Below are 53,737 nucleotides of genomic sequence, written 5' to 3'. Positions count from 1 at the left end.
AGAGATGCCCCGGGGTGTGCCCGGGCGTCTCGAAGACCTCGAACGACCCGACGGTATCGCCCTCGTCGACGAACCGCACATCGAGGTCCGGCCGGTCGACGAGCGGCACCGACACGAGCCGCGTCAGGACGGCCTTCTTCCCGCGCAGCGGCGGTCGTCGTTCGCTCGTGAGGATACGGCCGTCCGTCCCGCTCGCGTACACCGTCGCCGCGAGGTCGTCGTCGAGCTTCGCGAGCGCCCCGACGTGATCGACGTCGTAGTGCGTCACGAGCACGCGGTCGACGTCCCCGAGTTCGAACCCCGCGTCGCGGACGCCCTCGCGTATCCGACCGGCGTCCCACGGCGTCCCGGCGTCCACGAGCACCACGTCGTCGCCGTCCGCGACGAGGAACGCGTTCACCCCCCGGCACGCGATCGTCCACACGCCATCGACCAGCTCCCGACTCATACCCCGACGGAGTCCGCGCGCGGACAAAAACGGTCGCCTGCCGGAACCACTCGGCCCGCCTGCCGGGACCCACCGACCGACAGCGGGCACCATACACCGACCGAGACCGCCACCCCGTTCCGACCGTGACCGACGGCGCCGCCGCTCGTCGGTCGTCGAAACCGCGAGAATCGAAGGGGGTCGCCTAGACCTCTTCGGGGTTCGGGAAGTCGTCGTACTCCGTGATGGAGACGTCGCCTTCCGTGACCTCGCAGAGGACGAGCCCGTTACCCGAGCCCGTGTCGCGTTCCGCAGCCGAGATGACCGCCTTTGCCGCCGCCTGCTTCGCCTCGCCCATCGACATGTCGTCGTGCCAGGACTGCTCGAGGTACCCGTACGCGACCTGCATCCCGCTACCGGTGACGGTGTAATCGTCCTTCATCACACCACCTGCCGGGTCGATGGAGAATACGTGACTGCCGTCCTCGTCCACGCCGCCCAGGATGGGGTTGATCGCGAAGTACGGGCCGCCGCGCGCGAAGTTCCCGGCGAGCGTCGACAGCGCCGTCATGCTCATCTCCTCGCCGCGACGCGCCTCGTAGAGGTTGACCTCCGCGCGCAGGCTCGAGATGAACGACTGCGCGCCGCCGACGCTCCCGACGAGCGTCATCGCCGCGCTCGGGTGAATCTGCTCGACCTTCACCACCTTCTTGTTCGAGACGAACCGGCCGGCGAGACTCGCACGGCGGTCCGTCGCGATGACGACACCGTCGTCCGTCGCGATACCGACGGTCGTCGTCCCCGTCTTGTTCACGTTCTCCTGGTCCTCTCCGGCGTGCTCGCCCCAGTCGCTCGGTGCGATCTCGGGGTCGTAGGGGTTGTCAGCGTCCATCATTCGTCATCACCCTCGTCCGCTTCGGCGAGGAGATCGAGCGCCTCCAGGCGCTCGCCGATCTCGTCGGTCGACAGCGATTCGACGCTCCCGGTCTCCGTCGGCACGGTCGACACCGCGATACCTTCCGCCGGGAAGCCGTCCTCGGTCGCCTCCGCGAGCGCTTCGAGCGCGAGGTCGACGCCCTCGTCGAGGCTCAGCGCGTCGTCGTACTCGTCCTCGAGACGACGCTGGATGTCCTCGCGAGAGCCACCGATGGCGACCGCCTTCCACTCGTACGGCGTCCCCGACGGGTCCGTCTCGTAGAGACGCGGTGTCCCGTCGTTCTCGACGCCACCGACGAGCAGCGCGACGCCGAACGGACGCGCCCCACCCGTCTGCGTGTACTGCTGGATGTGGTCCGTGACGTGCTTCGTCAGCGTCTCCACGCCGACGGGCTCGCCGTACCGGAGCTGGTTCACCTGGCTCTGGCGGCGCGCCACGTCGATGAGCTGGCGAGCGTCCGCGACGTGCCCGGCGCTCGCGATCCCGACGTGGTCGTCGATCTTGTGGAGTTTCTCGACGCTGTCGCGCTCCATGAGCGGCGACCGCGTGCGTCGTTCTGCGGCGAGCACGACCCCGTCGGGCGTGCGGATACCGACGCTCGCGGAGCCGCGCTTGACGGCTTCGCGTGCGTACTCGACCTGATAGAGACGTCCGTCCGGCGAGAAGATAGTGATCCCGCGGTCGTACGCCTGCTGTTGATTTTGTCCTTGCATGGGAGGTTCCGTAACCTTAGGTAAGTGGACGAGTTCTGAAGTACTTTCTGTAAACCGTCAGACGGCCGCGTCGACTCCGCGCTCGTCCATCGTGACCCGACATACACTCCGGCGACGTTTAAATACTGCGTAGTGGGCAACCGCTCGGGCGTTCTCAGCGCCGTCCGGCAGTTCCGGGTCGCCCGGGCACGGGCGACCGCGCCCCTCGCGGCGGGTCGCGCGTGCCGCCCCGCGAGGCGCCCCGTCCGGTGGACGTTTCAACGCGACCCCCTAACGTCGGCGTATGCGACAGCGGTACATCCTGGTGCTCGTGGCCATCGTGGTCCTCGGGCTCGCCGTCGGCGCGCTGCCGGGCCTCCTGAAGAGCGGCGACCCCTACCGCGTGCAGGCGACAGACCTCGGGAACGCGTCGACGTTCGAGGGCGCGGCGTACGACGCGACGGACGTGAGCGAGCGGCGGTTCCCGTACGTGACCGACGCGGTCGCGGACGGGACGTCCGCGTCGTACTACGAGGGACCGTTCGGCGTGAAGGAGTCGTTCAGTCACTCGCCGTTCGACGAGTTCGGTGCGATCGCGACGCGCGTGCCGAACGCGGTCGAGGGGGACGTGGCGCACGTGACGTACAACGGAACGGTCTACCGACTGGAGATCGTTCGTGGGGACGAATGAGTCGCGACCTCCCCCCTGCTGAGTGGCCGGTTCGAGAGTCCGTCGCGGAGTACGAGACGCCGTGGTTCACCGGCGGCCGTGACCGCGTCGAGCAACCCGACGGCTCCGAGAAGGACTACTACTGGGCGACGCTCCCGGACGCGGTCGTCGTGGTGGCGTCCACGGGCGAGGACGTCGTGTTCGTCGAACAGTACCGGCCGACGATCCGCCAGACCCAGGTGGAGCTCCCGGCGGGAATCGTGGAGGACGGTGAGTCGTACACGACCGCCGGGGCGCGCGAGCTCCGCGAGGAGACCGGGTTCGACCCCGCCGGGACGTCGCTCCTCCAGGAGGTCTGGTGTTCGACGGGACTGCTCCGGCATCGCCGCGGGTACGTGTTCGCGGAGGGGTTGACGCCGTGCGAGCGCGAACTCGACAGCAACGAGTTCATCACCGTACGGTCGGTCCCCGTCGAGGACGCCATCGGCGTGGCGCGCGAGCCGCCGACGAACGACGCGACGCTCGAAGCGCTGTTGCTCGCGAAAGAGGACGGCCTGCTCTGACCGGTGACCACTCGCGTTGACCGATGTCGACACGGTCTGGGCCCGAGAGATTCGTATCTCGAGCGTCAGCCGAGCGCGATGCACGCGACGCCCGCGACGGCGAGTCCGGCGGCTGCGAGGCGCGCGCGGAACCGCGGCTCGTTCAGGACGACGCCGCCGAGGACGACCGCGACGATGGCCTGCGCGTTCACGAGCGGCGACGCGACGCTCGCCGCGAGTTCGACGAACGCGACCGCGACCACGTGCTGCCCGACCGCGACGAGCACCGCGAGCGCCGCGAGCGCGCCGAGGTCGTCGCGGACCGTGACGTCCGCGGGCCACTGGCGGGCGGCCAGCGGCGCGAAGGTCACCGCGACGACCGGGAAGAGGACGGCGACGAACGCGGCCGGGTCGACGCCGAGGTCCCCCATGAGGTGGCGTTTCCCGACGTCGACCACGCCGAACGTCGCCGCGGACGCGAGCGCGAGCTGGCCCGGGCGGAGCGTGACCGCGCGCCGGAGCGGCGTGAGGAAGTCCCCCTGGTAGTTCGCGAGGTAGAGCGCTATCGTCACGACGAGCACGCCCGCGACCTGTAGCACGGACAGCGAGGTCGCCGGGATGAGCGCGAGCTCGATGGGGAGCACGAAGAGCGGAACGACCTTGCTGACGGGCGCGACGTAGGAGACGTCGCCGAGCGTGAGCGCACGGAAGAACGCGAGGATTGCGACCCCGCCGAGCGCGGCGACGGCCACGAGGACCGCGAGCGTGTACGGGTCGGTCGGGACGGTCGCGTCGCTCGCGACCGCCACCGGCGCGTACAGCACGGTGGCGATAGCGTACACGCAGACGACGTACACCGAGTCCGGGTAGTGCCCGAACCGGTACTTCACGAGGAAGATGTACGTCCCGAAGACGACCGCGCCGGCGAGCGCCAGCGCGACCCCGAGCGAACTCATCTACGCGTAGCCTTCGAGACCGCACACAAAAGGCCCGCTATGTTAACTCGGTATGTACCCGATGGGCACGGGTAGGGTTCCGAACCAACCGGAGTTCACGAACCCACCGCTACGCGAGTTCTCGAAAGAAACAAGATCGGGAGTGCGACCGAACCGGGTCGGCGTTACTTCGCGCGACCCTGTCCGCCGTTGTTCGAGGGACGGGTGTGCTCCGTACCCTTACCCTTGAACGTGAGTCCGCGGTTCTGCGTGCCGGCGCTCGTGAGGCCACGGAACGCACGCGACTGGTGCTGGCTCTCCGTGATCCACGAGAGGTCGTCGTCGTTCTCGATCGCGGGATGCTCGGGGTCCACGAGGATGATCTCGTGCCACTTCTGCGAGCCGTCCTCACCGACCCAGTACGAGTTCAGCACGCGGAGGTTCTTGAACTTCCGCGACGCGCGCTCCTCCGCGATGCGCTGGATGTTCTTCCGGCGCCCGATGCGGTTCACGCCCTGGCGCTTCGAACGACGCCCCTTCTTGTGTCGGGACTTCCGCGCCGTCCCCTTCCGGACGCTGACGCGCGCCACGACGACGCCCTGCTTGGCCTTGTAGCCGAGCTCGCGGGCCTTGTCGAGGCGCGTCGGTCGGTCGACGCGCTCGATGGCGCCCTGATCCCGCCATTCTTGCTTTCGCTGCCACTGGAGTTCGGCGAGCTTCCCGTCGTCGGGGTCCCGCCACGCTTCCTTGATGTGCGAGTAGAAACTTCGTGCCATGGTCTATCACCACGGGCGTCTGCCGGTTCAGTCCCGGATGGGACCACATTCCGATGACCTGTCGATGACAGGTGCCCGCTGGTGCCCGTCGACCAGCGAGTTGGTTGAGATTCCCGCGTCGTCGCATAAAGGGTTTCGGAACCCCGCGGCGCGCGTCACGCCCTCGCACGCCCATCGACGACGGGCAGGGCGTCCGCCGTCGCGTTCGCGTCGACCGCATCGACCGCATCGACCGCACCGACCGCCCCGCCCGCATCGACCGGTTCGAGCGCCGGCGCCGGGAGCGCGGTCGCGGCCGCGACGCGCTGGCTCGCGGGCCCGTGGACGTCACCGAGGTCCTCGACGGTCGGCGCGTTCACGATGGTGACCCGGGACCCGGACACGTCGACGTAGAACGCGTCGGCGTACGAGCCGTCCGGCACCACGAACACCTGCGAGCCGTCGCGCTCGGCACCGCGATACCGGAGGAGGTCGCGGTACGCGCTCGCGAACTCGCGCGCCTCGCCGTCGTCGTCGAACCGCAGTCGCCACACGTACCCCGCGTCGCCGTCAGCGCGCTCGTACGCGTACAGCGAATCGCCCGCCCACCCCGCGCTCGGCGGGAGCGCGTACCTGATAGGGACCAGGTCGTCGCCGTCGGTGAGGAACTGCTCGCGCGAGACGACGCTCCCCTCGACGTCGTCGTACAGCGTCGCCGCGAACATCGTCGCCACGTCCGCCTCCCCCGCGACCACGCCGTCGCCGACGCGCGACCACTCGCTCGTGCTCCGGTCCGGAACGGACACCGACGCCACGGAATCGTCGTTCCGATGAATGACCTGCTCGCTGGACGCCGCCGGGTCGCTGTAGAGCGCGTTCACGGCCGCCCACCCGCCGGCGTCCTTCCGCTCCGCGACGTACCGCTCGCCCTCCGCGTACGGGAAGTACGACAACAGGTACAGGCCCATGTTCGGTCGTGGCGCAGCGGCCGCCCCGCCGTTCGAACCGTCACCGTCCGCGGTCGTGCCACCGTCGCTCGTCGACGCGTCCGCGGCGGCCTCGTGGCCGACGCACGCCCACTCGCTCCCGCATCGCTGGCGGACCTGCCGGTCGACGTGGTTCGCGTCACCCTCGATGAGCGCGAACAACGCCCGGCGTTCGTCCCGCGTCGGCGACCGCGGGAACCGCACGTCGAGGTTCCCCCGGAACTGGTACGCGTGCACGAGCTCGTGCGCGAGCGTCACCTCGTCCACGGTCGGCGTCGCCGAGGGCGCGACGATGGTTATCTCGTCCTCGCCCGACGAGTAGAACCCCTGCACGCTCGCGGACCGCGTCTCCGCCTGCTCCTCCTGCGCGTCCGTCGATTCGCCGACGAGGAACAGCGCTTCGAGCCGCGCCGCCTCCCGGGCCGCCGCCGTCTCCTCTCCATCACCGCCGCCGCCACCCTGCCGGTCGCGGTACTCCTCGCGCGACAGGATCGAGACCGGGACGCGCCGGTCGAACTCGACGTTCCGGACGTACTCGACGCGCGCCATGCTGCGGTTCACGACCGCCGCGAGCTCGGTCTCGTTCAGCCCGTCACCGGGCGTGACCGCGAGCGACTCGTTGTACCAGACGCCGTTCTCCCAGCCCTTCACGTCCGTCTCGGGGTCCGCGAGCCCGCCACCGTCCTCGGGCGCCGGCGCGGTCTCCGAGTCGCTCGTGGCCGTCGGTTCGTCGAACGCCGACAGCGTACAGCCAGCGAGCCCGACGACCGCGACCACGGCGAGGACGACAAGGACGACTCTCGTTCGCATCTAGTCTACGTCGGGGACTCGCGAACAAAAGTACCTCGGGCGACGCGACCGCCCGGTCGACGACGAGAGCCGGCGCCCGCCGTCGAGACGCCCGGCGCTACGACCCGAGGTATCGCGCGGCGACGCCGGCGAGTATCACGAGCGCTCCCGTCACGAACGTCCCGGGAATCGGGAGCGCGAACAGTCCGACACCGAACGCGAGTGTGGCGGTCGACGCTCGCATAGACGACTCACGACCGCGGGCGACCCTGGAAGCACCGCCAAACCACTTCGCGCTCTCGCGCCGACCGCGAAGACGTCGAACGCCAGATTACGGACCGCGAGCTCGACGGCTACCGCTCGTACGGCCAACGCTGGAGGGGAGGCGACGGAACCGCCGAACGAACGACAGCATCGACCGCGGGGAGACCGAGCGCTACGCGGTCGAAACGGCGAGAAGAGCCTAGGCCGGAATTTGAATCCGGGGTCTCGTCCTTACCAAGGACGCGCTTTACCGCTAAGCTACCCAGGCGCGTTGGAACGCATCTACCTCTTGTCGGGATTCGTTTTAATGCGTTTCGATTCGCGGCTACGAATCGCCCGCGGACTGGGGGACGCCGTCGTCCGCGGTCGGCTCCTCGGGGGGGACGGTGGCGTGGAGGTCGGCGACGGTCGGGAGGAACCCGAGTTCGTGCGGGAAGCCGCGGTCGGTGACGTGGTCGATGCAGTCGCCGACGTGCGCGTACAGTTCCGGCGTGGGGGTGCCGCCGGCGGCGGTGGCGCCCGCGAGCGCGGCGAGTTCGAGGACGTCGCGTTCGAGCGTCCGGTCGTGCTCTACGGGGTCCCTGGTGGGGTCGCGGTCGGCGTCGCGGCGTTCGGTCTGTTCGCGGCCGAACGTGCGGACGGTCTCGACGGCGCGGCCGGCGGCTTCGGTGCGTGCGAGCAGGTAGAAGCCCCGGGAGACGAGGACGTCGGCGGCGAGGATGTCGAGGTTCGGTTGGGTCTGGTCGTCGACGTCCTGCCAGGGTTCGGTGTGGGAGAGCGTGCGGGTGAGGCGGAGGCCGTCGTAGATGAGTTGGACGCCGGCGGCGCGGCTGCCGATGGCGTCCAGGTCGACGGTGTCGTCGACGGCGCGCGCGCACCTGAGTGTGAGCGTGCCGGGAGCGAGCGAGCCGTCGTCGACGTGTGCGACGATGTCGTCGCGGAGGCGCGCCGGGTAGACGTCCTCGACGGCGTCCACGGCGGCCGAGCGACACGTTGCTGCCTCGTCCATCGCGCGAAGGTAGCAACGGGACACGCAAAGACCTTTGGAAACGACGGACGTCCGCGGTGGTGTGATTCGAGTCGACCGCGACGGGGACGTCTGTGTGGTGAGCATCGACCGTCCGGACCGGCGGAACGCGCTCCGGCCGACGGACCTGGACGTGCTGGCGGATGCGGCGCGGCAGGCGACGGCGCCGGTCCTGTACCTCCACGGGGTGGGGTCGGCGTTCTGTGCGGGCGCGGACCTGGACGTCGTGTCGGGACTGGACCGCGAGGGGGCGCGGGACCTGGCGGCGCGCGGGCAGCGCGTGGTGCGTGCGTTCGAGTCGACGGACGCGGTCGTGGTCGCGGGCGTCGACGGCGCGGCGAGGGGTGGTGGGGTGGAGCTCGCGCTCGGGTGCGACGTTCGGGTGGCGTCGCCGGCGGCGTCGTTCGCGGAACCGGGCGTGTCGCTCGGGTTGTTCGGTGCGTGGGGTGGGACGGCTCGCCTGGCGCGGGTCTGCGGGGAGGGCGACGCGATGGACCTCGCGCTCTCCGGTCGGACGGTCGACGCGACGGACGCGCATCGGATGGGGCTCGTGTCGCGCGTGGTCGACGAGCCGCGAGCGGTCGCCGAGGAGCTCGCCGCGCACCCGCCGGACGCGCTCGCGACGCTGAAGCGCCGGATGCGCGACCGCGACGACGTCGCCGCGCAGGAGGCCAGGGAGGTGGAGGCCTTCGCGGACCTCGTCGCGAGTCACGCGGCCGACATCGCCGCGTCCCGCGACCGGTAGCGACGCCGCCGCGTCCGGCGAGAGCGCACTCGTCCGAAAGAGTCGTAGTGGCCGAACGCCGACCTAGGGGCGTGACTGACTGCGAGCACTGCTCGGAATCGTTCGAGGACGAGGCGGCGTACCTCAGGCACCTCGACGACGAGCACCCGGGCGAGATGGGGCCGATAGAGCGACGGCGACTGGACGAGCTCGGTGGGGGCGACGGCGGCCCGTCGATGCCGCTCGTCGTCGCCGGCATCGCCGTCGGCGCGCTCCTGCTGGCCGTCATCCTGTACACGCTCACGATCGGTGGGAGCGGGAGCGGGAACGGGAGCGAGCTCGGCGAGCTCGGGCCGGCGCCGGACCCGCCGCACGAACTGGGGCCGGCGGGGACCGACGAGGTGTATCGACCGTACAGCGTCGGGTCCGCTCACGAGCACGGCCCGATCAGCGTGAACGTCGACGGGCAACAGATCGACTTCCGGAAACCCGAGTTCCAGCACCCGCGAGAGATGCGCGCGTTCCACTTCGAGTCCGGGGAGCGGCGCTGGCACTCGCACGCGAGAGGTGTGACGCTCGAGTACGCGCTGGAGGCGACGGCGTTCGGCGTGACGAACACGTCGTTCGCGTACGACGGCGTCGTCTACCGCGAGGGGTCGAACGCGCAGGGGCCGGACGGCTGGGAAGTCGTGACGGGTGCGACGGTCGTGTACGAGGTCAACGGCGAACCGGTCGCGCCGGAGACGTACGTCCTCCAGAACGAGGACAGCATCACGGTCCGCGTCGAGGCGCCGGATGACGGGTCGACGAACGGGACGACGACGAACGCGAGCGCGCTCGCCTGACGCGGCGCGGTCCCGTTCTGCGAGTGCTTCGCCGGGTCGCGGTCACGGCGTCGGGTCGACGGGGGCTGGCGGCATCGCGCGCTTGTGCTTGCTGCGCTCGTAGAGTTCGCGGACCTCGGTTATCGCGTCGCGGTCGACGTCGAGCGCGCGCTCGGTCGCGGCGGGCGAGAGGTCGCCGTCGACGTGGAGTGCGAGGATGGCGTCGATGGTGTCGTAGGAGAGGCCGAGCTCGTCCTCGTCGGTCTGGTCCGCCCAGAGTTCGGCGGTCGCCTGCTTCTCGGCGAGGTCCTCGGGCGCACCGAGGTGTCTCGCCAGCTGGCGGACCTGCTGCTTGTAGAGGTTCCCGATGGGGTTGCAGTCGACGGCCTGGTCACCGTACTTCGTGAAGTACCCGGTGAGGGCTTCGGCGCGGTTCCCGGTGCCGAGGACGACGCGGTCCTCCTCGTTCGCGACGTAGTAGTTCAGGACGCCGCGGACGCGAGCGCGCGCGTTCCCGACGGCGGTCCGGTCGCGGTCGCTCCCGGGGACGGCGTCGACGAGCGCGTCCACGATCGGTTCGATCTCGACGACGTCGTACTCGATGCCGAGGGCTTCGGCGACGCGTTCGGCGTCGCTCATGTTCCCGTCGCTCGAGACCTCGGCGGGGAGGACGAGCCCGCGGAGGTTCTCGGTGCCGAGTGCGCTCGCGGCGAGGTACGCGGTGGTGGTGGAGTCGACGCCGCCGGAGAGCCCGAGGACGGCGCCGTCGGCGCCGGCGTCGGCGACGACGTCCTGGATGAACGTCTCGATGTGATCGCGGCGTTCGCGGAGTTCGTCGTCGGAGAATCGCAGGTCGAGCATCACGCGCTGGTAGGGATTGCATCGACAAATACGGTTCCATGGCGCGGAAACGATGGACGCGCGTCCAGTTCCCGCGAGCTCGTCGACCGCGAAGCGCTACGTTCAAGTGCAAGCGGCGGGAATCGACGGATGCGAGCGCCGTTGGTCCAGTGGTAGGACAGTGGCTTCCCAAGCCACTAGCCCGGGTTCAATTCCCGGACGGCGCATTCCTGCGACGAACGTACGTGAGGAGCGGAATCGCCATCGGGAATTGAATCCTACCAGTCGCGCGCAGCGAACGGAGTGAGCGAGCACGTCTGGTTTCGGTTCAATTCCCGGACGGCGCACTTCTCTCCCGTAACCGAGCGAAGAGCGGCGGTGTGAGAGGTCGCCGTCGCGTGCGTTCGCTGCGGCGACCGGTTGCGTTACTGTACCCACCCCTGGGGTTTCAGGCTTCGTCGCGCCGTTCGAGTCCGTCTTCGACGGGACGCGTGGTGTCCGATTCGATCCAGGCGTCCAGGTTCTCGCGGTCGTAGATGACCATCCCTTCGACGGTTTCGCGGCCGACGTAGCGGTCGGCGTCTTCGTTCTCCTGTGACTGCATCCGAGTTCGATGCAGGCTATCGTTCGGTCGGGCTTATGCTTGCTGGCCGGGTGAGCGCGGCGATAAAAGCATGACGGCCACGGGACGAGGTGGCGTGATACGTGGGTGGGTGCGGGTCGGTTGGCGAGGGGCTGCCACGGGCTGGACGGACTGGCGGGTCGACCGGTCGGTGGAGCGCTCGGTTCGAGTGGCAACTGGTGTGTCAGCCGAGCGAGCGCGTGCAGTTCCGGCAGTACTTGACTGTCCCGAGGCGGTCGTTCGGCGTGCCGCAGTGCGGGCACGCGCGGACGGTGTCCTCGTTCGAGTGCGTCGGTGGGTCGTGGTCGTCGAGGGCGTCCTCGTCGACGTGGTTCCGCTGGACGCGGTCGCCGACGCGCGTGTATTCTTCGGGGTCGCCGATGGCGCTCGCCTGCGGGTTCGTGTCCCCGCGGCGCACGTAGTACGCGTAGATGGCGAGCTGGACGACCGCGAACAGGACGGCGTAGCCGATTATCCAGCTCCAGACCTCGACCATATATGCTAGTTGTTCGCATGGCACTTGATTGTTGTCGCTCGCGGGGAAGACTGGAGTGTCGACGGTCGCTGGGAGCGGACTCGCGAGCGCGCTCGACGCGGCGACCGGATGAACGGCCGCCCCTCGAGAGGGAACGGGGAATCAGCGGTCGCTGGGCGGTCAATGGTGACGCGGGAGTCGACGGTCGGGCGGGAGTCAGCGGTCGCCGGGCGATGCGAGGTCGCGGCCGAACTCGTCGAAGACCTCGAGGTCGTCGGGGAGGTCGTACTCGATGCGGCGCTCGGCCTGCCGGTTCACGTTCGCGTCCTCGAGCGGTTCGGCGACGTCCTCCCAGCCGGGTTTTATCTTGACGCTCTTCGCGGGCGATCCGACGGCGACGTGGTGTGCGGGCACGTCGCTGGAGACGGCGGCCTTCGCGCCGACGACCGCGTTCTCGCCGATCTTGCAGCCCGCGCGGACCATCGTGTCGTACGTGACGCGGGCGTCGTCCTCGATGATGGTGTGGTAGTTCTCGACGGCGGTCTGGTCGACGACGTCGTGGTCGTGACTGTATATGTGGGCGTCGTCGCTGATGGAGACGCGGTCACCGATGGTGAGCTTCCCGCGGTCGTCCAGGTGGACGTCGTCGTGGACGACGACGTTGTCACCGATCGTGATGTTGTGCCCGTACGTGAACGTGATGCCCTTGAAGAACCGGCAGCCGTCGCCGCAGGATTCGAAGAGGTGGTCGGCGAGCATCGAGCGGAAGCGGAGCGCGAACTCGACGTTGTCGGCCATCGGCGTGGCGTCGAACTGCCGCCAGAGCCACTGGAGGTGCTTGGAGGTCTCGAACGCGTCCTCGTCCTTCTCCGCGTAGTACTCGCTCTCGAGCGTCGTGTTGCAGGGGTCGTACCCCTGGAGGCGGACGCGTTCGGCGGGCGAGACGTCCCCGTCGTTCTGCCAGCGCTCGTAGGCGTCGCGGTCGCCGTGGAGGTCCACGAGGACGTCCTCGACGACCTCGCACGTGGACTCGGCGTCCCCGCGGAGCCGCTCGTCGACGTCCTCGATGAACGCCCGGACGCCTGCCTCGGCGCCCCCGGGAAGCGTGACGTGCCGTTTCGTCATGCCTGCCAGTTGGCGGCCGGGCCTGATACCCGTTTGGTTGTGCGAAGGACGCCGTTTCACTCGTCGCACCGGGGCGACCAAGCACTGATACCGACGTGAGCCCTTGCTAGCACATGGCACTCTCTCGTCGGTCGACGCTGGTCGGGCTGTCGGCGGCGGCGTTCGCGGCGCTCTCGGGGACGCTGTCGAGCAGGCCGCCGCAGCGCTTCGAGCGGCTGTCGGTGTCCGTCAGCGGTCCGGGTTCGCTCTGGGTGGGGACGCTCGGGTTCCGCGACGTCGACGGCGCGGAGCGCTGGGAGGACCTGTACGGACTCGGTGACGTCGACTACCTCGCCCCCGCCGACTTCCGGGTGCACGAGCGGGTCACCGAACTGTACACGCCGGTCGAGTTCGTCGCGGCCCCCATGGCCGGCCACGACCCCGCGGACCCGCTCTCCGCGTCGCTGTCGACCGACGACGCGGAGCTCGCGTCCGGGACCGTCACCGGACTCGACGACGCCATCACGCTCACGCTGGAGTGACGACCCGGGTCCCCGACCCGGTCACGTGGGAAGGTTTAAGAACTCCCGGCAGAACTTGCGTGCCGTATGGGGACAGGCGGCACGGGCGGCCGAGCGGGGGACGTGGACGTGACCCGTAGACGCGTCGTCCTCGCGGGTGCGACCGCCAGCGCGACGGTCGCCGCCGGATGCGCGTCGGCCCTCGACTTCCTCGACGACGACGTGTACGGTTCGGTGCGCGTGACCGTCGAGGGCGACGGCGTCGTCTGGTCCGGAATCGTCTCCTTCCGGAGCGCTGACGGCACGCGCGTGAGCATCTCGGTCGACCGCGCGCTCGGCAGTCGGTCCTACGTCCTCCCCGACGACATCGAGGCGGACGGCTACGACGCGGTCGGCGAACCGATAACCGTCGTCGTCGTCCCGGAGCGAGGCGTCTCCGAGCGCACGCCCCTGTCCGTCGCGGTCGCGTGCGACGGTGACCGGTGCGGGCGCGCGAGCACGACCGACGGCGACGGACCGATGCCCGTCGAGGTCGGATAGCTCGCACCAATCGGCTCGCGGGCTCGCGTTCCCGGTCACTGGTACGAAGCACACCCGCTAAGTGCGGGGCGTCCCTAGACCGGCGTATGCATTACCGCGAACTCGGCGCAGCGGGCGTCGACGTGTCCGAGATCGGGTTCGGCGCGTGGACGGTCGGCACCGACTGGTGGGGCGACCGCACGGACGAGGAAGCGAAGGAGATGCTCCGGTACGCGTTCGACCAGGGCATCACGTACTTCGACACGGGCGACGTGTACGGGCACGGCCACAGCGAGGAGCTCGTCGGCGAGGCGCTCGCGGACGTCCGCGACGAGGTGTCCGTCGCGACGAAGGTCGGGTACGACTTCTACGACAACCCGCAGGCGGGCCACGGTGAACTCCCGAAGGAGATGCACCCCGAGTACCTCGACGACGCGCTCGAGCAGAGCCTCGACCGCCTCGGGTTCGACTCCGTCGACGTGCTCCAGTTACACAACGCGAACGTCGACGAGATCGACGCGGACGTCCTCGAGTGGCTCGACGAGGTCAGAGAGAGCGGTCGCGCGGACGCCGTCGGTATCGCGCTCGGCCCGAGTATCGGATGGCTCGCGGAGGGCGAGAAGGCGATCCGAGAGGAGTTCGACTCCGTCCAGCTCGTCTGGAACGCCCTCGAACCCGAGATCGGCGACCGGTTCCTTGAGGTCGTCGAGGAGACCGGGAGCGAGACGAGCCTGGTGCCGCGCGTCCCGCACTCGTCGGGGCTCCTGAACGAGCAGATCACGCCCGAGAATCCGCCGGGCGAGGGCGACCATCGCGCGTACCGGCCCGACGAGTGGTTCGAGACGGGGTTCGAGAAGGTGGAGGCGCTCCGGTTCCTCGAACGCGACGGGGTCCCCGCGAGCGAAGCGAGTGGGCGGCAGGGAGCGACCGACAGGAGCGACCGTGGGCGAACCATGGCGCAGGCGTCGCTCCAGTACCTCCTCTATCACGACGCGGTCGCGACGGTCACGCCGACGTTCCGGACGCGGTCGGACATCGACGCGTGGGCGACGGCGAGCGACGCCCCGGCGCTCTCGGACGCGGAGTACGACCGCGTCCGGGAACTCCAGGCGAACGGGTTCGAGCTGGACCGCGACGACGGCATGGACAGTCTCCGGTCGTCCGTCGGCGGAACGGACATCGAGCGCGCGGGCCTCGACAAGCACGTCGCGGGCGACTGAGGCGACACCCCACCGTCACCGCGGTGTCCGAACGAACGTCCAGTATCGGCCGGTTCGGCGCGTTCGAACCGGTCGTTCGACAGCCGTAAGCACTCCTTACGGGTCGTTTAGGCGGTCTATACTGATATGGTGGTCTACCGTATGAAATGATGCCCGTTGGCGCTCGTCCCCACATCGAGCTGCCAGGGCCTGTCCGCACACGCACACCATACGAGGGGGGAGGCCGACGCGAGTCGGTTCCGTCGTACCGGGTGCACTCGTGCAGACGTCGACAACCGCACCACCGAATCCACCGGCCGACACCCACCACCCACCCCACCCACGTCAGGCCGGTTCCACCCACCCACCCATCTACGGTCCGTGGCTGGCCGCGTTGCGGCCGGCCGCGATCGGATTCTTTCGGTGCGACCGACCTTATCCTTCGAAGAGCGACAGCGCCGTCGTCGTTCGTGTCTACCGCGCCGGCGAGACACCTCGACCGCGGTGACAGGACAACTTTGCGACCGCGGTGACAATACAACTTTGGCGCAGGACCTATGTGACCAAGCCCACTCGGTCAGGGTATGACACGAACACGGCGTTCACTGTTGAAAGTGGCTGCGGCGTCCGGTGCGGTCGCGCTCGCGGGCTGTTCGAGCATCCTCGGCGGGTCGAAGGACGCGAGCGAGACGGCATGGCTGTACCAGCCCGGGACGGTCGGCGACGTCGACCACTACCTCTCGCTCCGCTACCAGCCCTCGGCGATCGCCGAGCGCGCGGCGAACTTCGACGACGACGTCTACGACGCGATGCGGTCGTTCGGGAGTTCCGCGCGCGACCTCGTCGGGTTCGAGTTCGGGACGACCGACGCCCAGCTCGCGTTCGGGAAGAACGCCGTCCTCGCCGCGGACTTCGAGTCCGGTGACGTCGCGTCGACGCTCGAAGCCGAGGAGTTCAGCAGCGCGGACGCGTACAAGGACTACGACGTGTACGTGGGCCACGACGACGATGCCGCGGTCGGTATCGGGAGCAGCGAGGTCGTCGTCGCGCGCTCGACGGGGATATTCGGGAGCGCGGACAACGCCGAAACCGTCCTCGAGGGGATTCTCGACGTGAACGCGGGTGATGCGGAGAGCTACGCGGAGGATAGCGCGGACTTCCAGACGCTCTCGGACGCCCTCGGGGAGGGCGCCATCCAGTCGATGCGGACGTACGACGAGACCGAGTCGACGGACACCGACGAGGGCGATTTCGCGGGCGAGGTCGCGCGCGGCATCGACTCCGTCCTCGTCGACGACGGCATCGAGACGACGTTCGTCCGCGTGTTCAACGAGGCGTCGGACATCGACGAGGGCGACGTCGAGGACTGGGTGGCCGCGGACGACGTCTTCGACGAGTTCCAGGACGTCACGGTGTCGACGGACGGCCGCGTCGTCGAGGTGACCGGCACGGAGGCGACCGGCGCGTACGACTTCTACGTCGGGAGCGCGTGACGCAGGGCAAACGGTCCCCATCCCGAAACGGCGGCCTGGAGGCCGCCGTATGCCACCCCAGTCAGTTCACGCGAGGAAGACGTGACGTGGTCGGTCCGCGAGGACGTCTCGCCCCCAGTCGACGGTGTCGCTGAACGCGTCGGAGCGGAAGAACGCCATCGCGTCGTCGCGCGAGTTCCAGCGGGACGCGATGAACATGTCGTTCTCGTCCTCCACGTTCGCGAGCAGGTCGGTCTTGACGTGCCCGTCCATGTCCGCGAGGACGCCACCGACGGTCTCGAACTTGTCGACGAAGTCCTCGCGCTTGTCGGCCTTGGTCGTGTAGAACATCCCCATCGTCCCCCACGTGTCGCCGTCGGCGTCGTCGCCGGCCTGCCGGACGACGCCGGGGAGGTCGGTGAGGAACCCGCTCGCGGTGTCGGCGGCGTCTTGGGCCTCCCAGACGCTCGCGACCGCGTGCGGGCCGTCGGGGTTCTCGTACACCGCGGTCTTCACGTGGCGGTCGTAGTGCTCGAAGTTCCCGCGGAGCCCGTCCATCTCCTCGTAGAGTTCGTCGACGTCCGCCTCGCTGTAGAGGACGACCGCGTACACGTCCTCGCCGTGGGGCTGTCCGCCGTAGACGCCCTCGGCTTCCAGTTCGTCGCGCACGTCCGCCGGCGGGCCGCCCGCATCGCCGTCGCCGTGAGCGTGCTCGGCGTCGTCGCCGTGGTGCTGGCCGTCGTCCCCGTGGTCGTGGTGGTGGCCGTCGTCCCCGTGGTGGTGCCCGCTCTCGGCGGCCGCGTCGTCGCGCTCGCCCTCCGGGACGGGGACGTCGTCGCCGGCGAAGAACGCGGGGAGGTCCGCGGGCGGGAACTTCCGGCCGACGAGGAAGTCACCGAACTCGGCGAACTGCGACGTCGACGGGTCGAACCGCATCTCGTTCAGGAGGTCCTTCACGTTCGAGAGGTCGTCCGCCCAGAGCGTGATTCCCCACTCATGGGCGTCCAGGCCGACCGACGAGCAGATCATCTGGTCGACCTTCCCGGCGTAGTCCCGGCCGATGTCCGCGTGCCGCATGATGTGCTCGGCGCGCTCGTCGTACGACGTATCGTACCAGTTCTGCTCGGGCTGCCGACGCTTGCTCATCGGGTAGAACGACACGAACTCGCTGTCGGGAATCTCCGGATGCAGGCGGTCGTCGATGTAGTCGCCGATCACGGCGTCCTCGTCGGTCTCACCGGCGAGGTACTCCCGGGTCTGCTCGCCGTACCCCGAGGCCTCCGTGACGGACACGTAGCTCGTCGTACGCTCGGTGAACGCGGCGAGCGCGGTGTCCTCGAACGACCGCTCGATGCGGTCGAGGTCCCGCATCGTCGGCCGCAGGTGCAGGAAGAGCAGGTCCGCCTTGTGACCCATCACCGAGTAGAGCGCCGACTCGCCGTCGTCGCTGCGCGCAGCGTGCTCGCGGTGAGCCAGGAACTCCTGGCCCTCTTCGAGTGCTCGCTCGCGTTCGCGCTCGGGCGCCTGCCGCCAGGCGTCCCAGTCCACCGTCCGGAAGTCGTGCAGTACGTACGACCCTTCCGCCGTGAGCGGCGGTTCGCGTTGCTCCATGGTCGCGGCTTCGGCTGGCGGCCAGAAGGCCGTGTCGGTCTCGGGTCGGGTCCGGTGGTCGTCGACACACCGCCGGCAACTGACCACGAGTATCGAAACCCTTTCACGACCGCCCCGGAAGATAAATACAAGATGCGCAAGAGCGGCCCGCCGAAGGGGCTCATCGCGTACATCGTCCTGGAACTCCTCGCGGAGAAACCACGGTACGGGTACGAGATACTCAAGGAGATAACGGAGATCAGTGGCGGTCACTGGGAGCCCTCGTACGGGTCGGTGTACCCGATACTGTACAAGTTCGAGGACGAGGGGTGGGCCGAGCGGATCGAGCGCGAGGACGAACCCGACCGGAAGTACTTCGAGCTCACCGACGACGGCGTTGAGGAGCTCGCACGTCGCCGCGAGGAGTCCGCGAAGAAGGCCAAGGAGTTCGCGGACGTCATCCTCGGATTCTATCACGTCTACGTCGCGTTCTCCACGGACGACCGCTTCGAGGTCCCCGCCATCGACGGCGAGTGGCACTTCGACGAGGACTTCTCCGCGTGGATCGTCGAACAGATGATACGCCACCACGACCACTACTTCGGCGACTTCGACCGCATCGAGGACACGCCCGAGGAGTTCTACGACGCGCACGGCGTCGACCGCAACGACGAGTAACGCGCGCCGACGCCCCCGTCTCACTTCTTGAGAGAGTGTCACCGGTCGACGATTGGGAAGGGTTCACCAGTAATGAGTCACTTTGGAGTCGATACCGTCTTCTCGATTACAGACAATCATTCTCATCGGGATTTCCGCCTGGCAGCGGTCCCACCGCTTGGCACGGCAACCGCGGTCGACGTAACAACGGACGACTCGACACCGAACGAGACCACCGACGTCACGACGACCGGTTCTGCCGACGACGCGAACGGGATGCCCGGCTTCGGGCTCGCCGCCGCGGTCACAGCGCTCGCCGCCGTCGCGCTGCTCGCGCGAACGCGGCACTGACAACGCAGATAGCGGCCCCGAAGAGGAACCGGCCCCGGCGTTCAGAGGAGGGTCGGGACGACGACCATCGCGAGCAGGCAGACGAGCATCGTGACGCCGACGCTCGTCGTGACGTACCGGACGTGCCGGCGCTTCGGGTCGATCGGGAGCCGCGAGACGACCGCTTCCGTGCTCGTGCGGAGGATGTGTCCGCCGTCGAGCGGAAACGCGGGGATGCAGTTGAAGAACCCGAGCTGGACGTTGATCCATCCAGTCCAGAACGCGAGGTTCGCGAGCACGAACAGCGCGTCGGCGCCGAGGAAGGAGAGCGACCCGCCGCTCGCGACGTAGAAGTTCGTGATCGCACCCTGGAAGCCCGCGAAGTTCACCGGGAGGCCGAGCGCGCCGAACGCGCTCGCGAACGGGAGGACGAGCGTCCCGAACATCGTCCCGAAGAACCACTGGACGAGCCCGGTGTCGCCGGGGCCGCCGCCACCGAGCGCGCCGAGGTAGTTCTCGGCGGGGTACAGCTGCACGCCGAAGTCGGTGACGACGAGCCCGGTCGTCCCGAAGACGGGTTGGACGCCGAGGAACCCGCCGCCGTCCTGCGCGCCGAGTTCGACCTCGTAGGTGTCGCGAGCACCGTCGTGGTACGCGGTGATGGAGACGGTCGTCCCCGGGTCCTGGTTCCCGACGTACCGGACGAGTTCGCGCGTGTCGACGACGCGCTCCCCGTCTATCTCGGTGACGACGAGCATCTCGCCGGCGGGCGCGCCTCCGGCGGCGAACGGGTCACCGTCGAGGACCCGGACGTACGCGCCGGCGACGAACTCGCTGCTGGCGACCGTGCCGTTCGCGCGTTCGACGGTCGCGTTCACCGGCCCCGGTGACGCTTCGACGGCGTCGTAGAACCCGGCGGTCGTACTCACCGGCGTCCCGTTGACCGCGGTTATCGTGTCCTCTGGCGCGATCGCCGCTGGCCCGCCACGGACGCTCTGCGTGACCAGGACCGTGCGCTCGACTCGCTCGGTGCGGTCGCCGTCGACCTCGACCTCGACGGTCTCCGCGGTGGTGTTCGCGAGCATCGCGGAGACGTCCGCGTTCGACTCGACCGGCTGCCCGTCGAACGCCGTGATGCGGTCGCCCTCGCCGATGTCCGCTTGCGCGGCGGGCGACGCGGGGAACGACCCGGCGACCGCCGCGCCCGGTGCGACCGACAGCGACGCGACGATGGGGCCGAACAGGAGCGCGTACGCGATGACGGTGACGGCGAAGTTGTTCGTGACGCCGGCGGCGAACATCCGGGTCTGCGCGCCGCGGGACCGCTCCCGGCGCTGCTTATCGTTCGGTTCGACGAACGCCCCGACCGGGAGGATCGCGAGCAACGCGAGGCCCATGGATTCGATCTCCATGTCCTCGACGCGCGAGAGCAAGCCGTGGCCGCCCTCGTGGACGATGAGGCCGACAGCGAGCCCGAACACGATACCGGGCGCGGCCGACAGCGGGAGGAAGTCGTTGACGCCGGGGATGACGAGGAAGTTCTTCGGGTTGCTGACCGTCTGCTGGGCGGGGTCCTGCGCGACCTGGAGTGCGGTGAACACGAGCGCGACGAACGACCCGACCATGACGACGAGCGTGATGCCGACGCCGACGTTCGCCCAGGCTCGCCAGAACCGCTTCGGGCCGGCGAGCCAGTTCAGGAACGCCCGCCCGCGCTTCGTGTGCAGGGTGAGTATCGGACCGCTCGTGCCGATGAACGACGGCAGGAGGCCGTTCCGGTTCGCGTAGATGACCGCGAGCCAGTAGACCGCGAGCCCGAACAGCACCCACTGCAGCGTGGAAACCATCACTCGTCTCTCGGGGATGCGCGGGCAAATGGCTTTGGTTACCCCGACTCACCGGGGTCCATCCGGCCGCGCTCGTCGACGCACACGGTCGCGCTCGGATGGGTCTCCGCGCGAGTACCAGCGGTGGTTCGCGGCCAGTCGTCGCGTTCAGCGTGGCTCGCGGCGGAACTCGGAAAGGTTTAACCGCGATGGGGAAGGAGGGACCGTATGGCCAGTTTCAAGGAAGCGGAAGCGCGGAACCTCGAGAAGATGATCTGCATGCGATGTAACGCTCGGAACTCCAAGGAAGCGACGCGCTGCCGGAAGTGCGGGTACAAGAACCTCCGCCCGAAGGCGAAGGAAGCGCGCGCGGCCTGATTCCCGGAGCACGTTCCCAATCGCTTCTTCGCGCGTTCGAGTGCTCGTTCGCGAGTGACGACGCCGTTCGCCGTCGACGCGGCTCTCGTCGTCGCGTCGACGCTCGTCAGGCCTCGTCGGGGTACTTCGGTTCGCGTCGCTCGGCGCGAGCGAGCGCGGTCTCGACGACGTCGCGGACGTCGCCGTGGAACTCGCTGCCGTGCCCGGCGTACATGTGCTCGACGGCCTCCGGGAACCGGTCGAGGAGCTGCTGGATACTCTCGATGAGGCGCTCGCGGCTCTGCCCGGCGTGGTCGGTGCGTCCGAAGCTCCCGTCGTCGAACGCGCCGTCGTCGTGCACGACGACGTCACCCGAGTACAGCGTCGTCTCGGAGACGAACGACACGTGGTCGCTCGCGTGCCCGGGCGTGTACACGACGTCGAACGCCTCGTCACCGAGACTGACCGTGTCGCCGTCCTCGATTGCGTGCGTTCGCTGGTCGTGCTCGGCGTACGCGTACACGTCCGGGTCGAACGCGTCGACGACGGCGTCCAGCTGCGCGACGTGGTCGCCGTGCTGGTGCGTGAGGTAGACTGCGTCGACGTCGTCGACGTGCTCGCGGACCGCGTCGACGACGCCGTCGTACGCGCCGGCGTCCACGAGCGCCGTCACGTCGCCCGTCGCGAGGTAGGCGTTGCACGTGAACGTCTCCGCGTCCGCCGTCACCGTATGTACTGTCACGTGTACACGGACGCACGGTCGATTACTAAAGCCTGACGCGCCATACCTTCGGAGACTGACGAATCGCCCGTGACGCTTTTGGGGTTGTACGACAATATTTCACACGTATGGGTTTTGGGAGTTACGACGAGTCCGAGCAGGGCTCGCAGGAAATCGACACAGACTTCGACGAGGATACCGTCGACGGCCGTGATACGGACAACGACGGTGAGGTCGACTTCGAGAACGGGGCATCGAACGACGAACTCCTCGACCGCTTGCAGGACATCAAGGACGAGACGTGAAGACCGGGGCGCGCGCGGTGGGTGTCGCCGAGTCCTACGTCGGCGACGTGAGCACCCTCGCGGGCGTGGTGGTTCGACGCGACCGGGCCGTCGAGGCCGTCTCCTTCGGGCGCTGTACGGTCGGCGGGAGCGACGCGACCGGTGCCGTCGGTGACGTCGTCGAGGCGCTTGACCGGCCGGACGCGCGCTACGTCCTCGTCGCGGGTGTCGCGCTCGCGTGGTACAACCTCTTGCATCTCGACGCGCTCCACGAGCGACTGGACCGCCCGGTCCTCGCGGTGACGTTCGAGGCGAGCGAGAGCCTCGAACCGGCGCTCGACGCCGCGTTCGACGGCGACGCGCTCGACGCACGCCTCGACGCGTACCGGGCGCTGCCGGAGCGGCACGCGGTCGACGTCGGGAAAGAGGACTCTGTCGGAAGCGGCGGCTCCGTCGCGAACGGTGACCGCGCCGAGGGCGCCGCAGACGGGGACGACGGCGACCGGAGCGCGGTCGTGTACGTCCGCGCGCTCGGCGTCGGCGACGAGCACGCCGCCGAGGTCGTCCGCGCGTTCACGCACGACGGCCGCCCCGAGCCGGTGCGCGTCGCCCGCGAGGTCGCTCGCGCCGGCGACGCCCTGCGGCGCGACACGTAGACCGCCACCGCGCCCACGGTCGACGCGACACGTGACCGCACAGCGCCCGCCGTCGACGCGGTTGCGCCCATCGGCCCCGTCGGGACAGCGGCCGGGGACGAAACCGTTAGGAGCGTTCCCCACCGCGGAGTGCACATGAGCGACGACGACGCGGTCGCGTTCGACGGCGCGACCGTCACCGCCTGCACGCGCTGCCCGGCACTCTGTGACTCGCGGTCGCGCATCGTCAACGGCGTCGGGCCCGACGACGCAGCACTCTGCTTCGTCGGCGAAGCCCCGGGCGCGAACGAGGACGACCGCGGCGAACCGTTCGTCGGCCGGTCCGGCGACGTCCTCGACGACGCGCTCGGCGACGTCGGCCTCCTCCGCGAGGACGTCCGCATCACGAACTGCGTGCGATGCCGTCCCCCGGACAACCGCGACCCGAACGGCGAGGAGCTCGCGAACTGTCGCGACCACCTCGAACGCGAACTCGACGCCGTCGACCCCGACGTCGTCGTCACCCTCGGGAAGGTCCCGAGCCAGCACCTCCTCGAACGCGACGTCGCCATCACGAACGAAGCCGGCGACGTCCACGACGTCCGCGTCGGTGACGAGACGCGACGCGTCGTCCTGAGCGTCCATCCGGCCGCGACGCTCTACGACCGCAGTCAACGCGACACGTTCACCGACGCCATCGCGGAGGCCGCGACGCTCGCCGGCGTCGAGACGGAGGGAAGCGGCGGGCAGTCCCGCCTCGGCGAGTTCTGAGCTAGTCGTTCGACCGGCCGAGCCAGCGATCGCCGTCGAACAGCCGCTTCACGGCGTCGAAGAAGCCGTCACCGGAGTTCTCCTCCGGACGGAGTCGAGAGCGGAGCCGCGAGGAGAACAGCTCCACGCTGATGACGATGACGATGACCATGAAGATGCCAGCGGCAGCGCGCGAGTACGCCAGCTGTGCGAGCTGCCCCTTGATGTACTGACCGAGGCCGCCCGCGCCGACGACGCCAAGCGAGATGGCGACGCGGACGTTGATCTCCGTGATGTACAGCGCCCACGCGATGAACGACGAGAACACCTGCGAGAGCATCCCGAAGCTGATGACCTGCGCGCGGTTCGCGCCGGTCGACGAGATGGCCTCGATGGGGCCCTCCTCGACCTCCTCGAGTTCGTCGGTGAACAGCCGTCCCATGTTCCCGATGGTGTCGGTCGCGATGGCGAACATCGCGGACAGCGGCGTCGGCCCGAACACGGGAATGTAGAACAGCACCCAAACGATCGCGGGGATCGCGCGGATGGTGCTCATCGTCCCGCGGAACAGGAAGTTGAACGGGAACGGCGTCACGCGCTCGGAGCCCAGGACACCGAAGAACAGCGCGAGCGGGAAGCCCACGACGGTCCCGGTGAGGCCGACGATGATGGTGACGACGCTCGCACCGATGATGCTCGTGCCCTCGTTACGCTGCATGATGGACTCGACGAGCGACCCGGGGTTCGCGAGACTCTCGAAGAACCCGTCCCAGCCGTTCAGGCCTTGCTCGGACGAGTACAGCGTGAAGAACTGGAAGTCCGGCGTCGCGAAGTTGAACATGTTGTCGAGGAACACCGGGAACTGTCGGGCGACCGCTGCCAGCGTGAACCCGAGGTACGTGAGGCCGGCGCCGGTCGCGGCGAGCACGCCGATGACCAGGCCGAGCATGAGGAACCGCCGGATGCGTTGCGCTCGCTCGATCTGCATGAGGCGGTCCTTGATTCGCTGGGAGGTATCCGCCTGCGTCCCACGCATCTCCACGGACGCGCTCTCCTCGCTCATTGTATCGCCTCCTGGGTGGCCGCGGACGCTTCCTCGTCCTCCTCGTAGTAGATCTCGTCGACGACGTCCATCGTCAGGTCGTCCCGCCCGCCGTCGAAGACGACGCGGCCGTCGCGCAGGCCGATGTAGCGCTCGCCGAACTCGCGCGCGAGCCCGACCTGATGGAGGCTGGCGATGGTGGTGAGCGTGCGTTCCTTCGCCGCGTCACGCATGTACCCCATCACTTCCTCGGCCGCCTTCGGGTCGAGGCTCGCGACGGGTTCGTCGGCGAGCATCAGGTCCGGTTGCTGGACGAGCGCGCGAGCGATCCCGACGCGCTGCTTCTGACCGCCGGACATCGAGCCGGCGCGCTGCTGGGCTTCGTCGAGCAGGCCGACGGTGTCGAGCGCCTCGAGCGCCGCGACCTTGTCCGGCGTATCGTACCACGTCAGGAGACTCCGGAGGAGGTCCTCGCGGCTGAGTGCGCCCGTCAGGGAGTTCTTGTACGCGCTCATCGACTCGACGAGGTAGTGCATCTGGAACACCATCCCGATGTCGCTGCGTCGGCCACTGAGCTTCTGGTCGCCCATGTAGACGCCGCCCTCCGTCGGTTCGGTGAGTCCATTGAGGATGCGTAGCAGGGTCGATTTCCCCGCTCCCGAGGGCCCGAGGAGCACCACGAACTCGCCCTCCGGAATGGTGAACGAGGCGTCCTCGAGCGCCACGGTATCCCCGTAACGCTTTGTCAGGTTCTCTACTGTAATCGCTGGCATTGGCAAATAATTCGTGAAGAACGGTTAGTTGCTTTCGGACTCGGGTCGACGAACGCAGTTATCCGTCGAGGAGGTCCGTGCTCAGGCCGAGGGAGTCCGCGACGTCGATGACCGGCTGGTACGTCTCGAGGCTCGCGGGGCGGACGCCGGAGAACCAGAGGTCGTCCTCGGTCTTGTCCTCGGGCGTCTCCGAGTTCGGCATGCCGTTCGCGCCGAGGTACGCGTCGTCGGGCGCGTTCGAGATGGCTTCGACGAGCTGCTCCTTGTTACTGTCGGAGAGCTCGGGGCTCGTCACCATCGGAGCGCGCGGGATGCCGTTCTCGTTGTAGTCCTCCATGTAGTCGGCGACCGGACGGACGCCGTCGACGTAGCCGTCGTCGCCCTGCGTGATGAACTTCCCGACGCCCGCCGCGTCGGCCTGGCCGTCCTGGAGCGTCTTGAACGCCTCGGCGTGCCCGGACCACGTCGCCGTGAAGTCGGCGCCGTTGTCGGACGTCGGCGCTTCGCCGATGGAGAGTCCTTCCTCCTTCAGCATCCAGAGCGGGTACAGCGAACCGGACGCGGACGTGATGTCCGCGAACGCGATCGTCTTGCCCTTGAGGTCGCTGAGGCTCTCGATGTCGGAGTCCTCGCGCGTGACGATGACGCTCGTGTACTTCCAGCCACCGTAGGCCTTCCGCTGGAGCGCGATCTCGGCGTCGTCGGACTTCACGCCGAGTGCGGCCGCGAACGGACCGGTCTCGGCGATGTCGGCGGACCCGGAGCCGAGGCCCTGGAGGACCGCGGAGTAGTTCGAGGCGTACTGGAGTTCGACGTCGGCGTTGTCGAGCTCGCCCTCGATGTGGTCTCGCATCGGCCCGTACTGCTTCTTCATGTAGTTCTGGGGCTCGGTCGGACTCATCATGAACTGGACCGTGCCGTCGTTGTACGGCTGGCTGCCGAAGCTACCGATGCAGCCCGCCATGCTCGTGAGCCCGAGGGCTCCCGCCGTGCCTGTCGCCTTGAGGAAATCGCGTCGACTTGCCATTGCGAATCAATTCATAGTTCTTGATTACGACCTTAAGTTTTCCTAATCGTTCTATGTATGACTATGTAGAAGAAAAATGAGACGGCGATTAGCTCTCATGTTAAACCGAGACGGCGAATCGGCGAGTCGGATTGGAACCCGCGAGGGCGTTTGAGAACAGATTCGAAAGAAGGGTCGGGTCCGGCGTCGCGTTCGACGTCGCGGCGGGCGACGGAACTGCCGGTAATGCCGGGGACTATAGAGGCGGCGTCAGGTGTACGGACCGAACAGGTCGAACGTGGTGTCGAAGTTCGACGTCACCGGGACGGCGTCGTCGCCGTTCAGGTTGTTCGAGTAGTCGGTGACCGCGGAGCCGAGGCGGAGGTCGGTGCCGAGCGCGCTCGCGAGGTCGTTGAGCGCGGTCGCGTCGCCATCGGCGGCGCCCATCAAGACGACCGCGCCACCGTTCGCCGCGAACGTCGACACCGCGTCGATCTCGTCGGTCGTGAACCCGCTCGCGGGCGTGGTGACGACGAGCGCGCGGCCGTTCGAGAGGTCGGCGGTCGCGAGGTCGTTGCGCTGCTGGAGCCCGACGTCCTGGCCTTCGAGGTACCGCATGTAGTACGCGGCGTCCTCGGTGGAGAGCGCGGCGTCCGAGCCGAACTGTCCGTGCCCGCCGTCCAGCAGGACGTTCCCGGTCGCGTCGTCCGCGACGGCGTCGACGAGGTTCGTGAGGAACGGGAAGTTCCCGTAGTCGCTCGTGTCGACGGCGTACCCCTCCTCGGCCTCGTAGGTCTCGTCGACGAGGAGGCCGCCGACCATCGCGACGTTGTTCGCGGCGTCGACGCCGACGAGCGCGTTCGCGCCGTCCGCGTCGGTCACGGGGACGCGACCGTCCGCGAGCGGCCCGTCGCTGCTCGTGACCGCGGCGGCCTGCGGGAAGAACACCTCGTCGACGCTCGCGTCGCGGACCTCGCTGGACGCGTCCGGGTCGGAGTTCGCCCAGATGCCGAGGTCGTTCGCTCGCGCCGTCGACTCCGCGGCGAGGAACTCGTCGTGCTTCGCGAGACTGGAGCCGTAGACGCGAGCGTACCCGTCCGCGACGATCTGCTCGTTGTAGAGGGTGTCCCGAGAGCCGTCGCCGGTCGCGTCGTACCTGACGTACGCGAGCAGCCGACCGAACGGGTCCGTCTCGCCCTCGTTGTCGTCGTAGAATATCTCGACGGTGTCGCCGACGTCGAACGCGTCCTTCGAGTACTGCGTGCCTTCGTCGCCCCACGTCGCGAGGTAGGAAAGCGACTCGATGCCCTCCCACTCCGGAGGCCGTTCGGCGTCCTGATTGCTTGCCTTCTCGGCGGTGTCGATACCGAGCACGCGGACGGATTCGATGGTGCCGTCGTCGAACCGGACGTCGAACGTGTCGCCGTCGCTGAGCGCGTCGATGGTGACCTCGGTCGTGTCCGGCCCGCCCGCGCTCTCGACGGCGACGGTGACGGTCGCGGTGTCGGTCGCGCCGTCGTCGTCGGTGACGGTGAGCGTCGCGTCGTAGCTCCCCGTCGCGTCGTAGGTGTGCGTGGGCGTCGCGCCGGTCGCGGTGGTGCCGTCGCCGAACGTCCAGTCGTAGCTCCCGATGCTGCCGTCGGCGTCGGTGGAGCCGGTGCCGTCGAAGGAGACGGACGTCCCGGGTGCGACGGTGGCGTCGTCGACGCTCGCACTCGCCGTCGGCGCCTCGTTGCCGTCGCCACCACCGCCGCCTCCGTCGCCATCGAAGTACGGGAAGTCGGTGACGAAGACGTCGGTCGTCGGCTGGTAGCTCGCACCGGCGTTGCTGTCGTCGTCGTAGACCTGGTCGTCATTGAACTGGAAGACGGTCCCGAGGCGCTCGCAGATCTCGTCGAGGCGCTGGGTGGCGTCGTAGTCGTTGTAGTCCGATTGGTCGTGGAGGAACAGCGTCCCGCCGTTCGCGACGAACTCGGCGAGCCGGTCGAGTTCGCCGTCGGTGAGGGACTCGCCGGGGACGGTGATGACGGCAGCGTCGGCGTCCGCGAGGTCGTTGTGGAGGTTCTGTGTGGCCCGGACGTCGAAGCCCGCGTTCTCGGCGGCGGTCTCGAACTCGCTGAACCTGTCGAGCGTCCAGTACTGGCCGTTGGATTCGTCCCAGAGGACGGTGCCGGAGCCGACCTCGGCGTTCCAGACGTTGAGGAGGAACTGGGCGTTGTCGTACTCGCCGGTGAGGGCGTCGTCGTCGACGAGCGTCGACCCGAACGCGACGACGCCGTCGTCGACCGCCATGAGGGGAATCTGGCGGGAGTCCCAGTACTCGAAGGCGTCGTCGTCGTAGTCGGCGTCGGCGTTCGTCGCGGTGTCCTCGGCCCAGACGGGGACGGACGCGTCGTCCGTGAGCGGGCCGCCGTCGGCGCGGTAGAACGAGCCCGAGGAGTGGAATCGGAGTCGCGAGATGGTGGATGCGGAGTTGTACCCTGTCTTCGCGGACGCCGACCCGGCCAGGGCCGTCGCCGCAGTGAGTTCCATGAAGCGTCGTCGACGCATCGCCCTACGATGTACAGAGAACTTAATTAAAGCCTTCTATGTCCTATATATAGGTTTATTATCTAACGTAAATAACTGGAGAGGGTTCAGATGGGGCAGAACGAACCCGAGTGGAGACAGGTATCCGAAGCACGCACTTCAAACGCCCGGCTTGGTGATATCCATCGGTATCTCAGCGGCGGCGTCACGGCAGATGGGGCCGGATGGGAAACCCGTATTGGTCGGCGGCGTCGACACTGCCGTATGAGCCAGCAGTCCGCGAGCGCAGACCGCACGGACGCCGCCGTCGCCGACGTCGCCGTCGTCGACTACGGCCTCGGCAACCTCCGGAGCGTCACGCGCGGCCTCGAACGCGCCGGTGCCGCCGTCACCATCACCGACGACGTCGACGTCATCCACGACGCGGACGGCGTCGTCCTCCCGGGCGTCGGCGCGTTCGGCGAAGGCATGGAGAACGCCGGGCCGTTCCGCGACGCCCTCCGCGAGGTCGCCGCGTCGGACACTCCCCTGTTCGGTATCTGTCTCGGCATGCAGATGCTGCTCACGTCGAGCGAGGAGGCCGAGACCGCCGGGCAGGGCGACGCGAAGGGCCTCGACCTCGTCCCGGGGACGAACGAGCGCTTCGCCGCCGACCTCACCGTCCCCCACATGGGCTGGAACGAGCTCGACGTCCAACGCGAGCACCCGCTCGTCGAGGGGGTCGACGGCGAGCACGCGTACTTCGTGCACTCGTACTACGCCGTCCCGGACGACGACGACGCCGTCGTCGCCACGACCGACTACGGGGGCGACTTCGCGAGCGTCGTCGCCAACGAGGACGGCACCGTCTTCGGCACCCAGTTCCACCCCGAGAAGTCCGGCGAGACCGGGCTGCGTATCCTCCGGAACTTCGTCGAGCTCTGCGTCGACGCCTGAGACGACTCTCGCGGACGCGCACCCACTCAGAACCGCTCCTTGTATATCTCGCCGTACGCCTGCCGGCGGAGCGTCACGACCGCGGCGTCGCGTTCGTCCTGGAACGTCGCCGCGACCGCTCGCTCGGCGAACGGCGCGACGTGCCACGCGACAGAGTCGACGTTCTCGCTCCCGCGCTCGACGACGTCCCCCTCGAAGTCCTCGCGCCACGCCTCGTACTCGTCGCGTGACCCGACGCGGACCTCGAGTTCCGCGGCGAACAGCACGTCGCGCGCGGTCTCGACGACCTCGCCGGTGACGCGCTCGCGGTACTCCTCGCGGTCGAACGCCATCGTCTTCGCGACCTCCTTCACGACGAGTTGCGCGGTCGGCCCGACGGAGTCGTACGCCTCGCGCACCTCGGCCTCGGTCTCGGGCGACAGCGTCCCTTCGACGTCCATGCGAGAGCGTTCCCGCGTCGAGAACTACTCGCTTTCGCTCCCAGCGTCGTCAACCGTGTCCGCGTCGTCGGCCGCGGCCGCGTCTGCATCGCCGTCCGCGTCGCCGTCCGTGGACTCATCGCCCTCGTCGTCGAGGCCGTACATCTTCTCGGTGAGTTCCCGCGCCTCCTGCATCACGCCGGCGGCGTCCTCGGTGAGGTCGCCGCGACCGCCAGCTGAGGCACCGCTCGCACCGGCCGCGTCGTGCGTCCCAGTCGCGCCCGGGCCGCGATGCCCGCCCTGCTGGGCGAGCTCGTCCTCCAGTCTCGCGCCGTGGTCGTGACCGGCGCTCTCGTCGCCGTCGTCGAGCTCGGGGACCTCGACGGCCGGAACCGCCTCTGCGACTTTCGGCGCGAGCGAGTCCGGGTCGTCGTCGCCCCACTCGGGGACGTGCTCGTCGAGCCACGACTCGTGGTCGTCACCGCGGATGACCGCGGTGAACGCGAGGTGGTTGGCGAGGTGCTCCGCGTCGGTCTCGGGGTTGTCGCACACCGGGCAACGGTACGCCATCGAGTCGACGCACGCGCTACGCGGACAAATGGGTTCGGGACTCGACGCGACCCGCCTCAGAACCAGCCGCCGCCCGAGCCGGCACCGGTGCTCGCGTCGCTCCCGTCGTCGTCCCCGTCGCTCGCGCCGTAGTCCCTGTCACGCCGCCCCCAGTCGTCGAGGCCGCGCACCATGACGAACGCGTCCGTGCCGTCGTCGTAGTACGCGTGGACGCGCCGGAGCGTCTGGAACCCGAAGTCCTCGTAGAGGTGGATGGCGGCGTCGTTGCCTTCGCGGACCTCGAGCTTCACGCTCGTCGCGTCGCCCTCCGCGAGCCGCGTCAGTGCGTGCGCGAGCAGCCGTCGACCGTACCCCTGCCCGCGGCGCTCGGGGTGGACCGCGAGGTCCTTGACGTGGCCGAACGCCCGGCCGTGGTTCGGGACGACGTCGGCGACGACGTACCCGACGACCGCGTCGCCCTCCGCGGCGACGAGAAACCCGGGTTCGTCGAGGAACCGGTCGAAGACCTCGTACGGCCACGGCTGCGGGAACGACGCCTTCTCGATGCGGTAGATGGCGAGGAGGTCCGCGCGCTCCGCGGGTCGGACCCGCGACGCGCCGTCGTCGGGGAGGGGAGCGGTCGTCGTCACGGCCGTCGATTGAGCGCGCTCGCGTATCAATTCTCGGGACGCTCGCCGAGGCGGCCGATAGCGGCGTCGGCGGCGAGGAGTGCGCCGACGGACGCGACGACCCCGGCGAGCTGGAGCGCGGTCGTGAGGAGGCCGAGCGAGACGATGAGCGTCGTCGCGCACGCTGGCGCGTGCGAGACGCCGAGGGCGCGCATCCCGAACGTGGTGGCGGCCACGGCGAGCGCGCCCGCGACCCCGAGGCGGACCGTCGCGAGCGCGCCCGGCGGCACCGCGGTGGTGACGACGTGCCCGCCCGCGAGCCCGTGGTACGCGACCGCGCCCGCGGCGACGCCGACCGCGTGCCCGCCGAGGACGACGCGCCCGCTCGGCGGGTCGTCGGCGGTCGCGAGCACGTACGCGGACGGGCCGAGGCTCGGGAACACGAGCGGGACGCCGGAGAGGAACGCCGCGACGGTCGACACGAGCAGGAGGACGCCGGCGCGAGCGCTCCGCGCCAGTTCGAGCGTCCGCGCCCCGACGGACCCCGCCGTCATTGCGGCATCCGAGCGCACGCGAGGGTTTCAGCGTGACGCTCTCGGTCGACTCGTCACCTTGGAGTCGGTTCAGTCCACGCGGAAGCCGTCCCGGAGCGGGTCCGCGGGGTCGCGGACGAACTCGCTGCGGCCCGTGACGTGCGCGGTCCCCGTGACGCGCGGGACGACCGCCGGCCGGTCGCCGACGGTCGTCGACGCGACGACCTCGCCGGTGAACGTCGTCCCGAGGATGCTCTCGACGACGAACGCGTCGCCGACGTCGAGCGCACCGCGGGCGTGCTGGACGGCGAGTCGACCGCTGACGCCCGTCCCGGTCGGCGACCGGTCTATCTGGCCGTCCGCGAACACGCAGACGTTCCGGGTGTCGGCGTCGTCGCCGCGAGCCGGTCCGCGGAAGATGGTGCCGTAGACGTACTCGAGGTCGTCGGCCTTCGGATGCTGGAGGTCGATTTCGTCCGCGACCGCGCGCTTGACCGCCATCCCAGCGCGGCGGAGTTCGTCGGCGTCCCCCGGCGTCAGGTCGAGGTCGAACGCCTCGACGTCGCAGTACGCGTAGAACGCACCGCCGTACGCGAGGTCGAACGAGACGCTCCCGTAGCCGGGGACGTCGACGGTCTCGTCGAGCGCGTGCACGAACGACGGGACGTTCTCGAACGACACCGAGGCGACCCGGTCGCGCCCCTCGTCGCGTTCGACCGTCGCGGTCGCGGTCACCAGGCCCGCGGGCGTGTCGAACCCGATCGTCGTCTCCGGCGGCGCCGCGTCGATCATCCCGGTCTCGACGAGGACGACGGCGAGCGCGACGATGCCGTGCCCGCACATCGTGCTGTATCCGTCGTTGTGCGTGAACAGCACGCCGACGTCCCCCTCGACCGATACCGGGTCGGTGAGGACGGCGCCGTACATGTCGGCGTGCCCGCGCGGTTCGAGCACGAGCGCGGTCCGCAGGTCGTCGTGGTTCGCCTGCATGTCCCGTCGCCGGTCGAGGATGGTGTCACCGTCGAGCGACGGGAGGCCGTCGACGACGACGCGAAGCGGCTCGCCGGCGGCGTGCGCGTCCACCGTCTCGACTCGCGCCCAGTCTTCGGGGAGGGCCGCGTCCCAGTTCATGCGCCCGACTCGTCCTCGAGCAGGCGTTCGTCGAGATAATCGAGGAGCATCGTCTCGACGTCGCTCGTGTCCACGCCCAGACTCACGCGGCGGTTGTGTGCGCCCGTGATCGCGGTGGTGACGAACGTCGCGACGGCGTCCGCGTCGACGTCCTGCCGGAACTGCCCGACCTCCTTGCCCTCCTCGACGTTCGACCGGACGACGTCGTGCAGCAACCGGTCGAATCGCCTGAGCTGGTGCTGGAACGCGGTGTCGTACGGCGCCTGACTCTCGATCTCGAGGATCGCCACGCGGAGCTCCTCGCGGCCGTCGTCGTCCGCGTGGTACGCGGTGCGGACGACCTCGCGCAAGCGCTCGCCGGGGTCGGCGCCCGCGACCTCCGCGAGGTCGGACTCGAAGTCCTCGTAGAGGAACTCCAGGAACGCCACGAGGAGGTCGTGCTTCGAGTCGAAGTGATAGTGCAGCGTCGACTTCGAGAGGTCCGTGCGGTCCGCGATGTCGACCATGCGGAGGTCCGCGTACCCGCGCTCGCACAGCGCCTCGAACGTCCCGCGCATGATCTGCTGTCTCGCCTCGGGCGTCTCGTCCGTCGCGCTCGTCTCACTCATACTGACCGACTAGTCAGTCGACGGGCTTGAAGCTTCCCGCCGCCACGACGACCACCGCGTCGAGGAACCGACAGCTACCCCGTCGAGAACCCGACAGCTACCGCGTCGAGGAAGGCACCGGTCGCTCGTCGTCACCGAAAGAGAGAGGAGAGATATCGCGTGTCGCGACCGCTCAGTCGTCCGCGGGCGTCGCGCCGCTACCGCCGTCGCCGGCGCGCTGCTTCGTCCACGGGAGCTTCCCGCCGACGGCGAGCATGTCGCGCTCGCGCTGGGACGCGTCCAGGGTCGCCGTGAACTCCCAGTCGCCGTTCACGCTGACCGTGAACTCCTCCTGGCCGGACTCGACGCCGTCACGGATGTCGTCGACCACGGAGAGCTCGTCGCCCTGCTCGATCTGCTCGTAGGCGTCCGCGTCGATGCGGAACGGCACGATACCGAAGTTGAACAGGTTCGCCTTGTGGATGCGCGCGAAGCTCTGCGCGAACACCGCGTCGATACCGAGGTACATCGGGCACATCGCCGCGTGCTCGCGGCTCGAACCCTGCCCGTAGTTCTCGCCGGCGACGAGGACGCCACCGTCGGCGGCCTCGGCGCGCTCGGGGAACGTCTCGTCGATGCGAGTCAGGGTGAACTTCGCGTACTCCGGGATGTTCGACCGGTACATCAGGGCGTCCGCGTTCGCGGGCGTGATGTGGTCGGTCGTGATGTTGTCCCCCATGTGCAGGAGGTTCTCACCGGAGAGCTCGGCGTCGAGCTCGTCCTTCAGCGGGACGTCCTTGATGTTCGGGCCCTTCACGAGCTCGTCGTCGACGGCCTCGTCGGGCGCGATGAGGTCCGTCTTCGAGCCGTCGTACGTGTCGGGGAGCTCGAAGCCGGGGTCCTCGAGGTCGCCGAGTTCGTCGGCGAGGTCGCGCGGGTCGACGATCTCGCCCTTGATGGCCGCCGCGGTGGCGACCTCCGGCGAGCACAGGTAGACGGAGTCGTCGTCGATACCCGACCGGCCCTCGAAGTTCCGGTTGAACGTCCGCAGCGAGACGGAGTCGGACGCGGGCACGTGCCCGATACCGATACACGCCCCGCACGTCGCCTCGGAGAAGTTCACGCCGGCGGCCATCATCTCGGCGACCCAGCCGTCGCGCGCGAGCATCTCGCTCGCCTGCTTGCTCCCGGGCGCGACGATCATCTCGGTCTTCATGTCGACCTCGCGGCCCTCGAGCATCTTCGCGGACGGGAGGATGTCGCTGTACGCACCGTTCGTACAGGACCCGATCATGACCTGGCTGACGTCGACGCCCTCGACCTCGCGGACGGGGACGATGTTGTCCGGCATCGACGGCTCCGCGATGAGCGGCTCGATGTCGGAGAGGTCCACGACGATCTCGTCGTCGTAGTCGGCGTCCTCGTCGGGGCCGATCTCGACGTAGTCCCCCTCGCGGTCCTGGCGCGCGAGGTAGTCCTTCGTCTTCTCGTCGGTCGGGAAGATGGAGGACGTCGCACCGAGCTCGGTGCCCATGTTCGTGATCGTGGTTCGCTCGGGGACGGAGAGGGTCTCCACGCCGGGACCCGTGTACTCCAGTACCTTCCCGACGCCGCCCTTGACGGTGAGGCGTCGGAGCATCTCGAGGATGACGTCCTTCGCGGTCGCCCACGCGGGCAGCTCGCCCTCGAGGCGGACGTTCACGACCTCCGGCATCTCGATGTAGTACGGCGCGCCACCCATGGCGACCGTGACGTCGATGCCGCCGGCACCGATCGCGAGCTCGCCGAGCCCACCGGGCGTGGGCGTGTGCGAGTCCGACCCGAGCATCGTCTTGCCGGGTGCGGCGAAGTTCTCCTTGTGGACGTTGTGACAGATACCGTTCCCGGGGCGCGAGAAGTGCGCACCGTAGGTGCCTGCCGCGGAGCGGAGGAAGCGGTGGTCGTCCGTGTTCTTGAAGTCGAACTGGTACGTCTGGTGGTCGCAGTACTGCGCCGCGATCTCCGTCTGGACCTCGTCCAGTCCCATCGCCTCGAACTGGAGCCAGACCATCGTCCCCGTGGTGTCCTGCGTGAGGACCTGGTCGATCTCGATCCCGATCTCCTCGCCGGTCTCGAGTTCGCCCTCAACGAGGTGATCGCTGAGGATTTTCTCGGTAAGTGTCTGTCCCATAGCGTCCAAAGGTCCGCGGCGGCCGACCTTAAAACCCGCGAGATAGATGGGGGAAAACCATGCAGAACCGCGGTCGCCGCCCCTCGATTCGTGCGAATCTTGCCGGGGAAGTGGACGCGCGTTCACCTCGTGCGCGGGAGAGGAGTGGGGTCGGTCGCGTGTCCGAACCGACTGGTTCGAGTCGACACTCCCGCCGAGAGCGGTCGGTTCGAAGGGTCGAACGCGGGGTCGCGTCGACGCAAGATTGATTCCGGACGGTCGTGAACCGCTGGGGGTAGATGACGGAGAGCACACCGGGCGTGTCGGTTCGGTTCTACCTCGCCGGACTCGGCGCCGCCATCGTCCTCGGGACGCTCGCGTACGCGTTCGTCCTCGCCCCGCTCCTGTTCGGCGACCCGGCGTGGGTGAGCGACGGGTCGGCGCCGGACAATCAGTTGCGGGCGACCGGCCGAGGCATCACACTCCCGACGCTCGTCGGGATCGCGTTCGTCACCGTCTGCGCGGTCGGCCACGGCTGGCTGTACGTGAACTACCCGCACCTCCTCGACCGCTGATCGACGACCGACGCGGTGGGCGAGCGGCCTGAGCGTCGTCGGCGCATCTCGCAAACTACATTCCACTCCGCTGGATTCTCCCGGGCATGTACAGAGCTGGGTCGTTCGTGGCATCGCACGTGGAACCGACGCGCGAGGACCAGACGCAGCCAAACGGCGTCGACCTCACGCTCGACGCGGTGTTCGAGCAGCGCGAACCGGGCCGCATCGGCCTCGACGGGAAGGAGATCGGCGAGCGCCAGGTACGCGAACCCGAGCAGGTCGGGACCGGAGCTGGCGAGTTGGACGACGACGCCGGCACGTACTACCTCGAAGAGGGGTCCTACGTCGTCCGGTACGGCGAGACCATCTCCATCCCGGAGGGCCACGTCGGGTTCGTGTACCCGCGGTCGTCGCTCATGCGGAACTCGTGCATGCTGAACACCGCGGTCTGGGACGCGGGCTACACGGGGAAGGGCGAGGGCCTGCTGCAGGTGCATCACGACGTGGAGCTCGTCGAGGGGGCGCGTATCGCGCAGCTCGTGCTCGCGGAGGCGGAACACGACGGCGAGTACGACGGCACCTACCAGGGCGAGAACCTCTGACCGACGGGCGCGAGAAGTGGACGCGCGGAGAGCGGGGTGCTCGATGGCCGGCGCGCTCAGGGACAGACTGGGCCGTCGTCCTCGGTTTCCGGAATCGTGATCTGGCCGACGTCGTCGTAGTCGTCGTAGTTCATCTCCAGGTCGACGGTCGTCTTGCGACCCTGCTGGACGAACGTGACGTGCATCGTCGTCCGGAGGAGCCGGCGGTCGTCCTGGGAGACGTACTGCGTGATGGTCGCGTTCCGGACGGTGACTTCGGTGAGGTCGACCGTGGAGTCGTTCGCGACGGCCTCCTTGAGGGCGTTCACGTTCGGAGCGATCTCGACGACGTACGCGGTCTCGCCGCGCACCGTCTGGTTCTCGCGGAGGACCGCGCTGGTGCCGGTCGCGTTCAGGAGTGCGGCCTGCGAGTCGACCGAGAGCCCCTGGTTCCAGACGCCGGAGACGGTCGTCGAGTTCCATCCCGACTCCGTGCTGGAGTCCTTCCAGCAGCGGGTGTCGTCGACGACGTACACCTCGGTGAACTCCTTCGAGCGCGTGGTGTTCGTCAGCACGGACTCGGCGACGTCCATGTAGAGCCGTTCGCTCGTGTGGTTCACGGTCCCGTCGGCGGTCATGTTGACCTCGTTCTGGCCGAACGAGACGATCTGCGTCGTCGTGAAGTTGTACGCGGACACCGACTGCATCTCGGAGACGGCGTCGGCGGCGATGGCCTCGGCTTGCCCGTCCTCGGCGGGGTCGTCGCCGAGGAACGGGAGGTTCGTGGCCCCGCACCCGGCGAGGGAGACGGCGAGGACGAGCGCGAGAGCGACGCGAGCGTGCGTGGAGCCGGTCATCAGTTGTCCGAGCCTAGCATGGGGGTGGTTACGACCTTTTTGGTCCGTGGGCGTCGTCGACCACGGCGTCGACTCGCGGACGCGTGCCGACGACGTTCGTGTCGCTCGTCCCGGAGATCGCGACGCACCCGGTCGCGTCGAAGGACGCGTACTGCTCGTCGCCAGCGTCCTCGACGCCCCGAGGGTCGACGACAGGGAGCGCTACACGTCGAAGTAGCGGTCGGCGTGCGCCGCGCAGCCGGGATTGAACGCGTGCCCGCACTCCGGACACGCGTGCTCGCAGTCGAGGTACGTCGCGACGGATAGACCGGTGGCGCACGCGCCGCAGAGCACCGCTAGCTCCTCGAACCGCTCGCGCGGCCACTGGGTCGCCTCGTGGTCCGCGACCGCGTCGTGACACGCGTGGCAGGGATAGAACCGCTCGCAGCACGCGAACCGTATCGCGACGACGTCGCGGTCGGTGTCGTAGTGCGCGCACCGCGTCGCCGGACCCACGGCGACGCCGAACACCTCGCGGTCACCGACGGTACGCCGACCGGTCGCCCGCTCGACGCCGCTATCGCGGTCGCATCGCTCGACGTCGGTATCACGGTCGTCTCGATTACCGGACGGTGGTGGCGTGTCGTCGGCGGTCGACGGCACGGTCACGTCCTCGTCCATGTCTCTTGGTTCCGAGCGGCGGACGTCTACGTGTTGTTGTTCTCTTCCTCGGCGAGCGCCTCCTCCGTCACGGTCTCCCGGATGAGCGTCTCCATCCCTCGACGCAGGCGTTCCGAAGCGGCCTGCCCGGAGATGTTCATCTGCTGGCCGAGCTCCTGGAGCGTCGTCTCTCGCGGGATGTCGAAGTACCCGACCTGGACCGCGCGCGTCAACAGATCACGCTGCGGGTCCGTGAGCGCGATATCGTCGCCGGACCCCGAGAACGGCTTGCTGTATATCGAGTCGACGTCCACGTTCAGGTCGACCGCCGCGCACGCTTCGCGGAACACGTTGAACGCGTCCCGGCTCGGGTACAGCATCTTCACCGTCCAGCCGTCGCCGTCCGTCTCTCCCTTGAGGAAGACGCCGTCGGCGTCGATAGCCGCGTTGTAGATGTCGACGTCGGGCTGGTCGGGCGCGTAGTGCACGCGGTAGAGGCGTTCGTCGCCGTTCTCCGCGACCAACCGCCAGTCGGTGATGGTCTCGTCGACTCCGAGTCCCGTCTCGAAGGCCTCGAAGTTACCCTCCGAGGCCCAGAAGACACTCCGTAGTGGTACCGAGGACGACGAGTCGAGGTGCTGGACCGCGACTTGCGTCCCCGGCGCGTGCTCGAGTGCGGTTGTCAGGACGTCGGAGTCGAGATGGAACTGTACGAACATCCTATGCCTGCGCAGGTGTCGACATGTACATCGTATATTCCCCCGTATCAATCAAGGTCTTCAAATCCATTCACGTTTCTAATCCGCCACATTATATCGACACTGCCTGCATATACAGGTCCGAGCGGGTTTCTGGGCCGTCGTCGGTGAATGCAAGTGCTGCCGGAACCCGAACGTTCGACCTCGACCGTGAAATGACAGAACCGATAGACTCCGCTTTGAGGCACCGAGAGCGACTCTCTCGGTCGTTCCGGTGCTTTCCATCCCCACTCCAGAAAGGGCATCACCGTTCCGTTCGGCGACCGTTCACGCGGTCGACCGGTCGTGGTCGGGTGCGCGCGAGCACGGCCCTTCCACCCTCCGTTTTCGATGGGATTCCACGACGACAGTACCCCGTCGGACCGAACGCCTCCCCCAGTGAGCGTGCGGTCGTCGCGGACACGCGTCATCCGAGGACGACGTCGAACGGCCCGACGGTCCGGTCGCCGTCGCGGTACCGCTCCAGGTAGTACCGGACGCCGGGCTGATGTGCCGCACCGACGACGAGATGGACGTCACCGAACCCCGAACGCCCCGCCGCCGGTTCGCTTCCCCCCTCGCTCGAATCGCCCCTCTCCGAGTCACCACTCTGACCGCTCGAACCGCTCGACGTCGTGCCGTCGGCGTGATGGACGACGTAGTCCGCCATCCGCGCGTTCCGGGCGTGGGTCACGAGTTCGAGTTCCGGGTCGTGGCGTCGCAGCCACTCGCGTTCGAGCGGCTGCGGGAGGAACGCGCACTCGTAGTATCGCTGGAGGCGCCAGAGCGCGCTCGGGTCCTCGGCGGCGCGTTCGCGCAGTCGGAACGACGCGAAGTCCGAGCCGGTGGCGTGGTCGGCGTGACTCCGGAAGAACTCGCTCGCGACGGTCCCGACCGCGCGCTCGAACCGTCGACCGAACCGGTCACTGCTGGCGTCGACGAGCGCGAACGCGGCCTCCCGGAACTGCGAGGCGAGTTCGTTCACGTCCTCGGTGAGCGAGTCGAACGGGTCGCCGTCGACGTGGGTTTCGAGACCTCGACGCCGGCACTCGCGGAGCGCCCACCGGTAATCGTCCATCGCGCACACGCCGGGGACGTCACGGAAGTACAGCCCGCGGATACCCTGCTCGCAGTACACCACGTCGCCGGCGTCGAGAACGCGCTGGACGCGCTCGCGGAGGTACTCTCGCTCCGCGGTCGTGTCAGCGTGCGTGATACCGTGGACGTGCACGGGGCGTTCGCCGACGCGAACCGTCGCACCCGGTATCCGACGGTCGGCCTCGACGTCATCGTCGACGGCGTCGAGTTCGCGGCCGCGGAGCAGGCGCCAGGCGTCCTTCGCCTCGAAGTACGCCTCGTGCTCGTCGCCCGCACCGACCACGTCGCAGAGCGCGGAGAGCGACCCGGCCCCTCTAATCGCGGCGAGTCGCTCCCGCCCCGCTCGCGACAGCTCCGTCATACAGTCGTGAGAGTACGTGACACTCCGGTAAGTGGCTAGCGGCCGTGCGCGACCTACACGCCCGCCCGGCGCCGCGCCCACTCGACGCCGCGTCCATCCGACGCCGCGCCCACTCGCGCTCGACAGCGAAGCGAGACGAGACCTTCGTTGGAAGCCCTCGCACTCGTCCGGATTCCCGCTTCCCCTTCGGTTATACAGCTCCCGCGCACACCACCACGCGTGGCACTCTCTGCACTGCAGGCGCTCTCCGCGCTATCGACACTCTCCGCACTACCGGCGCTCTCCACACCGCTGGCGCTCTCCGCACCGCTTTCGGTCGTCGCGCTCGCACTCGTCCCCGCCGTCCTCTGGGGGTTCACGCCCGTCATCGAGAAACGTGCACTCTCCAATGGTGGCACGCCGCTCCAGGCGTCGCTCGTCGTCGTCCTCGTGGACTCCACAATCTACCTCGCCGCCATCGCTCTCCTCGAACCCGCACCGTTCGAGGGCGTCTCGGTCGAGACCTTCGCCGTGTTCGTGTTCGCCGGCGCAACCGGCACCGCGCTCGGCCGCATCGCCATCTTCGCCGGTAACCAACGGGTCGGCGCCAGCATCTCCAGCGCCGTTCTCTCCGCTCGCCCCCTGTTCGCGACCGCGCTCGCCGTCGGCTTCATTGGCGAACCGCTCTCGCTCCCGACCGCGGTCGGTATCGCCGTCCTCGTCGCCGGCCTCGCCGTCCTCGCCGTCGCCAAAGGTGGCGACATCGAAGGCTGGCAGCCCCGCGACCTCCTCGTCCCGCTCGCCGCAGCAGCCGCGTTCGCCGTCGGGAACGTCGCGCGCCGATACGGCCTCCAGCTCGGCGACGCCAGCGCGCTCGAAGCCGTCGCCGTCAACGAACTCGCCGCGCTCCTCGCCCTCGCAACCTTCCTCGCCGCCACCGGCCGCCGCGACGTCCTCCACAAACCACCCAGGACGTACCTCGTGTTCGCCGCCAGCGGCACCATCACCGCCGTCGCCCTCCTCAGCATGTTCACCGCACTCGCCGCCCCCGACGGCCGCATCGCCGTCGTCGACCCGCTCGTCGCCACCGCCCCACTCTTCACCGTCGCGTTCTCCGCCATCTGGATCCGCGACCTCGAACGCGTCACCAGAGGCGTCCTCGCCGGCGTCCTCCTCGTCGTCCTCGGCGCCGCGCTCGTCACCAGCGGGCCAGCGCTCCTCGACGCCGCCGGACTGTGACAGACCGGACGCCACGCCACACCGAGAACCGACTCCCTGACGACCCCTCAGTGACTCCCGGGAATCCGTCGACCCGGGTGGTTCGGTCGCTTCGGCGTCGGCCGCTCGTCACCCGACGGCCCCTCGTCGGAACGAATCAACAACCACCGTAGTCCGAGAACCGCCCCCGGAACGACGGCCAAGCCGAAACCGAGCAGCGCTACCAGCAGCGGAACTGTTGCTTCCATTGGAATCCCCCATTTTCCGATTACCACAGCATAATATTTAATCAACAGCAGGTTCCCACAGCATGAAAACCAAACAGGAGAAACGACCGAACTCGGGAGAGAAAAGAGTCGTCGACGCGAAGGTTCATTTGGAGTCTGGTCGACCCTGGAATCGTGTACAGGTATACGCCAGATGAGTTCGACAAGGAACGAGCGCACCACCAAGCAGTCGTTCAAGGCGCGGATGACCTGAAGGTCAAGCGAATCGGGAATCTCGGCGAGCTGGCGTTCGAGCAATTCTGTCGCGAATACCTCCCCGTCGAACTGTGGGAGTGGAAGAACGAAGAGTCGCTCCGGCACTGCGACCCGGAGAGCTTCTCGAAGTACGACTTCGAGGTCTTCGGGTACGAAGTAGACGTGAAGACCTCCCGAGACGTCTCGGCGTTCCTGCCCGAGTCGCTCTTGGAGGCCGACCCGGACGACGATATCGTCGTGATGGTCTGGCATCGCGACAACGAGGACAGCCTGATCCTCCTGGGGTGGGAGCGATTGGAGACGCTGAAGTCGAAGGCCGAATCCCAGGCGAACTTCTCCGGTGAGGAGCCCGACAAGCTCGACCACCTCGCTGCCCGGCCAATGAACGAACTGCTCGATCTCGGGCCGAACACGGCCCACATGAACCAGAAGCCACAGAACCCGTTCAAGCCCGGTGACAGGGTCGTCAGAGCCGACGACGATGACCCCTCCGTGGGAGTCGTCATCGAGGTGTTGCCGCCCGAGATGGAAGCTGGAATCTACGGCCAGACATTCCAGGGGGAAGCGGTCAAAGTCGCGTTCCCGAGCGCGCTGGATGCAGGCCCCGGGACGTGGCGAGAGTACCATCCCGCCATCCTCGCGTCGTACTGCTCGGATCAGGACATCAAACGCTACACCTACAAGCACAGCAACCTCGAATTTGCGCCCCATCCCTACGTCCCCGGGGACCACGTCTACAAGACGAGCCACGACGACCCGAATACGGTGCTCGTCGTCGAGACCTCCATCGACGGCGACGCGATGAGCGTCGACGTCGTCTACCTCGGGCAACTCGAGGACGAGAACGTCGACCCCGAGGGCTACCTCTCCCACTGCCGAAACAGCGACATCAAGCGCTACACCTACGACGCAACCCAACTCGACTTCGCAGAATCCGAGAACTGATTCGGAACTACCCAAGACCGCTGGAACGCGTCGAGTCACTCACCCGCATTCTCAGGACGGATTCGCTTGAACCTCGGAGAATCCACTGGCGCTACAGCATGTCGTCCTCTCCGCTACGCTCGTCGTGTTGCGCACCGAGAAACGGACCCGACGGGAGTCCCGCGAGCGACCGCAGGGAGCGAGTTGGACTACGTCGGGGGAGCGAGGACGAGCGAAGTGAGTCCGAACGGACCCGACGGGATTTGAACCCGCGACATCGTGGTCCGGAACCACGCACTCTGTCCACTGAGCTACGGGCCCTCGCTCTTTGCTTTCGTGCTGGAGTGTAAAACGGTTGCGTTCGTGGCGGGTTATTCGTCGCCGGCTGAGCTGGTCCCTGCGCCGTCGTCGATGACGGTGTGCTTCCAGGTGCCGCGGGTGAAGTAGGCGGCGGCGGTGATGGCGCCGAGGATGTTGCCGAGAGCCATGCCGATCCAGATGCCGTCGGGGCCCATGTCGAGGGCTTGGATGACGAGTGGGCCGACGGAGATGTCGAGGAGTGGGATGGTGAGTGGGCCGAGGGTGATGATGCCGAGGGCGAGGTAGGCGACGGTGGGGACGCGGCCGATCCAGAGGGCGACGATGGAGAATCCCATGGCGGTCTTGGTGTCGCCGGCGCCGCGGAACGCGCCGAGGAGGACCTGGAGGACGCCGATGAACGCGAACTCGACGCTCCTGATGCGGAGGTACTCGCTGCCGAGGGCGACGGTTTCGGCGGCTCGGTCGGTGCCGGTCGCCATGAAGACGCCGACGATGGGTTCGGGGAAGACGGCGGCGACGATGGCGGCGACGACCATGACGCCGGCGCTGGCTTTCGCGGCGATCCAGACGGCGCGTTCGGCGCGGTCGGCTTGGTCGGCGCCGAGGTTCTGGCCGACCATGGTGTTCGTCGCTCGCCCGAGGCCCATGGCGGGGAGGAAGATGACGGAGACGAGGCGGTTCCCGAGGCCGTACGCGGCGACGACGGCTGGGGCGAACGTGACGACCATCGCGGTGAGGGTGAGCATCGCGGCGGCGCTCGCTGACTGTTCGAGCGCGGAGGGGACGCCGATGCGCGTTATCTCCTTGACGTGCTCGAGCTTGAGGCGGAGGTCGGCGATGGCGACGTCGGGGCCTTTGTGCGTGAAGAAGAGGACGTAGATGCCGAGGGCGCTGGCGGCGCCACGGGAGATGATGGTTGCGAGGGCGGCCCCGCGGATGCCCAGGCCCGGGATGAGGGCGGTGTCCCACCCGAAGATGAGGATGGGGTCGAGGACGACGTTGAGGGCGACGGAGAGGAACATGACGCGCATCGGCGTGCGGGTGTCGCCGTAGCCGCGCATGAGCGCGGAGAACACGAAGAACCCGAAGAGGAAGGGGAGGCCGAGGAAGAACACCTCCATGTACGCGGCGGCGAGCGGGATGACGTCGGCGGTGGTGTCGGCCTGACTGGGGAGGAGTGCGAGGAGGTCGCTGGTGAAGAGGTAGCCGAGTGCGGAGAGCGCGAGTGCGAGGAGGGTGACGAACCCGAGCGTCTGGCCGGCGACGGTGCCGGCGGACCCTTCGCTCTCGGCGCCCGTGTACTGGGCGACGAGGATGGCGCCGGCGGCGGTGAATCCGCCGGCGACGCTGATGAGGAGGAAGATGATCGGGAATCCGATGCTCATCGCGCCGACGGCGTCGGCGCTGAAGCGGCCGAGCCAGAACGTGTCGGCGACGTTGTAGGCGACTTGGAGGAGTTGAATGGTGACGATGGGCCACGCCAACCGGATCATCGGTCGGACGAGCCCGCCCTCCGTGATGGTGTCGTCGCTGGAGGAACTCACTACGTTTCGAAACGAAAACTGAGCGCTTGAACCTGTTGATACGTTTCGGCGAGCGCGAGACGAGCACGCCGCGAGCAGCAGCTATTTGCCCGAGGACGAAGACGAAGCAAACATGTCAGTTTTCGGTGCTTATCGGGGCGGCGGGCCGATTGGCGTGCTCGCCGGGTCCGTCCTCCTGAGCGCCGTCTCGTACCTGCTCCCGTACGCTGCGCCGTTCACCGCTGTCGCCCTCTGGTATCGTGCCGCGACGTGGGTGCGGTCGGGGAACGGTCAGCGAGCGCTCGCGGGCTGGATGCTACTGGGGCTCGCTGTGGCGATGACGGCGTACGCGGCGCTCGTCGTCACCGGACTACCCGTCGACGTCGGGTTCGAGGAAGTGACGGGACGCTAGGGGCGTATCGACGCGGAGCGAATCGATGCCGGGTAGTGGTCGACTCGCGGAGAGAATCGAGAGCTTCGAGTACGGCCGTCCGTCGCCGGTCAGGGCGTCTCGTTCGTCTCGAGCGTGAAGGAGTCGCGCGGGTAGGCGACGCACGTGAGGACGTAGCCGTCCTCGAGTTCGGGGTCGTCGAGCATCTCCTGGTCGTCGTGCTCGACGAAGTCCCGGGAGTCGCCACCCTCGACGTGGCCCGCACAGGAGACGCACTGGCCCTGCCGGCAGGCGTAGGGGAGGTCCCAGCCCTCGTCCTCGCCGGCCTCCAGCAGCGTCTGGTTGTTCGCGACCTCGATGGTCTCGCCTTCCTTCGTGTACTCGATGTCGAAGTACTCGATCTCGTCCTCGGGGATGTCGCCGGGGCTCGAGGTGTCCTCCTCGGCGTCGCCCTCGGCGAGTTCTCCGCCGGCTTCGCCGCCGCCACCGATGGCGGCGACGCCGCCGCCGCCGATGGAGCGGTTCATCGGTTCGGCGAAGTCCGTCTCGGGCACGGTCTCTGCGCGGTGTTCGAGGACCTCCTGGGAGATGTCCTCGTTCGCGGTCCAGCCGGTCCCGCGAGCGTAGTGCAGGACGACGGCGATGACCGTGAGGGTCACCCCGATTCCGAGGCCCACAGAGCTGACTGCCATATGTGGTGGAGTTAGGAGACGTGGTTTAATTCACTTGTGATTGTTCTCGCCGCCGTGGACCGGCGGTCGGGCGGTTCGGCGCTCGTCGTGGGTCTCGCGGGCGGCGCTCGCGGCGCGTCGTCGGTGCGCGGCGGCGGGAGCGTTGACGGACCGGCGACTGGTGTGGTCGGGTCGACGGATGGCGTGAGCGCGCCGACGGATGCGTTGGACGGGAGGTTCAAGGCGTCGTGGTGGCTAGCGGTCGGGTAGTGACCGACCTCGCAATCGACGCGGACGGCCTCGGGAAGCGCTACGGGGAGACGGTCGCGGTCCGAGACGTCTCGCTGGCGGTGGAGCGCGGGAGCGTGTACGGGTTCCTGGGGCCGAACGGGGCGGGGAAGACGACGACGATGCGGATGTTGACGACGTTGACGCGGCCGACGTCGGGGTCGGCGACGGTCGCGGGCGAGTCCGTCCGCGACCGTGCGGCCGTGACCGAGCACCTCGGGTATCTGCCGGAGGAGCCGCCGGTGTACGACGAGTTGACGGGGCGCGAACAGCTGTCGTACGTCGCCGGCCTCCGGGACCTGCCCGAGGACGCCGCGGGCGAGCGCATCGACGCGCTCCTGGCGCGGTTCGACCTGGCGGACGCGGCGGACCGGCGCGTCGGCGGCTACTCGACGGGGATGCGCCAGAAGCTCGGCGTCATCCAGTCGGTCCTGCACGAGCCCGAGGTGGTGTTCCTCGACGAGCCGACGAGCGGACTGGATCCGCGGGCGGCGCGGACGATGCGGGAGACGATCGCGGACCTGGCGGCGCGGGACATGACGGTGTTCCTGTCGACGCACGTGCTGTCGGTCGTCGACGAGCTGGCGGACGAGGTCGGCGTGCTCTTCGAGGGCGAGCTCGTAGCCGAGGGCTCCCGGGCGTCGCTGAAGTCGCGTGCGGCGGGCGGCGAGCGGACGCTGGAGTCGGCGTTCATGGACGTGACGACGCCGGACGACGCCGCGGCCGTCGACGGCGCCGAGGGACGTTCGGGCGTCGAGGACGACGGCCGCGAGGTTCGTTCGAGCGTCGAGGCCGGTGACGATGTTGGAGGGCGCGACGGTGCCTGAGCGGCGGCGGGGCTGGCTGCGGGACGCGGCGGCGATCGCTCGCGTCGACCTGCGGTGTACGCTGCGGCGGCTGCGGGCGCATCCGCGGACGGTGGTGGCGCGCACGCTCGTCCTCGGCGTCGCGTGGGTCGGGTTCTTCGGTGGGGACGGCGTGCTCGCGCCGGGCGGGACGCCGTCGGTCGCGGGGACGCGCCTGGCGGCGGCGGGCCTGTGGGCGTTCGTCGCGGCGACGGTCGCGATGAGTGCCCCGCGGTCGCTCGACGACGTGAGCGCGGGCTCCGAGCTCGTGTTGAGCGCGGGGCTCCGCGCGACGGTCGTGGGGGTGCTCGCGGTGACCGCGGTGGAGTCGGCGTCGGTGTTCCTCGCGTTCGTGGGTCTGGGCGTCCTCCGCGTGGCGGTGACGGCGGCCGCGCCCGTCCTGGCGGTCGCCCTCGGCACGGTGACGACGCTCGTTGGCATCGGGACCGCGGTCGTCGCCGGGTTCGCGGTCGGCCTCGCAGCGCACCCGCTGGCGCGACGGACGCCGGTGGTCGCGAAGCGGCCCCGGGCGGTGTTCGCGCCCGTCCTCCTGCTCGTCGTGCTCGCGCTCCTCCGCCCGGACGTCCTCGGCCCGGTGGCGCGCGTGCTCCCGCCGGCGTTCTTCGCGGACGCGTTCCTCGTCGCGTTCGGCGACGGCGACCCGTCGCTCGCCGCGCTCGCACTCGTCGGCGGCGTCCTCTCGATACCGCTGCTCGCGTGGAGTGGGTTGCGTGCGGCGCGGAACGTCTGGTTTGACGGCGACGACACCGGCGGCACGGGCTCCACGCGCGGGCGTCGGGTCGTCGTCGCGGTCGTGAACCTCGCGCGGCCCGTGACGCGCCGGCCGACGCGCGCGGTGGCGACGCGAGCGTGGCTCCGGATGCTCCGGAACCCGCGGACGCTCTTCCAGCTCGTCGTCCCGGCGTTCATGCTCGCCGCGGTCCTGATACAGGACCCGCCCGGGACGGCGGGCGCGCTCCCCGTGCTCGTCGCCGGGTTCGGCGGCGTGAGCGCGGGGTTGACGCTCACGCTGAACCCGCTCGCGCTCGAGGGCGACGCGCTGCCGGCGCTCCTGACGACGCCCGTCGCCGGCGCGAGCGTCGCTCGCGGGTACGCCTTCGCCGGCGTGCTCGCCGCGCTCCCGACGCTCCTCGTGCTCGTCCCACCGCTCGCGTACGCGACCGGGCTCGCGCCCGGTGTCACGGCGCTGACGGTCGCGTGGGGCGTCCTCGTCGCCGCGTTCGGCGCCGTCCTCTCCACGGCGGTCGGGTTCCTCGTCCCGTCCTCGGGGGCGGCCGCAGCCGGAGACACCGAAGCGCCGACGCAGGCCGCCGTCCTCGTCTACACGCCCGTCGCGTTCCTCGCCGCCGCCTTCGGGATGGGTGGCCTCCTCGCGCTCGACTCCGGCCTCGGGCGCGCGCTCCTCGCCGCCGACGTCCTCCTCCTCGTCGCCGTCGGGTGGTTCGCGTACGCGCACGTCGCGAAGCGGTACGCGTCGCTCACGCTGGACGCGTAGCGAGACGAGTGGCCGAGAGAGCCGGTTCGACCGGTCGTCGTCAGAATTCGACGCGCGACCGGATGTGCATCTCGTCCTCGGTCGCTTCGAGGTGTGCGACGTCGTTTATCTCCATCTCCCACGCGAACTCGCGTTCGCCGAGGTACTCGACGACGTCACCGAGCTGGTCGCGTTCGAGACTGTGGTACGCGAGCGTGACGTGCGGGAACCACCGGTCGGGGTGATAGTACGAGTCGGCGTGTTCGGCGAACTCCGTGAGGCGGTTCCACAGCGAGTCGTGGAGGGACGCGAGCGCCGGGGAGCGAGCGAGCGGCAGGTAGACGACGGGCGCGGCCGTGAACACGCCGACGCCGCCCGTGTGGACGGTGAACGGTTCGGTGTCGGCGGCGACGGAGTGCAGTCTGGATTCGACGGTCGCGGAGTCGTAGCGCTCCGCGACGTGATACGAGACGTGTGGTGGCGGGAGTTCGCCGGCGGGGTTCAGGTCGAACTCGTCGGCGAGGTCGTTCCAGACGTCGAGGACGCGCTGGTGGTGCTCGTCGGGGAGCGTCGAGATGACGGCGGAGTGCATGTCGGTCATCGATTGGGGGGGGTCGTCGACGTCGGCCGCGTCGGCTCGCGGTTCCGCGTGCGTTTCAGGTCCGGTTCTGGTTGACCTTGCGCGTGGGGGTTCGTGAACGTAACGGCCAGCCGCACCCGTCCGTCGCGGCCGTTCCGAACCGGCCATCGCGGCGGTCGCGGCGATTGTGAAGGTCGTGGGGGTCCGATGGGTCGTGAGAGTCTCGGGCGCTGTCTCGCGACGACGGCGCGTGCCGAGCGGTCACTCGAGCGCTTCGGGTGGGTCGGGGAGGCGTCCGATATCGTCGGGGTCGTGGTGGACGTAGACGTCGGCGTCGTGCGTGCGTTCGCGGTGCTTGACCTCGCGGATGGAGTCGACGCTCGCCTCGAGGCTCCACGCGAACGACGCCGCGAGTTCCTCGTCGTACCCCTGGCGGTGGTTCGCGGCGTCCGCGGCGAGGACGACCGTGCCGGCGTCGGGGAGTTCCAGCTGGAGACTCTGGTGACCGGGGCTGTGCCCGGGCGTCGGGAACGCGACGACGCTGCCGTCGCCGAAGACGTCGTACTCGCCGTCTATCGGGGTGACGTCCGCGTCGAGTCGCCGGAGCGGGAGGAGGTCGCCGGTGAGGTAGAACAGCCGCTGGACGCCGTCGGGCGCCCACGCGTACCGGAGTTCGTCCTTCTGTACGACGATCTCGCAGCCGGCGTCGACGAACAGGTCGAGGTTCCCCGCGTGGTCGGTGTGGAGGTGACTCATCACGACGACGTCGATATCTTCCGGACTGTATCCGACGTCTTCGAGGAGGTGTTCGACACGTTGGGATTCGTCCATCTCGATGGCGTCGACGAACTCCGCCATGTGCGGGGCGCCGTCCGGCCCGTACTCGGTGGGGGCCGTCGTCATCTCGTAGGACAGGCCGGTGTCGAACAGGACGGTGCCCTCGGGGTGCTCGACGAGGTACACCGGGCACGTGCCGGCGTACGGTTCGCCGAGGTTCGTCATCTGTACGGCCATCGAGAAGTCGAACGTCCAGTGCCCCGTGTTCAGCGTGTACAGGCGGTCTGCGTTCACGTGTCGGCATAGGGTCGCCGCCGGCTTAAGTTGGGCCAATGCCACGACGGCGCCGTCGTGGAGGAGGCGCAGGGCCGCCGCGGTCGTCGACGGGTCGCACGGCCGCCGCGACGAGCGACACCGGGGCTACAGCTGTCGGGTGTACCGGACGCTCCGGCCGCTGGTCGCGTCCTCGGCGAAGCCGAGTTCGTCGTAGACGTGGCGGGCGCGGTAGTTCGAGCACGCGACGGTCAGCCAGACGTCGGTGACGTCGAGCGACCGCGCGTGGTCGAACGTCGCTTCGAGCAGGGCGGTGCCGACGCCGGCGTTCTGGTAGTCCTGGTGGACGAACACGCCGAGTTCGTGCCCGCCGGCGTCGTCGCCGACGAGGACGGCGTGCCCGACGACCGCGTCGTCGTGGACCGCGAGCACGGAGCGTTCGTCGAGGACGACCGACAGCCACTCGGTGCGGGCGGTGTCGGTCGACGGTGGAAGCCCCTGGGCGCGATGCGCTGGCGCGAAGTCGGCGTACATCGCGGTGACGTCGCCGTAGCGCTCGGGCCGGTAGCGCTCGAAGACGACGGGACGGTCGGCGTCGTCGACGAACCGGTCGAGCACCGCGTCGTCCGCGCGGTGGTCGTCGCCGGAAGCGTCCGCGCTGTGTTCGTCGACAGGGCCGCGCTCGCTGTGGTCGTCGGCGGGAGCGTCGTCGCCGCGGACCGGGCGGTGGATGGGTTCGCTCGACACGGTCACGCGTCCCTGACGAACGTCACCGGGCACGGTGCGTTCAGCATGACGTGCTGTGCGGTGCTCCCAAACACGACCTTCCCCGTGGGGGTGCGGTTGCGTCCGCCGACGAGCACGCGCTTCGCGTCCACGGCCTCGGCGGCGGCGACGATCTCGCCGGCGACGTCGTCGCCGACGCGTGCGTCCACGTCCATTGTCGTTCCCCAGGCGCGTAGCGGCTCCTCGAGTCGGCCGACGACGTCGCGGACGGGCGCGACGCGTCCGACGAGTTCGTCGGGCGCGGGGCGTTCGTCCTCGTGGTAGTTCAGTCGGTCGCGGACGTCCGCGTACCGCGCTTCGGTGAAGACGTGGAGGACGCGGACGGTGGTCTCCATCATCCCGGCGACCTCGGCGGCGGTGGTCGCGAGCGTCTCGACGCGCTCCGCGTCGGAGTACCCGACGGGGAGCAGGACGGTCTCGTGGTGGTCGCGACGTGCACGGACGTCGTTCGCGACGCCGAGGTCCGGCCCTACCGCGGTCGGCTCGCGCGCTGATTCGGTCATCCGCGGGCCGCCTCGTCCGGTTCGGTCGGTGGTCCATCGATGCGTGGGTTCATCCTGCTGACTGCTCGCTCGCGGACACGGATAACGGCTGCCCATAACCACACCACCAGAGGATTATACACCTAGAACAAGACGTCCGAGGAGAGAGAGCAAAACGTTCGTCCAAAATTGACCAGTTCCGGTAGCAGTTCGTCCGTTTCCTGGCCGTCGTTCAGTCGTTGCGCTTGCGGTCGAGGTACGCGAGGACGCCGCGGACGTTCATCGCAGTCTCCGCGCTGGCCTTCCGCTCGCCCCAGACGTCATCCATCTCGGTGGTCTCGACGAAGTGCTCGACGACCGCGTCGTCGTCCGCGAGCTCCTGCTGGGCGCGTTCGACGGCGGCGACCCAGTCCGTGAGCCGGGCCTCGTAGCGTTCGAGGTGGTCGTCGGTCGGTTGCGCGCCGAAGTGCGCGTACAGGAGCGTGCTCGGGTCGAGGCCCGCGATGGTCTCGACGTCCCGGAGCGCCTGCTCGAGGTCGAACTGCGGCGGCGGCGTCGTCTCGCGGACCTCGTCGATGGCGGGGACGTAGATGCCGGCGGCGTCGGCGGTGAACACCGCGTCGTTCGCGGGGTCGTGGAAGACGTGCTGGTGGGGCGCGTGCCCGGGGGCGTGATGGGCGTGGAGTTCGTGGTCGCCGAGGTCGAGGACGTCGCCGTCCGCGAGCTCTCGAATCCGGTCCTCGGGGACGGGTTCGGGTTCGGTGTAGAACTCGAACTGGTCGCCGACCGCCTGCTTCGTGCCCGCCCAGAGCCGCGAGGGGTCGACGAGGTGGCGCGCGCCGTTCTCGTGGACCGCGACGGTCGCGTTCTCGCAGGCGTCGGCGAGGAAGCCGGCGCCGCCGGCGTGGTCGAGGTGGACGTGCGTCGGGACGACGTACGCGACGTCCTCGGGGTCGACGTCGGCGTACTCGAGGAGGTCGAGGACGCGGTCGTAGTGCGTGCCGATGCCGGTGTCGACGAGCGCCGGTTCCTCGGCGTCGAGCAGGTAGACGGCGCCGTACGCGTCCACGTCGTACATCCCGGTGTCGACGTGGTAGAGGTCCGTGCACTCCCCCGTCGTGACTTCGGTGACGTCGCCTCGGGTCATACAGGAAGCGGGCGGGGACGGGGCAAAAGTCGGTCGGTCCCGGCGAACGCACCGGGAGCGTGACGCCGTCGCTCGTGGGGGCGTGGTACCAAAGGGGAAACATCGGGGAGCGTGTGCACCCCGTATGCACCCAGAACAGGGAGGGGGAGATACATAAAGGCCAGCCTACCGGAGTGAAAGTATAACCGCAGGACTTGATGGGGTTCGAGTCGGTGTCTGACGCCAGTTCGACGTCCGTCTGCCGCGCCGGTTCCGGCTGGACGAGCGCGGTCACCGGGGGGTGACGGCGACGTCGTTCGCGGCGACGTATCGACGGACGCGCGCCGCGAGGGAACCGTCGCCCGGCCACGCGACCGGCTCGTCGACGGCGAGGCGGTCGGCGTCACCGACGTACACGGCGGTACCGGCGTCGACACCCGTCGTTGGGACCTCCACGCGGACGTAGAGCCCACGGTCGACGCCCTCGTAGGCGTCCAGCGCGTCGATGGCCGCGGTCTGGAGGAGGCGTCCGTCGACGCGACCGCCGGGGGCGAGCGTCGGATAGCGCCCGTCGACCCGGTGGAGTCCGCGCAGGGTCGCGTCGCCCGCGAACGACCAGTCGTCGTCCGCGCGTCGCTCGCTCGTCGCGCTCCCGAGCACCTCGCTGACGCGGTCGGGGTCGGTGAGCGTCCCGTAGACGAAGACGTACACGGCGCTGACTTCGGGTTCCGCCACCCTGAAACCCGCGCCGGTTCGACTGCTTGGCATGGACTGGCGGCGAACAAGGCGCGTCTGGAAGCGCGTCGCCCGGCTCTCCTGGCCGATCTCCGTCGAGCAGACGGTGCGGACGGCGATGCGGACGACGGACGTGTTCGTCACCGCCGCGTTCTCCCCCGCGGCGGTCGCCGCCATCGGGCTCGCGGACCTCTACGCGCGATTCCCGCTCCGCGTCGGCCTCGGCCTCGGCGGTGGCGCCATCGCACTCTCCA

63 protein-coding genes and 3 tRNA genes (2 of these 66 running past the window's edge) are annotated in these 53,737 nt (G+C 68.8%); 26 read left to right on the top strand and 40 right to left on the bottom strand.

Annotation, left to right across the window (positions count from 1 at the left end; translation table 11 throughout):
* The 3 genes from SM754_RS03045 to psmA all read right to left on the bottom strand — a co-directional run.
* On the bottom strand, positions 1–448 hold the 5' portion of the coding sequence (locus tag SM754_RS03045) for an MBL fold metallo-hydrolase (RefSeq protein ID WP_323674737.1). The gene continues 239 nt to the left of window position 1, outside the view; 448 of the gene's 687 nt are visible here — the first part of the coding sequence; it begins with the start codon at positions 446–448; the stop codon falls past the left edge of the window.
* 184 nt (positions 449–632) lie between these two features.
* The gene (locus SM754_RS03040; protein ID WP_323674736.1) at positions 633–1,322 is read right to left on the bottom strand and encodes an Ntn hydrolase family protein; all 690 of its coding nucleotides are present in this window, start codon (positions 1,320–1,322) and stop codon (positions 633–635) included.
* Positions 1,319–2,077 carry an archaeal proteasome endopeptidase complex subunit alpha gene (gene psmA / locus SM754_RS03035; RefSeq protein WP_323674735.1) on the bottom strand — a complete coding sequence of 253 codons (759 nt, stop codon included), beginning with the start codon at positions 2,075–2,077 and terminating at the stop codon, positions 1,319–1,321. Before psmA ends, SM754_RS03040 begins: the two co-directional genes overlap by 4 nt.
* A gap of 283 nt (positions 2,078–2,360) precedes the next feature.
* Between psmA and SM754_RS03030 the strand changes: the two genes are divergently transcribed.
* Complete coding sequence (locus SM754_RS03030; protein ID WP_323674734.1) at positions 2,361–2,747, top strand: hypothetical protein; 387 nt, start codon at positions 2,361–2,363, stop codon at positions 2,745–2,747.
* A complete protein-coding gene (locus tag SM754_RS03025; RefSeq protein ID WP_323674733.1) occupies positions 2,744–3,289 on the top strand; it encodes an NUDIX hydrolase in 546 nt (181 codons plus the stop codon). Before SM754_RS03030 ends, SM754_RS03025 begins: the two co-directional genes overlap by 4 nt.
* Before the next feature lie 65 nt (positions 3,290–3,354).
* On the opposite strand, the gene SM754_RS03020 is transcribed toward SM754_RS03025, so the two are convergent.
* From SM754_RS03020 to SM754_RS02995, 6 genes are all read right to left on the bottom strand, one after another.
* The gene (locus SM754_RS03020) at positions 3,355–4,224 is read right to left on the bottom strand and encodes an EamA family transporter (protein WP_323674732.1); all 870 of its coding nucleotides are present in this window, start codon (positions 4,222–4,224) and stop codon (positions 3,355–3,357) included.
* A gap of 164 nt (positions 4,225–4,388) precedes the next feature.
* Complete coding sequence (locus tag SM754_RS03015; RefSeq protein WP_323674731.1) at positions 4,389–4,979, bottom strand: 50S ribosomal protein L15e; 591 nt, start codon at positions 4,977–4,979, stop codon at positions 4,389–4,391.
* Between the two features lie 155 nt (positions 4,980–5,134).
* The gene (locus SM754_RS03010) at positions 5,135–6,754 is read right to left on the bottom strand and encodes an Hvo_1808 family surface protein (RefSeq protein ID WP_323674730.1); all 1,620 of its coding nucleotides are present in this window, start codon (positions 6,752–6,754) and stop codon (positions 5,135–5,137) included.
* Positions 6,755–6,851: 97 nt separating this feature from the next.
* Complete coding sequence (locus SM754_RS03005) at positions 6,852–6,977, bottom strand: hypothetical protein (RefSeq protein ID WP_323674729.1); 126 nt, start codon at positions 6,975–6,977, stop codon at positions 6,852–6,854.
* Between the two features lie 216 nt (positions 6,978–7,193).
* Positions 7,194–7,265, bottom strand: a tRNA-Thr gene (locus SM754_RS03000).
* A 57-nt stretch (positions 7,266–7,322) separates the two neighbouring features.
* Positions 7,323–8,006: a DUF7114 family protein gene (locus SM754_RS02995; RefSeq protein ID WP_323674728.1), complete on the bottom strand. Its 684-nt coding sequence runs from the start codon at positions 8,004–8,006 to the stop codon at positions 7,323–7,325.
* A 61-nt stretch (positions 8,007–8,067) separates the two neighbouring features.
* Here SM754_RS02995 and SM754_RS02990 point away from each other — a divergent pair, with 61 nt between their 5' ends.
* Positions 8,068–8,769, top strand: coding sequence for an enoyl-CoA hydratase/isomerase family protein (locus SM754_RS02990; protein ID WP_323674727.1), 702 nt, complete (start codon positions 8,068–8,070; stop codon positions 8,767–8,769).
* Between the two features lie 71 nt (positions 8,770–8,840).
* A complete protein-coding gene (locus SM754_RS02985; RefSeq protein ID WP_323674726.1) occupies positions 8,841–9,593 on the top strand; it encodes a hypothetical protein in 753 nt (250 codons plus the stop codon).
* A gap of 42 nt (positions 9,594–9,635) precedes the next feature.
* Here SM754_RS02985 and SM754_RS02980 read toward each other — a convergent pair whose 3' ends face one another.
* Complete coding sequence (locus tag SM754_RS02980) at positions 9,636–10,433, bottom strand: NAD+ synthase (protein WP_323674725.1); 798 nt, start codon at positions 10,431–10,433, stop codon at positions 9,636–9,638.
* A 135-nt stretch (positions 10,434–10,568) separates the two neighbouring features.
* Here SM754_RS02980 and SM754_RS02975 point away from each other — a divergent pair.
* Positions 10,569–10,639 (top strand) — tRNA-Gly (locus tag SM754_RS02975).
* A 221-nt stretch (positions 10,640–10,860) separates the two neighbouring features.
* Here SM754_RS02975 and SM754_RS02970 read toward each other — a convergent pair.
* The 3 genes from SM754_RS02970 to SM754_RS02960 form a co-directional block, all read right to left on the bottom strand.
* The gene (locus SM754_RS02970; RefSeq protein ID WP_227132116.1) at positions 10,861–11,016 is read right to left on the bottom strand and encodes a DUF7331 family protein; all 156 of its coding nucleotides are present in this window, start codon (positions 11,014–11,016) and stop codon (positions 10,861–10,863) included.
* Positions 11,017–11,218: 202 nt separating this feature from the next.
* Complete coding sequence (locus SM754_RS02965; RefSeq protein ID WP_323674724.1) at positions 11,219–11,530, bottom strand: DUF7577 domain-containing protein; 312 nt, start codon at positions 11,528–11,530, stop codon at positions 11,219–11,221.
* 195 nt (positions 11,531–11,725) lie between these two features.
* Positions 11,726–12,634, bottom strand: a complete 909-nt coding sequence (locus tag SM754_RS02960; RefSeq protein ID WP_323674723.1) for an acyltransferase — start codon at positions 12,632–12,634, stop codon at positions 11,726–11,728.
* A gap of 113 nt (positions 12,635–12,747) precedes the next feature.
* On the opposite strand from SM754_RS02960, the gene SM754_RS02955 reads away from it, so the two are divergent.
* The 4 genes from SM754_RS02955 to SM754_RS02940 all read left to right on the top strand — a co-directional run bounded on the left by SM754_RS02955 (position 12,748) and on the right by SM754_RS02940 (position 16,345).
* Positions 12,748–13,155, top strand: a complete 408-nt coding sequence (locus SM754_RS02955; RefSeq protein WP_323674722.1) for a hypothetical protein — start codon at positions 12,748–12,750, stop codon at positions 13,153–13,155.
* Positions 13,156–13,221: 66 nt separating this feature from the next.
* Complete coding sequence (locus SM754_RS02950; protein WP_323674721.1) at positions 13,222–13,674, top strand: hypothetical protein; 453 nt, start codon at positions 13,222–13,224, stop codon at positions 13,672–13,674.
* An 86-nt stretch (positions 13,675–13,760) separates the two neighbouring features.
* Positions 13,761–14,873, top strand: coding sequence for an aldo/keto reductase (locus tag SM754_RS02945; RefSeq protein ID WP_323674720.1), 1,113 nt, complete (start codon positions 13,761–13,763; stop codon positions 14,871–14,873).
* A 563-nt stretch (positions 14,874–15,436) separates the two neighbouring features.
* On the top strand, positions 15,437–16,345 hold the full coding sequence (locus SM754_RS02940) for a hypothetical protein (protein WP_323674719.1): 909 nt from the start codon (positions 15,437–15,439) through the stop codon (positions 16,343–16,345).
* Positions 16,346–16,411: 66 nt separating this feature from the next.
* Here SM754_RS02940 and SM754_RS02935 read toward each other — a convergent pair whose 3' ends face one another.
* Complete coding sequence (locus SM754_RS02935) at positions 16,412–17,935, bottom strand: heme-binding protein (protein ID WP_323674718.1); 1,524 nt, start codon at positions 17,933–17,935, stop codon at positions 16,412–16,414.
* 132 nt (positions 17,936–18,067) lie between these two features.
* Here SM754_RS02935 and SM754_RS02930 point away from each other — a divergent pair, with 132 nt between their 5' ends.
* Positions 18,068–18,592: a PadR family transcriptional regulator gene (locus SM754_RS02930; protein WP_323674717.1), complete on the top strand. Its 525-nt coding sequence runs from the start codon at positions 18,068–18,070 to the stop codon at positions 18,590–18,592.
* A 72-nt stretch (positions 18,593–18,664) separates the two neighbouring features.
* Positions 18,665–18,922, top strand: coding sequence for a PGF-CTERM sorting domain-containing protein (locus SM754_RS02925; RefSeq protein ID WP_323674716.1), 258 nt, complete (start codon positions 18,665–18,667; stop codon positions 18,920–18,922).
* A 41-nt stretch (positions 18,923–18,963) separates the two neighbouring features.
* Here the strand turns inward: SM754_RS02925 and SM754_RS02920 are convergent, their stop codons facing one another.
* Complete coding sequence (locus SM754_RS02920; RefSeq protein WP_323674715.1) at positions 18,964–20,748, bottom strand: site-2 protease family protein; 1,785 nt, start codon at positions 20,746–20,748, stop codon at positions 18,964–18,966.
* A 207-nt stretch (positions 20,749–20,955) separates the two neighbouring features.
* On the opposite strand from SM754_RS02920, the gene SM754_RS02915 reads away from it, so the two are divergent.
* Complete coding sequence (locus SM754_RS02915; RefSeq protein WP_323674714.1) at positions 20,956–21,105, top strand: 50S ribosomal protein L40e; 150 nt, start codon at positions 20,956–20,958, stop codon at positions 21,103–21,105.
* Between the two features lie 106 nt (positions 21,106–21,211).
* Here the strand turns inward: SM754_RS02915 and SM754_RS02910 are convergent, their stop codons facing one another.
* On the bottom strand, positions 21,212–21,826 hold the full coding sequence (locus SM754_RS02910) for an MBL fold metallo-hydrolase (RefSeq protein WP_323674713.1): 615 nt from the start codon (positions 21,824–21,826) through the stop codon (positions 21,212–21,214).
* Positions 21,827–21,933: 107 nt separating this feature from the next.
* Here SM754_RS02910 and SM754_RS02905 point away from each other — a divergent pair, with 107 nt between their 5' ends.
* From SM754_RS02905 to SM754_RS02895, 3 genes are all read left to right on the top strand, one after another.
* Positions 21,934–22,110 (top strand): DUF5786 family protein, encoded by a 177-nt coding sequence (locus SM754_RS02905; RefSeq protein WP_323674712.1) that lies wholly within the window; start codon positions 21,934–21,936, stop codon positions 22,108–22,110.
* On the top strand, positions 22,107–22,745 hold the full coding sequence (locus SM754_RS02900; RefSeq protein WP_323674711.1) for an endonuclease dU: 639 nt from the start codon (positions 22,107–22,109) through the stop codon (positions 22,743–22,745). The genes SM754_RS02905 and SM754_RS02900 overlap by 4 nt, the downstream gene beginning before the upstream one ends.
* Before the next feature lie 135 nt (positions 22,746–22,880).
* On the top strand, positions 22,881–23,495 hold the full coding sequence (locus SM754_RS02895) for a uracil-DNA glycosylase (protein ID WP_323674710.1): 615 nt from the start codon (positions 22,881–22,883) through the stop codon (positions 23,493–23,495).
* A gap of 1 nt (position 23,496) precedes the next feature.
* Here SM754_RS02895 and SM754_RS02890 read toward each other — a convergent pair whose 3' ends face one another.
* The 4 genes from SM754_RS02890 to SM754_RS02875 all read right to left on the bottom strand — a co-directional run bounded on the left by SM754_RS02890 (position 23,497) and on the right by SM754_RS02875 (position 28,845).
* Positions 23,497–24,537: a PhnE/PtxC family ABC transporter permease gene (locus SM754_RS02890; RefSeq protein WP_323674709.1), complete on the bottom strand. Its 1,041-nt coding sequence runs from the start codon at positions 24,535–24,537 to the stop codon at positions 23,497–23,499.
* Positions 24,534–25,289, bottom strand: a complete 756-nt coding sequence (locus SM754_RS02885; RefSeq protein ID WP_323674708.1) for a phosphonate ABC transporter ATP-binding protein — start codon at positions 25,287–25,289, stop codon at positions 24,534–24,536. The genes SM754_RS02890 and SM754_RS02885 overlap by 4 nt, the downstream gene beginning before the upstream one ends.
* A 58-nt stretch (positions 25,290–25,347) precedes the next feature.
* Positions 25,348–26,316 (bottom strand): phosphate/phosphite/phosphonate ABC transporter substrate-binding protein, encoded by a 969-nt coding sequence (gene phnD, locus SM754_RS02880; protein WP_323674707.1) that lies wholly within the window; start codon positions 26,314–26,316, stop codon positions 25,348–25,350.
* Between the two features lie 249 nt (positions 26,317–26,565).
* Complete coding sequence (locus tag SM754_RS02875) at positions 26,566–28,845, bottom strand: DUF4350 domain-containing protein (RefSeq protein WP_323674706.1); 2,280 nt, start codon at positions 28,843–28,845, stop codon at positions 26,566–26,568.
* Positions 28,846–29,088: 243 nt separating this feature from the next.
* On the opposite strand from SM754_RS02875, the gene hisH reads away from it, so the two are divergent.
* Positions 29,089–29,760: an imidazole glycerol phosphate synthase subunit HisH gene (gene hisH, locus SM754_RS02870; protein ID WP_323674705.1), complete on the top strand. Its 672-nt coding sequence runs from the start codon at positions 29,089–29,091 to the stop codon at positions 29,758–29,760.
* 26 nt (positions 29,761–29,786) lie between these two features.
* Here the strand turns inward: hisH and SM754_RS02865 are convergent, their stop codons facing one another.
* From SM754_RS02865 to SM754_RS02835, 7 genes are all read right to left on the bottom strand, one after another.
* The gene (locus SM754_RS02865; RefSeq protein WP_323674704.1) at positions 29,787–30,200 is read right to left on the bottom strand and encodes a DUF5809 family protein; all 414 of its coding nucleotides are present in this window, start codon (positions 30,198–30,200) and stop codon (positions 29,787–29,789) included.
* A gap of 24 nt (positions 30,201–30,224) precedes the next feature.
* Positions 30,225–30,749: a DUF5810 domain-containing protein gene (locus SM754_RS02860; protein ID WP_323674703.1), complete on the bottom strand. Its 525-nt coding sequence runs from the start codon at positions 30,747–30,749 to the stop codon at positions 30,225–30,227.
* Between the two features lie 56 nt (positions 30,750–30,805).
* Positions 30,806–31,378 (bottom strand): ribosomal protein S18-alanine N-acetyltransferase, encoded by a 573-nt coding sequence (gene rimI, locus SM754_RS02855; protein ID WP_323674702.1) that lies wholly within the window; start codon positions 31,376–31,378, stop codon positions 30,806–30,808.
* Positions 31,379–31,404: 26 nt separating this feature from the next.
* Positions 31,405–31,911: an HPP family protein gene (locus tag SM754_RS02850; protein WP_323674701.1), complete on the bottom strand. Its 507-nt coding sequence runs from the start codon at positions 31,909–31,911 to the stop codon at positions 31,405–31,407.
* A 69-nt stretch (positions 31,912–31,980) separates the two neighbouring features.
* Positions 31,981–33,021, bottom strand: coding sequence for a proline racemase family protein (locus tag SM754_RS02845; protein WP_323674700.1), 1,041 nt, complete (start codon positions 33,019–33,021; stop codon positions 31,981–31,983).
* Positions 33,018–33,629 (bottom strand): TetR/AcrR family transcriptional regulator, encoded by a 612-nt coding sequence (locus tag SM754_RS02840; protein ID WP_323674699.1) that lies wholly within the window; start codon positions 33,627–33,629, stop codon positions 33,018–33,020. The genes SM754_RS02845 and SM754_RS02840 overlap by 4 nt, the downstream gene beginning before the upstream one ends.
* 172 nt (positions 33,630–33,801) lie before the next feature.
* A complete protein-coding gene (locus SM754_RS02835; RefSeq protein ID WP_323674698.1) occupies positions 33,802–35,778 on the bottom strand; it encodes an aconitate hydratase in 1,977 nt (658 codons plus the stop codon).
* Between the two features lie 278 nt (positions 35,779–36,056).
* Between SM754_RS02835 and SM754_RS02830 the strand changes: the two genes are divergently transcribed.
* Together SM754_RS02830 and SM754_RS02825 are read left to right on the top strand one after the other, a co-directional pair.
* The gene (locus SM754_RS02830; RefSeq protein WP_323674697.1) at positions 36,057–36,332 is read left to right on the top strand and encodes a hypothetical protein; all 276 of its coding nucleotides are present in this window, start codon (positions 36,057–36,059) and stop codon (positions 36,330–36,332) included.
* Between the two features lie 86 nt (positions 36,333–36,418).
* Positions 36,419–36,916 (top strand): deoxyuridine 5'-triphosphate nucleotidohydrolase, encoded by a 498-nt coding sequence (locus SM754_RS02825; RefSeq protein ID WP_323674696.1) that lies wholly within the window; start codon positions 36,419–36,421, stop codon positions 36,914–36,916.
* 56 nt (positions 36,917–36,972) lie between these two features.
* On the opposite strand, the gene SM754_RS02820 is transcribed toward SM754_RS02825, so the two are convergent.
* Positions 36,973–37,752: a hypothetical protein gene (locus SM754_RS02820; RefSeq protein WP_323674695.1), complete on the bottom strand. Its 780-nt coding sequence runs from the start codon at positions 37,750–37,752 to the stop codon at positions 36,973–36,975.
* A 46-nt stretch (positions 37,753–37,798) separates the two neighbouring features.
* Here SM754_RS02820 and SM754_RS02815 point away from each other — a divergent pair, with 46 nt between their 5' ends.
* Complete coding sequence (locus SM754_RS02815) at positions 37,799–37,969, top strand: hypothetical protein (protein ID WP_323674694.1); 171 nt, start codon at positions 37,799–37,801, stop codon at positions 37,967–37,969.
* Here SM754_RS02815 and SM754_RS02810 read toward each other — a convergent pair.
* The 3 genes from SM754_RS02810 to SM754_RS02800 form a co-directional block, all read right to left on the bottom strand.
* A complete protein-coding gene (locus tag SM754_RS02810; protein ID WP_501993748.1) occupies positions 37,954–38,262 on the bottom strand; it encodes a CHY zinc finger protein in 309 nt (102 codons plus the stop codon). The two genes, SM754_RS02815 and SM754_RS02810, sit on opposite strands and share 16 nt — an antisense overlap.
* A 176-nt stretch (positions 38,263–38,438) precedes the next feature.
* The gene (locus tag SM754_RS02805; protein WP_323674692.1) at positions 38,439–39,110 is read right to left on the bottom strand and encodes a helix-turn-helix domain-containing protein; all 672 of its coding nucleotides are present in this window, start codon (positions 39,108–39,110) and stop codon (positions 38,439–38,441) included.
* A gap of 445 nt (positions 39,111–39,555) precedes the next feature.
* Positions 39,556–40,587: a hypothetical protein gene (locus SM754_RS02800; RefSeq protein WP_323674691.1), complete on the bottom strand. Its 1,032-nt coding sequence runs from the start codon at positions 40,585–40,587 to the stop codon at positions 39,556–39,558.
* Between the two features lie 291 nt (positions 40,588–40,878).
* Between SM754_RS02800 and SM754_RS02795 the strand changes: the two genes are divergently transcribed.
* Both SM754_RS02795 and SM754_RS02790 read left to right on the top strand, forming a co-directional pair.
* Positions 40,879–41,805, top strand: a complete 927-nt coding sequence (locus SM754_RS02795) for an EamA family transporter (protein ID WP_501993747.1) — start codon at positions 40,879–40,881, stop codon at positions 41,803–41,805.
* A gap of 380 nt (positions 41,806–42,185) precedes the next feature.
* Positions 42,186–43,211, top strand: a complete 1,026-nt coding sequence (locus SM754_RS02790) for a DUF7961 domain-containing protein (protein ID WP_323674689.1) — start codon at positions 42,186–42,188, stop codon at positions 43,209–43,211.
* Between the two features lie 227 nt (positions 43,212–43,438).
* Here SM754_RS02790 and SM754_RS02785 read toward each other — a convergent pair.
* Positions 43,439–43,511, bottom strand: a tRNA-Arg gene (locus tag SM754_RS02785).
* 50 nt (positions 43,512–43,561) lie between these two features.
* Positions 43,562–45,004 (bottom strand): MATE family efflux transporter, encoded by a 1,443-nt coding sequence (locus SM754_RS02780; RefSeq protein WP_501993746.1) that lies wholly within the window; start codon positions 45,002–45,004, stop codon positions 43,562–43,564.
* Positions 45,005–45,167: 163 nt separating this feature from the next.
* On the opposite strand from SM754_RS02780, the gene SM754_RS02775 reads away from it, so the two are divergent.
* Complete coding sequence (locus SM754_RS02775; RefSeq protein WP_323674687.1) at positions 45,168–45,446, top strand: hypothetical protein; 279 nt, start codon at positions 45,168–45,170, stop codon at positions 45,444–45,446.
* Positions 45,447–45,535: 89 nt separating this feature from the next.
* On the opposite strand, the gene SM754_RS02770 is transcribed toward SM754_RS02775, so the two are convergent.
* Positions 45,536–46,117 carry a 2Fe-2S iron-sulfur cluster-binding protein gene (locus SM754_RS02770; RefSeq protein ID WP_323674686.1) on the bottom strand — a complete coding sequence of 194 codons (582 nt, stop codon included), beginning with the start codon at positions 46,115–46,117 and terminating at the stop codon, positions 45,536–45,538.
* 54 nt (positions 46,118–46,171) lie between these two features.
* Between SM754_RS02770 and SM754_RS02765 the strand changes: the two genes are divergently transcribed.
* Genes SM754_RS02765 through SM754_RS02755 form a run of 3 tightly spaced genes read left to right on the top strand, consistent with a single transcriptional unit; the run spans position 46,172 to position 48,745 of the window.
* Positions 46,172–46,366, top strand: a complete 195-nt coding sequence (locus SM754_RS02765; protein ID WP_323674685.1) for a hypothetical protein — start codon at positions 46,172–46,174, stop codon at positions 46,364–46,366.
* Positions 46,366–47,211, top strand: coding sequence for an ABC transporter ATP-binding protein (locus SM754_RS02760; RefSeq protein WP_323674684.1), 846 nt, complete (start codon positions 46,366–46,368; stop codon positions 47,209–47,211). Before SM754_RS02765 ends, SM754_RS02760 begins: the two co-directional genes overlap by 1 nt.
* Positions 47,186–48,745 carry a hypothetical protein gene (locus tag SM754_RS02755; RefSeq protein ID WP_323674683.1) on the top strand — a complete coding sequence of 520 codons (1,560 nt, stop codon included), beginning with the start codon at positions 47,186–47,188 and terminating at the stop codon, positions 48,743–48,745. The genes SM754_RS02760 and SM754_RS02755 overlap by 26 nt, the downstream gene beginning before the upstream one ends.
* Positions 48,746–48,785: 40 nt before the next feature.
* Here the strand turns inward: SM754_RS02755 and SM754_RS02750 are convergent, their stop codons facing one another.
* From SM754_RS02750 to SM754_RS02725, 6 genes are all read right to left on the bottom strand, one after another.
* Positions 48,786–49,325 (bottom strand): 2'-5' RNA ligase family protein, encoded by a 540-nt coding sequence (locus tag SM754_RS02750; protein WP_323674682.1) that lies wholly within the window; start codon positions 49,323–49,325, stop codon positions 48,786–48,788.
* Positions 49,326–49,565: 240 nt separating this feature from the next.
* Complete coding sequence (locus tag SM754_RS02745; RefSeq protein ID WP_323674681.1) at positions 49,566–50,375, bottom strand: N-acyl homoserine lactonase family protein; 810 nt, start codon at positions 50,373–50,375, stop codon at positions 49,566–49,568.
* Positions 50,376–50,501: 126 nt separating this feature from the next.
* Entirely contained in the window at positions 50,502–51,107 is a 606-nt protein-coding gene (locus SM754_RS02740) for a GNAT family N-acetyltransferase (RefSeq protein ID WP_323674680.1), read from the bottom strand.
* Positions 51,104–51,643, bottom strand: a complete 540-nt coding sequence (locus SM754_RS02735; RefSeq protein ID WP_323674679.1) for a universal stress protein — start codon at positions 51,641–51,643, stop codon at positions 51,104–51,106. The genes SM754_RS02740 and SM754_RS02735 overlap by 4 nt, the downstream gene beginning before the upstream one ends.
* Before the next feature lie 211 nt (positions 51,644–51,854).
* Positions 51,855–52,769, bottom strand: coding sequence for an MBL fold metallo-hydrolase (locus tag SM754_RS02730; RefSeq protein ID WP_323674678.1), 915 nt, complete (start codon positions 52,767–52,769; stop codon positions 51,855–51,857).
* 270 nt (positions 52,770–53,039) lie between these two features.
* Positions 53,040–53,516 (bottom strand): gamma-glutamylcyclotransferase family protein, encoded by a 477-nt coding sequence (locus SM754_RS02725; protein ID WP_323674677.1) that lies wholly within the window; start codon positions 53,514–53,516, stop codon positions 53,040–53,042.
* On the opposite strand from SM754_RS02725, the gene SM754_RS02720 reads away from it, so the two are divergent.
* On the top strand, positions 53,515–53,737 hold the start of the coding sequence (locus SM754_RS02720) for an MATE family efflux transporter (RefSeq protein ID WP_323674676.1). Its footprint extends 1,367 nt past the window's final position; the window shows 223 of its 1,590 coding nt (coding positions 1–223); its start codon is at positions 53,515–53,517; the stop codon falls past the right edge of the window. The genes SM754_RS02725 and SM754_RS02720 overlap by 2 nt on opposite strands.

Origin of the sequence: Halorubellus amylolyticus (assembly GCF_034808145.1) — an archaeon.
Lineage (GTDB): Archaea > Halobacteriota > Halobacteria > Halobacteriales > Natrialbaceae > Halorubellus.
Note: the sequence above shows the minus strand (reverse complement) of the source record. Positions and strands in the feature narration are given on the sequence as shown.

Bases quoted from the DNA above. Each gene is read 5' to 3' on its own strand.
- SM754_RS02940 (WP_323674719.1), top strand. From the start codon at position 15,437: ATGACACGAACACGGCGTTCACTGTTGAAAGTGGCTGCGGCGTCCGGT.
- SM754_RS02950 (WP_323674721.1), top strand. From the start codon at position 13,222: ATGGGGACAGGCGGCACGGGCGGCCGAGCGGGGGACGTGGACGTGACC.
- SM754_RS02850 (WP_323674701.1), bottom strand. From the start codon at position 31,911: ATGACGGCGGGGTCCGTCGGGGCGCGGACGCTCGAACTGGCGCGGAGC.
- SM754_RS02750 (WP_323674682.1), bottom strand. From the start codon at position 49,325: ATGACCGACATGCACTCCGCCGTCATCTCGACGCTCCCCGACGAGCAC.
- SM754_RS02895 (WP_323674710.1), top strand. From the start codon at position 22,881: ATGAGCGACGACGACGCGGTCGCGTTCGACGGCGCGACCGTCACCGCC.
- psmA (WP_323674735.1), bottom strand. From the start codon at position 2,077: ATGCAAGGACAAAATCAACAGCAGGCGTACGACCGCGGGATCACTATC.
- SM754_RS02805 (WP_323674692.1), bottom strand. From the start codon at position 39,110: ATGTTCGTACAGTTCCATCTCGACTCCGACGTCCTGACAACCGCACTC.
- SM754_RS02835 (WP_323674698.1), bottom strand. From the start codon at position 35,778: ATGGGACAGACACTTACCGAGAAAATCCTCAGCGATCACCTCGTTGAG.
- SM754_RS03020 (WP_323674732.1), bottom strand. From the start codon at position 4,224: ATGAGTTCGCTCGGGGTCGCGCTGGCGCTCGCCGGCGCGGTCGTCTTC.
- SM754_RS02800 (WP_323674691.1), bottom strand. From the start codon at position 40,587: ATGACGGAGCTGTCGCGAGCGGGGCGGGAGCGACTCGCCGCGATTAGA.
- SM754_RS02875 (WP_323674706.1), bottom strand. From the start codon at position 28,845: ATGCGTCGACGACGCTTCATGGAACTCACTGCGGCGACGGCCCTGGCC.
- SM754_RS02770 (WP_323674686.1), bottom strand. From the start codon at position 46,117: ATGGCAGTCAGCTCTGTGGGCCTCGGAATCGGGGTGACCCTCACGGTC.
- SM754_RS03030 (WP_323674734.1), top strand. From the start codon at position 2,361: ATGCGACAGCGGTACATCCTGGTGCTCGTGGCCATCGTGGTCCTCGGG.
- SM754_RS02920 (WP_323674715.1), bottom strand. From the start codon at position 20,748: ATGGTTTCCACGCTGCAGTGGGTGCTGTTCGGGCTCGCGGTCTACTGG.
- SM754_RS03010 (WP_323674730.1), bottom strand. From the start codon at position 6,754: ATGCGAACGAGAGTCGTCCTTGTCGTCCTCGCCGTGGTCGCGGTCGTC.
- SM754_RS02725 (WP_323674677.1), bottom strand. From the start codon at position 53,516: ATGCCAAGCAGTCGAACCGGCGCGGGTTTCAGGGTGGCGGAACCCGAA.
- SM754_RS03005 (WP_323674729.1), bottom strand. From the start codon at position 6,977: ATGCGAGCGTCGACCGCCACACTCGCGTTCGGTGTCGGACTGTTCGCG.
- SM754_RS02830 (WP_323674697.1), top strand. From the start codon at position 36,057: ATGACGGAGAGCACACCGGGCGTGTCGGTTCGGTTCTACCTCGCCGGA.
- SM754_RS02865 (WP_323674704.1), bottom strand. From the start codon at position 30,200: ATGGACGTCGAAGGGACGCTGTCGCCCGAGACCGAGGCCGAGGTGCGC.
- SM754_RS02820 (WP_323674695.1), bottom strand. From the start codon at position 37,752: ATGACCGGCTCCACGCACGCTCGCGTCGCTCTCGCGCTCGTCCTCGCC.
- SM754_RS02915 (WP_323674714.1), top strand. From the start codon at position 20,956: ATGGCCAGTTTCAAGGAAGCGGAAGCGCGGAACCTCGAGAAGATGATC.
- SM754_RS02995 (WP_323674728.1), bottom strand. From the start codon at position 8,006: ATGGACGAGGCAGCAACGTGTCGCTCGGCCGCCGTGGACGCCGTCGAG.
- SM754_RS02970 (WP_227132116.1), bottom strand. From the start codon at position 11,016: ATGCAGTCACAGGAGAACGAAGACGCCGACCGCTACGTCGGCCGCGAA.
- SM754_RS02925 (WP_323674716.1), top strand. From the start codon at position 18,665: ATGAGTCACTTTGGAGTCGATACCGTCTTCTCGATTACAGACAATCAT.
- SM754_RS02930 (WP_323674717.1), top strand. From the start codon at position 18,068: ATGCGCAAGAGCGGCCCGCCGAAGGGGCTCATCGCGTACATCGTCCTG.
- SM754_RS02730 (WP_323674678.1), bottom strand. From the start codon at position 52,769: ATGACCCGAGGCGACGTCACCGAAGTCACGACGGGGGAGTGCACGGAC.
- SM754_RS02890 (WP_323674709.1), bottom strand. From the start codon at position 24,537: ATGAGCGAGGAGAGCGCGTCCGTGGAGATGCGTGGGACGCAGGCGGAT.
- SM754_RS02965 (WP_323674724.1), bottom strand. From the start codon at position 11,530: ATGGTCGAGGTCTGGAGCTGGATAATCGGCTACGCCGTCCTGTTCGCG.
- SM754_RS02840 (WP_323674699.1), bottom strand. From the start codon at position 33,629: ATGAGTGAGACGAGCGCGACGGACGAGACGCCCGAGGCGAGACAGCAG.
- SM754_RS02775 (WP_323674687.1), top strand. From the start codon at position 45,168: ATGTCAGTTTTCGGTGCTTATCGGGGCGGCGGGCCGATTGGCGTGCTC.
- SM754_RS02905 (WP_323674712.1), top strand. From the start codon at position 21,934: ATGGGTTTTGGGAGTTACGACGAGTCCGAGCAGGGCTCGCAGGAAATC.
- SM754_RS02780 (WP_501993746.1), bottom strand. From the start codon at position 45,004: ATGATCCGGTTGGCGTGGCCCATCGTCACCATTCAACTCCTCCAAGTC.
- phnD (WP_323674707.1), bottom strand. From the start codon at position 26,316: ATGGCAAGTCGACGCGATTTCCTCAAGGCGACAGGCACGGCGGGAGCC.
- SM754_RS02955 (WP_323674722.1), top strand. From the start codon at position 12,748: ATGGCACTCTCTCGTCGGTCGACGCTGGTCGGGCTGTCGGCGGCGGCG.
- SM754_RS03015 (WP_323674731.1), bottom strand. From the start codon at position 4,979: ATGGCACGAAGTTTCTACTCGCACATCAAGGAAGCGTGGCGGGACCCC.
- SM754_RS02825 (WP_323674696.1), top strand. From the start codon at position 36,419: ATGTACAGAGCTGGGTCGTTCGTGGCATCGCACGTGGAACCGACGCGC.
- hisH (WP_323674705.1), top strand. From the start codon at position 29,089: ATGAGCCAGCAGTCCGCGAGCGCAGACCGCACGGACGCCGCCGTCGCC.
- SM754_RS03040 (WP_323674736.1), bottom strand. From the start codon at position 1,322: ATGATGGACGCTGACAACCCCTACGACCCCGAGATCGCACCGAGCGAC.
- SM754_RS02755 (WP_323674683.1), top strand. From the start codon at position 47,186: ATGTTGGAGGGCGCGACGGTGCCTGAGCGGCGGCGGGGCTGGCTGCGG.
- SM754_RS02935 (WP_323674718.1), bottom strand. From the start codon at position 17,935: ATGGAGCAACGCGAACCGCCGCTCACGGCGGAAGGGTCGTACGTACTG.
- SM754_RS02960 (WP_323674723.1), bottom strand. From the start codon at position 12,634: ATGACGAAACGGCACGTCACGCTTCCCGGGGGCGCCGAGGCAGGCGTC.
- SM754_RS02845 (WP_323674700.1), bottom strand. From the start codon at position 33,021: ATGAACTGGGACGCGGCCCTCCCCGAAGACTGGGCGCGAGTCGAGACG.
- SM754_RS02980 (WP_323674725.1), bottom strand. From the start codon at position 10,433: ATGCTCGACCTGCGATTCTCCGACGACGAACTCCGCGAACGCCGCGAT.
- SM754_RS02945 (WP_323674720.1), top strand. From the start codon at position 13,761: ATGCATTACCGCGAACTCGGCGCAGCGGGCGTCGACGTGTCCGAGATC.
- SM754_RS02860 (WP_323674703.1), bottom strand. From the start codon at position 30,749: ATGGCGTACCGTTGCCCGGTGTGCGACAACCCCGAGACCGACGCGGAG.
- SM754_RS02735 (WP_323674679.1), bottom strand. From the start codon at position 51,643: ATGACCGAATCAGCGCGCGAGCCGACCGCGGTAGGGCCGGACCTCGGC.
- SM754_RS03025 (WP_323674733.1), top strand. From the start codon at position 2,744: ATGAGTCGCGACCTCCCCCCTGCTGAGTGGCCGGTTCGAGAGTCCGTC.
- SM754_RS02885 (WP_323674708.1), bottom strand. From the start codon at position 25,289: ATGCCAGCGATTACAGTAGAGAACCTGACAAAGCGTTACGGGGATACC.